General features: G+C 62.2%; 52 protein-coding genes (1 of these 52 only partly in view). 30 read left to right on the top strand and 22 right to left on the bottom strand.

Annotated elements, in window-relative coordinates; translation table 11 throughout:
- A protein-coding gene (locus C9E81_RS10900) for a hydantoinase B/oxoprolinase family protein (protein WP_122112334.1) crosses the window boundary here: on the top strand, positions 1 to 1,678 show its 3' portion. Its footprint begins 29 nt before the window's first position; the window shows 1,678 of its 1,707 coding nt (coding positions 30–1,707); its start codon lies off the left edge, out of view; its stop codon occupies positions 1,676 to 1,678.
- 87 nt (positions 1,679 to 1,765) lie between these two features.
- On the opposite strand, the gene C9E81_RS10905 is transcribed toward C9E81_RS10900, so the two are convergent.
- On the bottom strand, positions 1,766 to 2,056 hold the full coding sequence (locus tag C9E81_RS10905; RefSeq protein ID WP_122112335.1) for a hypothetical protein: 291 nt from the start codon (positions 2,054 to 2,056) through the stop codon (positions 1,766 to 1,768).
- Between the two features lie 292 nt (positions 2,057 to 2,348).
- Between C9E81_RS10905 and C9E81_RS10915 the strand changes: the two genes are divergently transcribed.
- Genes C9E81_RS10915 through C9E81_RS10925 form a run of 3 tightly spaced genes read left to right on the top strand, consistent with a single transcriptional unit; the run spans position 2,349 to position 5,208 of the window.
- Positions 2,349 to 3,329: a TRAP transporter substrate-binding protein gene (locus C9E81_RS10915; protein WP_122112337.1), complete on the top strand. Its 981-nt coding sequence runs from the start codon at positions 2,349 to 2,351 to the stop codon at positions 3,327 to 3,329.
- A 59-nt stretch (positions 3,330 to 3,388) separates the two neighbouring features.
- Positions 3,389 to 3,898, top strand: coding sequence for a TRAP transporter small permease (locus C9E81_RS10920; RefSeq protein ID WP_166461878.1), 510 nt, complete (start codon positions 3,389 to 3,391; stop codon positions 3,896 to 3,898).
- Between the two features lie 5 nt (positions 3,899 to 3,903).
- Positions 3,904 to 5,208, top strand: a complete 1,305-nt coding sequence (locus C9E81_RS10925; protein WP_122112339.1) for a TRAP transporter large permease — start codon at positions 3,904 to 3,906, stop codon at positions 5,206 to 5,208.
- A gap of 70 nt (positions 5,209 to 5,278) precedes the next feature.
- Here C9E81_RS10925 and C9E81_RS10930 read toward each other — a convergent pair whose 3' ends face one another.
- Together C9E81_RS10930 and C9E81_RS10935 are read right to left on the bottom strand one after the other, a co-directional pair.
- Positions 5,279 to 6,535 carry a lytic murein transglycosylase gene (locus tag C9E81_RS10930; RefSeq protein WP_243698609.1) on the bottom strand — a complete coding sequence of 419 codons (1,257 nt, stop codon included), beginning with the start codon at positions 6,533 to 6,535 and terminating at the stop codon, positions 5,279 to 5,281.
- A 102-nt stretch (positions 6,536 to 6,637) separates the two neighbouring features.
- Positions 6,638 to 6,967 (bottom strand): hypothetical protein, encoded by a 330-nt coding sequence (locus C9E81_RS10935; RefSeq protein ID WP_122112341.1) that lies wholly within the window; start codon positions 6,965 to 6,967, stop codon positions 6,638 to 6,640.
- Between the two features lie 128 nt (positions 6,968 to 7,095).
- Between C9E81_RS10935 and C9E81_RS10940 the strand changes: the two genes are divergently transcribed.
- Positions 7,096 to 7,566, top strand: a complete 471-nt coding sequence (locus tag C9E81_RS10940; RefSeq protein ID WP_122112342.1) for a YbaK/EbsC family protein — start codon at positions 7,096 to 7,098, stop codon at positions 7,564 to 7,566.
- 28 nt (positions 7,567 to 7,594) lie between these two features.
- Positions 7,595 to 8,419, top strand: a complete 825-nt coding sequence (locus C9E81_RS10945; RefSeq protein WP_122112343.1) for an aldo/keto reductase — start codon at positions 7,595 to 7,597, stop codon at positions 8,417 to 8,419.
- Here C9E81_RS10945 and C9E81_RS10950 read toward each other — a convergent pair whose 3' ends face one another.
- Positions 8,420 to 9,208 (bottom strand): alpha/beta hydrolase, encoded by a 789-nt coding sequence (locus tag C9E81_RS10950; RefSeq protein WP_122112344.1) that lies wholly within the window; start codon positions 9,206 to 9,208, stop codon positions 8,420 to 8,422. It lies immediately after the preceding gene.
- A gap of 98 nt (positions 9,209 to 9,306) precedes the next feature.
- Between C9E81_RS10950 and kynU the strand changes: the two genes are divergently transcribed.
- The 4 genes from kynU to C9E81_RS10970 all read left to right on the top strand — a co-directional run bounded on the left by kynU (position 9,307) and on the right by C9E81_RS10970 (position 15,762).
- A complete protein-coding gene (gene kynU / locus C9E81_RS10955) occupies positions 9,307 to 10,494 on the top strand; it encodes a kynureninase (RefSeq protein ID WP_122112345.1) in 1,188 nt (395 codons plus the stop codon).
- Positions 10,495 to 10,562: 68 nt separating this feature from the next.
- Complete coding sequence (locus tag C9E81_RS10960; protein ID WP_122112346.1) at positions 10,563 to 11,618, top strand: efflux RND transporter periplasmic adaptor subunit; 1,056 nt, start codon at positions 10,563 to 10,565, stop codon at positions 11,616 to 11,618.
- Positions 11,615 to 12,715 (top strand): efflux RND transporter periplasmic adaptor subunit, encoded by a 1,101-nt coding sequence (locus C9E81_RS10965; protein ID WP_122112347.1) that lies wholly within the window; start codon positions 11,615 to 11,617, stop codon positions 12,713 to 12,715. Before C9E81_RS10960 ends, C9E81_RS10965 begins: the two co-directional genes overlap by 4 nt.
- Positions 12,712 to 15,762 carry an efflux RND transporter permease subunit gene (locus tag C9E81_RS10970; RefSeq protein ID WP_122112348.1) on the top strand — a complete coding sequence of 1,017 codons (3,051 nt, stop codon included), beginning with the start codon at positions 12,712 to 12,714 and terminating at the stop codon, positions 15,760 to 15,762. The genes C9E81_RS10965 and C9E81_RS10970 overlap by 4 nt, the downstream gene beginning before the upstream one ends.
- Positions 15,763 to 15,837: 75 nt before the next feature.
- Here C9E81_RS10970 and msrA read toward each other — a convergent pair whose 3' ends face one another.
- The 4 genes from msrA to C9E81_RS10990 all read right to left on the bottom strand — a co-directional run bounded on the left by msrA (position 15,838) and on the right by C9E81_RS10990 (position 18,285).
- The gene (gene msrA, locus C9E81_RS10975; protein ID WP_122112349.1) at positions 15,838 to 16,344 is read right to left on the bottom strand and encodes a peptide-methionine (S)-S-oxide reductase MsrA; all 507 of its coding nucleotides are present in this window, start codon (positions 16,342 to 16,344) and stop codon (positions 15,838 to 15,840) included.
- Positions 16,345 to 16,785, bottom strand: a complete 441-nt coding sequence (msrB, locus tag C9E81_RS10980) for a peptide-methionine (R)-S-oxide reductase MsrB (protein ID WP_122112350.1) — start codon at positions 16,783 to 16,785, stop codon at positions 16,345 to 16,347.
- Between the two features lie 122 nt (positions 16,786 to 16,907).
- Positions 16,908 to 17,240 (bottom strand): hypothetical protein, encoded by a 333-nt coding sequence (locus tag C9E81_RS10985; protein WP_147457586.1) that lies wholly within the window; start codon positions 17,238 to 17,240, stop codon positions 16,908 to 16,910.
- 76 nt (positions 17,241 to 17,316) lie between these two features.
- Positions 17,317 to 18,285, bottom strand: a complete 969-nt coding sequence (locus C9E81_RS10990) for an NAD(P)H-dependent flavin oxidoreductase (protein WP_122112352.1) — start codon at positions 18,283 to 18,285, stop codon at positions 17,317 to 17,319.
- A 157-nt stretch (positions 18,286 to 18,442) separates the two neighbouring features.
- Here C9E81_RS10990 and C9E81_RS10995 point away from each other — a divergent pair, with 157 nt between their 5' ends.
- Complete coding sequence (locus C9E81_RS10995) at positions 18,443 to 19,333, top strand: 5'-methylthioadenosine/S-adenosylhomocysteine nucleosidase (protein ID WP_122112353.1); 891 nt, start codon at positions 18,443 to 18,445, stop codon at positions 19,331 to 19,333.
- A gap of 7 nt (positions 19,334 to 19,340) precedes the next feature.
- Here C9E81_RS10995 and C9E81_RS11000 read toward each other — a convergent pair whose 3' ends face one another.
- The 6 genes from C9E81_RS11000 to pqqA form a co-directional block, all read right to left on the bottom strand.
- Entirely contained in the window at positions 19,341 to 20,117 is a 777-nt protein-coding gene (locus C9E81_RS11000) for a quinoprotein dehydrogenase-associated SoxYZ-like carrier (protein ID WP_122112435.1), read from the bottom strand.
- A gap of 2 nt (positions 20,118 to 20,119) precedes the next feature.
- Positions 20,120 to 21,256, bottom strand: coding sequence for a pyrroloquinoline quinone biosynthesis protein PqqE (gene pqqE / locus C9E81_RS11005; protein ID WP_122112354.1), 1,137 nt, complete (start codon positions 21,254 to 21,256; stop codon positions 20,120 to 20,122).
- A 139-nt stretch (positions 21,257 to 21,395) separates the two neighbouring features.
- Positions 21,396 to 21,707 carry a pyrroloquinoline quinone biosynthesis peptide chaperone PqqD gene (gene pqqD / locus C9E81_RS11010; RefSeq protein ID WP_122112355.1) on the bottom strand — a complete coding sequence of 104 codons (312 nt, stop codon included), beginning with the start codon at positions 21,705 to 21,707 and terminating at the stop codon, positions 21,396 to 21,398.
- Positions 21,707 to 22,456, bottom strand: coding sequence for a pyrroloquinoline-quinone synthase PqqC (gene pqqC, locus C9E81_RS11015; protein ID WP_243698610.1), 750 nt, complete (start codon positions 22,454 to 22,456; stop codon positions 21,707 to 21,709). The genes pqqD and pqqC overlap by 1 nt, the downstream gene beginning before the upstream one ends.
- Positions 22,453 to 23,334: a pyrroloquinoline quinone biosynthesis protein PqqB gene (gene pqqB / locus C9E81_RS11020; protein ID WP_122112357.1), complete on the bottom strand. Its 882-nt coding sequence runs from the start codon at positions 23,332 to 23,334 to the stop codon at positions 22,453 to 22,455. The genes pqqC and pqqB overlap by 4 nt, the downstream gene beginning before the upstream one ends.
- 68 nt (positions 23,335 to 23,402) lie before the next feature.
- Positions 23,403 to 23,495: a pyrroloquinoline quinone precursor peptide PqqA gene (pqqA, locus tag C9E81_RS11025; RefSeq protein WP_076522366.1), complete on the bottom strand. Its 93-nt coding sequence runs from the start codon at positions 23,493 to 23,495 to the stop codon at positions 23,403 to 23,405.
- Positions 23,496 to 23,638: 143 nt separating this feature from the next.
- Here pqqA and C9E81_RS11030 point away from each other — a divergent pair, with 143 nt between their 5' ends.
- The 14 genes from C9E81_RS11030 (at position 23,639) to C9E81_RS11095 (ending at position 39,110) form a co-directional block, all read left to right on the top strand.
- Entirely contained in the window at positions 23,639 to 24,697 is a 1,059-nt protein-coding gene (locus tag C9E81_RS11030; RefSeq protein ID WP_122112358.1) for a quinoprotein relay system zinc metallohydrolase 2, read from the top strand.
- Between the two features lie 89 nt (positions 24,698 to 24,786).
- Positions 24,787 to 26,142 carry an ABC transporter substrate-binding protein gene (locus tag C9E81_RS11035; RefSeq protein ID WP_122112436.1) on the top strand — a complete coding sequence of 452 codons (1,356 nt, stop codon included), beginning with the start codon at positions 24,787 to 24,789 and terminating at the stop codon, positions 26,140 to 26,142.
- A gap of 72 nt (positions 26,143 to 26,214) precedes the next feature.
- On the top strand, positions 26,215 to 27,210 hold the full coding sequence (locus tag C9E81_RS11040) for a carbohydrate ABC transporter permease (RefSeq protein ID WP_122112359.1): 996 nt from the start codon (positions 26,215 to 26,217) through the stop codon (positions 27,208 to 27,210).
- A complete protein-coding gene (locus C9E81_RS11045) occupies positions 27,210 to 28,343 on the top strand; it encodes an ABC transporter permease subunit (RefSeq protein ID WP_122112360.1) in 1,134 nt (377 codons plus the stop codon). The genes C9E81_RS11040 and C9E81_RS11045 overlap by 1 nt, the downstream gene beginning before the upstream one ends.
- Positions 28,344 to 28,353: 10 nt before the next feature.
- A complete protein-coding gene (locus C9E81_RS11050) occupies positions 28,354 to 29,880 on the top strand; it encodes an alpha-amylase family glycosyl hydrolase (RefSeq protein WP_122112437.1) in 1,527 nt (508 codons plus the stop codon).
- Positions 29,881 to 29,898: 18 nt separating this feature from the next.
- Positions 29,899 to 31,032, top strand: a complete 1,134-nt coding sequence (locus tag C9E81_RS11055; RefSeq protein ID WP_122112361.1) for an ABC transporter ATP-binding protein — start codon at positions 29,899 to 29,901, stop codon at positions 31,030 to 31,032.
- Positions 31,033 to 31,256: 224 nt separating this feature from the next.
- On the top strand, positions 31,257 to 32,213 hold the full coding sequence (locus tag C9E81_RS11060) for a GAF domain-containing protein (RefSeq protein WP_243698611.1): 957 nt from the start codon (positions 31,257 to 31,259) through the stop codon (positions 32,211 to 32,213).
- A 125-nt stretch (positions 32,214 to 32,338) separates the two neighbouring features.
- Positions 32,339 to 33,865 (top strand): aldehyde dehydrogenase, encoded by a 1,527-nt coding sequence (adh, locus tag C9E81_RS11065; RefSeq protein ID WP_122112362.1) that lies wholly within the window; start codon positions 32,339 to 32,341, stop codon positions 33,863 to 33,865.
- A gap of 147 nt (positions 33,866 to 34,012) precedes the next feature.
- Positions 34,013 to 34,342, top strand: a complete 330-nt coding sequence (locus C9E81_RS11070; RefSeq protein WP_122112363.1) for a DUF779 domain-containing protein — start codon at positions 34,013 to 34,015, stop codon at positions 34,340 to 34,342.
- Between the two features lie 70 nt (positions 34,343 to 34,412).
- Positions 34,413 to 35,330, top strand: coding sequence for an N-acetyl-gamma-glutamyl-phosphate reductase (gene argC, locus C9E81_RS11075; protein ID WP_122112364.1), 918 nt, complete (start codon positions 34,413 to 34,415; stop codon positions 35,328 to 35,330).
- A gap of 217 nt (positions 35,331 to 35,547) precedes the next feature.
- On the top strand, positions 35,548 to 36,450 hold the full coding sequence (locus tag C9E81_RS11080; protein ID WP_122112365.1) for a siderophore ABC transporter substrate-binding protein: 903 nt from the start codon (positions 35,548 to 35,550) through the stop codon (positions 36,448 to 36,450).
- Positions 36,450 to 37,406 (top strand): iron chelate uptake ABC transporter family permease subunit, encoded by a 957-nt coding sequence (locus C9E81_RS11085; protein ID WP_122112366.1) that lies wholly within the window; start codon positions 36,450 to 36,452, stop codon positions 37,404 to 37,406. The genes C9E81_RS11080 and C9E81_RS11085 overlap by 1 nt, the downstream gene beginning before the upstream one ends.
- A gap of 10 nt (positions 37,407 to 37,416) precedes the next feature.
- Entirely contained in the window at positions 37,417 to 38,355 is a 939-nt protein-coding gene (locus C9E81_RS11090; RefSeq protein ID WP_243698612.1) for an iron chelate uptake ABC transporter family permease subunit, read from the top strand.
- Positions 38,352 to 39,110 (top strand): iron ABC transporter ATP-binding protein, encoded by a 759-nt coding sequence (locus tag C9E81_RS11095; protein ID WP_122112368.1) that lies wholly within the window; start codon positions 38,352 to 38,354, stop codon positions 39,108 to 39,110. The genes C9E81_RS11090 and C9E81_RS11095 overlap by 4 nt, the downstream gene beginning before the upstream one ends.
- 127 nt (positions 39,111 to 39,237) lie before the next feature.
- Here C9E81_RS11095 and C9E81_RS11100 read toward each other — a convergent pair whose 3' ends face one another.
- Positions 39,238 to 39,669: a winged helix-turn-helix domain-containing protein gene (locus C9E81_RS11100; protein WP_341802635.1), complete on the bottom strand. Its 432-nt coding sequence runs from the start codon at positions 39,667 to 39,669 to the stop codon at positions 39,238 to 39,240.
- Between the two features lie 55 nt (positions 39,670 to 39,724).
- Here C9E81_RS11100 and C9E81_RS11105 point away from each other — a divergent pair, with 55 nt between their 5' ends.
- Positions 39,725 to 40,906, top strand: coding sequence for an acetyl-CoA C-acyltransferase family protein (locus C9E81_RS11105; protein ID WP_122112369.1), 1,182 nt, complete (start codon positions 39,725 to 39,727; stop codon positions 40,904 to 40,906).
- Positions 40,907 to 41,158: 252 nt separating this feature from the next.
- Here the strand turns inward: C9E81_RS11105 and C9E81_RS11110 are convergent, their stop codons facing one another.
- The 5 genes from C9E81_RS11110 to C9E81_RS11130 form a co-directional block, all read right to left on the bottom strand.
- Positions 41,159 to 41,761, bottom strand: coding sequence for a queuosine precursor transporter (locus tag C9E81_RS11110; RefSeq protein WP_122112370.1), 603 nt, complete (start codon positions 41,759 to 41,761; stop codon positions 41,159 to 41,161).
- 99 nt (positions 41,762 to 41,860) lie between these two features.
- Positions 41,861 to 42,679 (bottom strand): esterase-like activity of phytase family protein, encoded by an 819-nt coding sequence (locus tag C9E81_RS11115; protein WP_243698613.1) that lies wholly within the window; start codon positions 42,677 to 42,679, stop codon positions 41,861 to 41,863.
- Between the two features lie 50 nt (positions 42,680 to 42,729).
- Complete coding sequence (gene mepA / locus C9E81_RS11120; RefSeq protein WP_122112372.1) at positions 42,730 to 43,593, bottom strand: penicillin-insensitive murein endopeptidase; 864 nt, start codon at positions 43,591 to 43,593, stop codon at positions 42,730 to 42,732.
- Positions 43,590 to 44,960 (bottom strand): MFS transporter, encoded by a 1,371-nt coding sequence (locus C9E81_RS11125; RefSeq protein ID WP_122112373.1) that lies wholly within the window; start codon positions 44,958 to 44,960, stop codon positions 43,590 to 43,592. The genes mepA and C9E81_RS11125 overlap by 4 nt, the downstream gene beginning before the upstream one ends.
- Positions 44,961 to 45,006: 46 nt before the next feature.
- A complete protein-coding gene (locus C9E81_RS11130) occupies positions 45,007 to 45,567 on the bottom strand; it encodes an acyl-CoA thioesterase (RefSeq protein ID WP_122112374.1) in 561 nt (186 codons plus the stop codon).
- Between the two features lie 134 nt (positions 45,568 to 45,701).
- On the opposite strand from C9E81_RS11130, the gene C9E81_RS11135 reads away from it, so the two are divergent.
- A complete protein-coding gene (locus tag C9E81_RS11135; protein ID WP_076527971.1) occupies positions 45,702 to 45,995 on the top strand; it encodes a YggT family protein in 294 nt (97 codons plus the stop codon).
- Positions 45,995 to 48,028, top strand: a complete 2,034-nt coding sequence (gene recQ, locus C9E81_RS11140) for a DNA helicase RecQ (protein ID WP_122112375.1) — start codon at positions 45,995 to 45,997, stop codon at positions 48,026 to 48,028. Before C9E81_RS11135 ends, recQ begins: the two co-directional genes overlap by 1 nt.
- Positions 48,029 to 48,030: 2 nt before the next feature.
- On the opposite strand, the gene C9E81_RS11145 is transcribed toward recQ, so the two are convergent.
- Positions 48,031 to 48,759 (bottom strand): alpha/beta hydrolase, encoded by a 729-nt coding sequence (locus tag C9E81_RS11145; protein WP_122112376.1) that lies wholly within the window; start codon positions 48,757 to 48,759, stop codon positions 48,031 to 48,033.
- A gap of 24 nt (positions 48,760 to 48,783) precedes the next feature.
- Positions 48,784 to 49,242: a DUF302 domain-containing protein gene (locus C9E81_RS11150; protein ID WP_122112377.1), complete on the bottom strand. Its 459-nt coding sequence runs from the start codon at positions 49,240 to 49,242 to the stop codon at positions 48,784 to 48,786.
- 75 nt (positions 49,243 to 49,317) lie between these two features.
- On the opposite strand from C9E81_RS11150, the gene msrP reads away from it, so the two are divergent.
- Positions 49,318 to 50,214: a protein-methionine-sulfoxide reductase catalytic subunit MsrP gene (gene msrP, locus C9E81_RS11155; RefSeq protein WP_122112378.1), complete on the top strand. Its 897-nt coding sequence runs from the start codon at positions 49,318 to 49,320 to the stop codon at positions 50,212 to 50,214.
- Positions 50,214 to 50,849, top strand: coding sequence for a protein-methionine-sulfoxide reductase heme-binding subunit MsrQ (locus tag C9E81_RS11160; protein WP_122112379.1), 636 nt, complete (start codon positions 50,214 to 50,216; stop codon positions 50,847 to 50,849). Before msrP ends, C9E81_RS11160 begins: the two co-directional genes overlap by 1 nt.
- Positions 50,850 to 51,023 lie beyond the last annotated feature (174 nt).

Consider the following 51,023-nt stretch of genomic DNA (forward strand, 5'->3'; position numbering starts at 1 on the left):
GGTGATGTGGAACCGCCTGATCTCGGTTGTCGAGGAACAGGCGCAGGCATTGGTGCGGACGTCGTTCTCGACTAGCGTTCGCGAGGCCGGGGACCTCTCTGCCGGTGTTTATAACGAGGCGGGCGAAATGCTGGCGCAGGCGGTAACAGGCACGCCGGGCCATGTGAACGCCATGGCAGATGCGGTCGCGCATTTCATTCGCCGCATAGGCCGCGACAACATGTTCGAAGGCGATGTCTATATCACCAATGATCCATGGGAGGGCACCGGGCATTTGCATGACATCACGGTGGTGTCGCCGTCATTCCATGGTGGGCGGCTGGTCGGCTTCTTTGCCTGCACCGCGCATATCGTGGATATCGGCGGGCGCGGCTTCGGCGTCGACGGAAACTCCGTGTATGAAGAGGGGCTTTACCTGCCGATCATGAAGCTGATCGAACGGGGCGAGGTCGACCGGACATTGATCCGTATCATACGCGGCAATGTCCGGGAGCCCGACCAATTGGTGGGCGATATCTACGCTCTGGCCACCTGCAACGAGATCGGTCATCGCCGTCTCGTCGCAATGATGGAAGAGTTCGAACTGTCCGATCTTGCCGGGATCTCGCAGTTCATTCTTGATAATTCGCGCCGGGCTACGCTGGAGCGGATCAATGCGCTGACACCGGGAACCGCCGAGGGTCATATGCAGATCGACGGTTTCGACCGGCCGATAGATCTGCGGGTCCGCCTTGCGTTCGAACGGGATCGGATCGTTGCGGATTGGGCAGGAACCTCTGGCATCGACAAGAAGGGTATCAATGTGCCTCTGGTCTATACCAAGGCCTATACTTGCTATGCGCTGAAATGCGCCATTGCCCCCGAGATCCCCAACAATGCGGCCTCGCTGGCGCCGTTCGAGATCGTCGCACCCGAAAACAGCATCGTCAACGCGCTTCATCCGGCGCCGGTCAGCCTGCGCCATATAATCGGCCACATGCTGCCCGATACCGTCTATGACGCTTTGGACAAACTGCTGCCCGAGACGGTGCATGCCGAGGGCGCGGGATGCCTGTGCAACTTTCAGGTATCGCTGCGGCCGCGCAGTGATGCGCCGGCGCCCGCGAATGCGGTGCGTGCCGAGGTGCTGGCCTTCAATTCCGGCGGCGCGGGGGCAAGGCCCGGCCTGGACGGCATGAACGCTACCGCTTTTCCTTCCGGGGTGATGACCATGCCGGTCGAGGCAACCGAGCAGGTCGGCCCGGTGATCTTCTGGCGCAAGGAATTACGGCCCGATTCAGGCGGGGCGGGACGTTTTCGCGGTGGTCTGGGTCAATATATGGAGGTCGGCGCACGCGAGGGGCACGAGTTCGATTTTCAGGCGATGTTCGATCGTGTCGAGCATCCCGCACGGGGACGGCGAGGCGGAGGGCCAGGAGCGACCATGACGATCGCGCAGGATGACGGCACGCCGATGAAAGGGAAGGGCAAGCAATTCGTGCCGCATGGCCGCAAGGTCATGCTGGGCCTGCCCGGCGGTGCTGGATATGGCCGGCCTGCCGAAAGGTCGCCCGAGCTGGTCCGCCGGGACCTTGCGCTTGGTTATATCACGCCCGACTTCGCCCGCAGACATTATGCACTGAGTGAAGAGGAAATCGCCGAGGTTCTGTCTCGCGCCCGTTTGGGAGAGGTGTATTAATGAGCGGCAGTCACATGCCGGGATCGATGGCGACCAACAGGTTTCTGGCGGATATCCGGGCGGGAGGACCCCTGATCGGACCGTGGATCACACTTTGTCCGCCGCCTGATCCATGAGCAAAGGCTCAGCTTTGTTGCGTGCGGTGCCGATACAGGTATTCTGGCGCGTGGAGCGGTTGCGCTGGCCCGGAACATGAGGGCATGACGTGATGAGATGCACCACCAGCTTGCTGGGCTCGGTCCGGCCTTCTGCCCCGGCGGCGATCGGCCGGACTGCCGGAACCTTGCGGGATGCGGGCAAAGACGTGATTGATCCGGGCTTGGGGGAACCGGACTTCGATACGCCGGCACTGAAGGCCGCCATCCGGGCGAAATTCATTCGCGACAACGTGCTGGATTTCAGTGACGAGCGGAAAGCTGCTGAGCGGCGATATCGCCTTTGCGGATTACTTGCTGGCGGAAGCGAGAGTCGCCACGGTTTCGGGAGGTGTGTATGAAATGCCGGGCCATTTTCGTATCTCGACAGCCTGCGCCAATGATCTTCTGGATGCGGCAATGTTTCGCATATCCCGCGCGGTCGCGACTTTTACGGAGCCCGAAAACATCCTGTCCTGAACAATCCCTTCGGGGCAGACAATAACCAAGAGAAAAGTCCAACAAAGGAGTATGAGATGAACGCTTTCGCGAAACTGGGAATGGCTCTTGCCACCGTCTGCCTTGCTTCCACCGCCAGTGCCGAGACGAAATGGGTGATGGCATCGGGCTATCCCGAGGACAGCTTCTTCACCCAGACCATCCGTCAATTCATCGAAGATGTCGAAACAGCGACGGATGGGGAGGTCCAGATTGATCTGCGCGCCAATGGCGAATTGATCAAGCTGGATGCGATCCGCCGCGCAGTGCAGTCCGGTCAGGTGCAACTGGGCGAGATCCGGTTCGGCGTCTACGGCAATGAAAACCCCATGTATACGCTGGACAGCGTGCCCAACGTGGCCAATGATTACGACGAAGCCCGCCTGCTGATGGAGGCGCAGAAACCGTGGTTCGACAAGACCTTCGCTGACGCAGGCATGCGCATTCTCAGCTATATGCCCTGGCCGGGGCAGGGTTTTTACACCAGTTTCGAGGTGACAGACGGCTCCGAGTTCAAGGACGTGAAACTGCGCATCTATTCCCCCGCGACGCAGCGGATGGGGGAGTTGCTGGGCTTCCAGGCGACGATCCTGCCTTTTGCCGAGGTGCCGCAGGCATTCTCGACCGGGCTGATCGAGGCGCTGTTCACCTCTGCACAGACCGGGGTGGATATCCAGGCATGGGATTACGCGTCGCATTTCACCTATACCGGCTCCATGCATAACAAGAACGCCATCATCATCAACGAACGGGCCCTGTCCCGGCTTGATCCCAAGATGCAGGAAGCGGTGATCGCGGCTGGAGAAAAGGCGACCGAAACGGCATGGAAACTGAGTCAGGAAGCCGGTGAGGCGCGACTGAAGGAGTTGCAGGAAAACGGCATGACGACATCGGACGCCTCGCCCGAGCTTCAGGCCGAGCTGGCGGAGATAGGCGAGCAGATGACCGCGGAATGGAAGGAAAGCGCTTCGCCGGAAGAGGTGGAGGTGCTGGACAGCTACCTGACCTCCAGGGAGTAACCTCGTTCCCGGGGCGGCTGATAGGTCCGGCCGCCTCTCCTGCAAGATTGGAGGTGCTCATGTTCAGGGCTATGGCGCACAAGCTTTACCTGTTTTGCGGCTATGCCGCAGGCGCTTTTCTGGCCGCGATCGCGGTGGCGACGTTATGGCAGATCGTCGCGCGGCAAATGGGGCAGGCGGTCGAGACGACTGAACTGTCCGGCTTCTGCCTGGCGGCGTCCACTTTTCTGGCGCTGGCCTATACTTTCGTTAATGGCGGCCATGTGCGGGTTGGGGTCGTCCCGCAGTTGTTTTCTGGCAGGATCAGCCGGGGATTCGAGCTGTGGTGTTGTGCGGTAGGTATTCTCATCACCGGCTATGCCGCGTATCAAATGACGCTTTTCACGCTGGAAACCTATCGCTTCGGAGAGCTGAGCCCCGGCATGATGGCGATCCCGCTCTGGATCCCGCAAAGCGCGGTGGCCTTCGGGCTGGCCGTGATGTGCATCGGGATTATCGAGCAGGCGGGCCTGATCCTGTCCGGGCGGACTGCCGATTATGAAACCAATATCGACAGCACGGCGGAGTAGACCTCATGGATAGCGTAACCATCCCTGTCGTCGCGCTTCTGCTGAGCCTTCTTGTCTTCCTCGGTTCCGGTGTCTGGATCGCGCTTTCGCTGCTGGCTGTCTCGGTGGTGATGTTCTTCTTCTTTACGCCGGTTGATGCGGGACCGATTCTTGCCTCGACCATGTGGGATGCAAGCTGGAACTGGGCGCTGACGGCCCTGCCGCTGTTCATCTGGATGGGCGAGATCCTGATGCGCTCGGGACTGTCGGCCAACCTGTTTCGCGGATTGTCCCCCTGGGTCGGGCGGCTTCCCGGAGGCCTGCTGCATGTCAATGTCGTTGGCTGCGGGGTTATGGCCGCGGTGTCCGGGTCGTCGGCTGTCACCTGCGCTACTGTCGGGCGGATGACCGTGCCCGAGTTGCGAAAGCGTAATTACGACACCCGCATGATGGTCGGTTCGCTGGCAGGGGCGGGAACCTTTGGCCTGCTGATCCCGCCATCGATCATCATGATCGTCTATGGCGTGATCGCACAGCAATCCGTCGCCCGCCTGTTCGTGGCCGGGATCGTCCCCGGGCTGGTGCTGATTCTGCTGTTTTCGGGCTATATCGCCCTGTGGTCGATCCTCAACCCCGAGCGACGTGGAGAAAGCCCGGAGCGCGTTCCTTTCATGCAGAAGCTGAAGGCGTCGAGGGATCTGATCCCGGTGGTGCTGTTGATCCTGGCGATCATCGGCTCGATCTATCGGGGGCTGGCCACACCGACCGAAGCGGCTTCCATCGGCATATTGGGGGCGTTCCTGCTTTCGGTCCTGAACGGCACGATGAGCCGCCGCATGTTCATGGACAGCTTGCTGGCTGCCACGCGCATTTCTTGCATGATTTCCTTTATCATTGCCTGCGCCGCCTGCTTGTCCATAGCTGTCGGGTTCGCCGACATTCCCCGCGTGGTGGCGTCATGGGTCGCGAGCCTGGAACTGTCGCCGATGATGCTGATCGCGGTGCTGACGTTGTTTTTTCTGATCCTCGGCTGCTTTCTGGAAGGGATCTCGATTCTGGTCCTGTCCAGTTCGGTGGTACTGCCGATGGTGGATGCGGCGGGGATCGACCTGATCTGGTTCGGGATCTTCGCTGTGATCGTGATCGAATGCGCGCAGATCACCCCGCCGGTCGGGTTCAATCTGATCGTGCTGAAATCGATGACCGGCAGGGGCATAGGACAGGTGGCCCGGGACACGCTGCCTTTCCTGTTCATCCTGCTTGCCGCGATTGCCCTGTTCGCGCTGTTCCCAGGGCTGGTCACCTTCCTGCCGAACCTGATGTATCAGTGACCGGTTCGCCAGGGCTTGCGGGCATTCCGAACCCCACAAGCCCTGGCGTTGCTGTCAGCGATTATCCGGCTCAGCGGCGAAGCTGGTCCAGCACGATCGAGGTCGGATAGCCGTCCGGTGTTACCCCGATCGAGCGTTGGAAGGCGGCGACGGCTTCCATGGTGCCCGAACCGAACAGCCCGTCGATCTCGCCGTCATAGAAGCCCTTGGCGCGCAGGCGCTTCTGGATCTCCTCGCGTTCCGAGCTGCTCAGCGGCCGGTCGTTGCGCGGCCAGCTTCCCTGGATGCCGGAACGCCCGGCGATCCGCTCGCCAAGGAAGGCTACGCCGAGGGCGTAATTGTCCGAATTGTTGTAGCGCAGGATCGAGCGGAAATTGTCGAGGATCAGGAAGGCCGGACCTTTCGCCCCCGCTGGCATGATGATCGAACCATTGCCCGAAGGCAGGCTGCCGCCACCCATCCGCCGGACGCCCTGCGACGCCCAGGAATCGCTGGAGCGGCGGGTGCCCTTGCCGATCAGGCTGTAGTTGAAGCCGGAGGGCAGCTGAACCTCGGCCCCCCAGGCCTGACCACGCTGCCAGCCGTTGCGGGCAAGGTAAGCGGCAGTCGAAGCCAGCGAGTCGGTCGGATCCTCGGACCAGATGTCGCGGCGGCCATCGCCGGTGAAATCGACGGCATATTCAAGATAGGAGGTCGGCATGAACTGGGTATGTCCCATCGCGCCCGCCCAGCTGCCCAGCATATGCTCGGGATCGATATCGCCTGCCTGCAGGATCTTGAGCGCGGCGATGAGCTGGTTCTGGAACATCTCGCCCCGGCGGCCGTCATAAGCCAGCGTGGCCAGCGACGGGATGATCTGCATCTTGCCGCGATTGGCGCCGAAATTCGACTCCATCCCCCAGACCGCCAGCACGATCTCGCGTGGGACGCCGTAGCGGGACTCGATGGCGCTCAATGTTCCGTCGAACTGTCCGGCCTTCTGGCGTCCGGTCGAAATGCGGGAATCCGAAACGGCGCTGTCCAGGTAGAGCCAGACGGGGCGCGAGAATTCCGCCTGCTTGCGGTCCAGCCGGATGACATCGGGATTATAGCGCGCGATGCGCATGGCCCGGTCATAAGTGCCGGCGGAAATGCCCGATGACAACGCGCGAGGGCGGAAGGACTGAATGAATCTTTGCAGGCCGGCTTCGTCGCCCGGATCCGCGGCGGGGATCGCGTCCGGCGTGACCTGCGCGCCCGAGCCGCCCGGCGTGCGGGCATAAGGGCCAGCACAGGAGGCCACGGCACCGATCAGTGCGGCGGAAAGAATAAATCGGGAAATTGTCATGTCGATCGCCTGTTCGTGACTGCTGCAGTTATAATTGTGATCGAGTGTAACGAAACCGTTTCGACTTGGATAGAGGCGCGAAAGCGCTTCGGCGAGACTTTGTCAGCTTTCGTCGCTGCTGCCTTCACAGCCTTTGAAAAAGGGTTGCATCTGGGCGATGATCACGGCGTTCTCGTCGCGCGCACGGTCCATCAGGGCGCGTTCGTCACCGTCGATCTCGTGCCCCTCGGCCAGCCGTTCATCCAGCGTGCCATAGCCGGTGACGTCCAGCGGCGACATCTCGGCCTGTTTCAGGATCGCCACGGTCTCGCGCACGGCCTCGGCCTCATCGCGCCCTGCCGCGTAGCACATCAACGCCGCGCCGGTGGAGCCGTCGGGCAGGCCGTCGCCCTTGCTGCGGCCGACCTCTACGAGCAGGGTATAGACATTCATGGCGGGGCTCCTTGCCGTCAGCGTGGTGTTCTGTCGACCATGCAGGATATTTACATGAAGAAGAAGGGGCGGGCTGGTCTGTGGCTGCGGACGGGGATAGGTTCGCGCGAAAGAATACGGAGGGGCGGATGAGCAAGAGCCTGGCACGTGTCAAGGCGGCGCTGGAAGCGGCGGGCGAGCCTGTCGAGGTGCTGGAGATGGAAGAATCCACGCGCACTGCCGCAGAGGCGGCGGCTGCGGCGGGTTGCGAATTGGACCAGATTGCCAAATCGATCATCTTTCGCGGCGAGCAAAGCGGTCATGTCGTCCTGTTCCTGACCGCCGGGGGCAACCGGGTGGACCCCGGGAAGGCGGCGACGGTGGCCGGGCAACCCTTGGGCAAGGCGGATGCGGCACTGATCCGTGCCGAGACGGGATTTGCCATTGGCGGCGTGGCCCCGGTCGGGCATCTCAAGCCGGTGACGGCGTTTTACGATCCGCGGCTGTCGGATTTCGACAAGGTCTGGGCGGCAGCGGGCACGCCGCGCCATATCTTTGCCATCGCACCCGGGCGGCTATTGGCGCTGACCGGAGCGAAACCTGCGGATTTCACCACCTGAACCATAGTATTTCATAAAGGAGGATTACATGCAGCAACCCATGATGACCCTGAATGACGGGCGGCAGATGCCGCAGATAGGGTTGGGCGTCTGGCAGATGCCTGCGGATGAAACCGCCGCCGCGGTAGGCGAGGCGCTTCGCAACGGATACCGGCTGATCGACGGCGCGGCGCGTTATGAGAACGAGGCGGGGCTGGGACAGGCGGTGCGCGATTCCGAACTGCCGCGCGAGGAGATCTTCGTCACCTCGAAGCTCTGGAACGATCAGCAGGGGCGGGACAAGGCGCTGCGCGGTTTCGATGCCACGATGGAACGGTTGGGACTGGATTACCTGGACCTCTACCTGATCCACTGGCCGGTGCCGGCGCAGGACCTGTATGTCGAGACCTGGAAGGCGCTGATCGGTCTGCGCGACGAGGGGCGGGTGAAATCGATAGGCGTGGCGAATTTCCACGAGCCGCATCTGACCCGGCTGATCGACGAGACCGGCGTCGTTCCCGCATTGAACCAGATCGAATTGCACCCGGCATTGACGCAGGCGCAGATGCGGGCGGTGAACAAGCGGTTGGGAATCGTCACGCAGAGCTGGTCTCCCTTGGGGCGTGGGGCGGATTTCGAGGCGGGACCCGTGACGGAGATCGCGGCGAGACTTGGGGCGGAACCGGCGCAAGTCATCATCGCGTGGCATCTGGCGCACGGGCTTTCGGTGATTCCGAAATCCCAGAACCCCGGACGGCAGCGGCAGAATCTGGCCGCGCTGGAATTGCGGCTGAGCGATGCCGATATCGCCGCCATCGATGCGCTCGACCGAGATATCCGGACCGGACCCGATCCCGAAATGTTCGGTGGCTGATCAGGCCAGCAAGGTCCGGGTCATGGGGCTATCTGGGAGGGTCAGTGGCTCGATGATGTCATAGTGATGGCGTCCGGGCTCGATGACGCAATCGGTCGCAGCCCCCAGACCGGCCCAGATATCGGCCAGCAGGCGGGCTTGGCGGATGAATTCCGGCCGCTCCGCCGCGCCGACCCATGTGGTGACGGGGATATCCGCGCACGGCGCGAGCAGGACGGGGCTTTCGGCAGCCGCTTCGGCGTCACCGATGGCCAGCGTATCGTTCATCGCGGTTCGCATCATCGGCCGCAGATCCCCGAGCGGCGAGATCGGCAGGCAACAGCGGACCCGCGCCGCTACCGCATCGGGCAGGGTACCGTCATCGCAGATCATCCGTGCCGCCAGATGCCCTCCGGCGGAATGCCCGGTGATTGCCAGCGGTCCCGGAATGCGTTCAGCGGCCGAAGTAACTGCCGCTGCGACCTCTCGGGTCATTTGCGAGATCCGCGCCCTCGGGGCCAGCGTATAGGCCGGCATCGCCACCGCCCAGCCCCGCGCCAGCGGCCCGGCAGCCAGATGCGACCATGCCGCAGGCGAGGTTCTCATCCAGAAACCGCCATGAATGAATACGGCAAGCCCCTTTGGCGTGGTATCGGGCAGGAACAGATCGCCGCTGCTCAGTTCTTCCCGCCGAGCGGTTGCCCGGAACGCGGCGGCGGCGGCTTCCCATTGCGCCGGGAAATCCTCGCCCCGGGGGATATGGATTCCATTCGCATAGGCGTCATCCCAATCCTTGACCTGGTACAGCATCCGTGTGACCTCCTCTTCCGGTGCGGCGATCCCGCTGCTAACGTCGATCCCGGACAGTGTGAAGAAACTGTTTGACGAAGCGAGAACAGGGGAACCGTATGACCGATTTCATCAGGACCCGGCAAGCCTTTCACCTGCCCGAGGGGGTGACTTACCTGGACGGCAACTCCCTTGGGCCGATGCCTGTTGCCGCGAAAGAGCGGGTTTCCCGGATGATGGCCGAGGAATGGTCCGAGATGCTGATCACCGGCTGGAACCGGGCGGGCTGGTATGTGCAGCCGCGCAAGGTAGGCGACCGGATCGCCCGGTTGATCGGGGCGGGATCGGGCGAGGTGGTGATGGGCGACACGCTGTCGATCAAGGTCTTCCAGGCGGTCAGCGCGGCGCGTGCCCTGCGGCCCGAGCGGCGGGTGATCCTGTCGGATAACGGTAATTTTCCCTCGGATCTCTATGTGGCAGAGGGTCTGGCCCGGGCGGTTGACGCGGAATTGCGGGTGGTCGCGCCCGAAGAGGTCGAGCACGCGATCGACGATCAACTGGCAGTGCTGATGATTACCGAGGTTGATTACCGCACCGGCCGCCGCCACGACATGAAGGCGCTGACCGCCCGCGCGCATCAGGTCGGTGCGCTGACTGTCTGGGATCTGGCGCATTCGGCGGGCGCTGTCGATGTCGATTTGACTGGCGCTGATGCCGATTTCGCGGTGGGTTGCACCTATAAGTATCTCAACGGTGGGCCCGGTGCCCCGGCCTTCATCTGGACTCACCCACGCCATGCCGACGCAGCGCAGCCGATCCTGCAGGGCTGGATGGGCCATGCCGCGCCCTTCGCCTTTGATTTGGGCTATACGCCCGCGCCGGGGATCGAGCGGATGCGGGTCGGCACGCCCCCGGTCATTGCCATGACGGCGCTGGATGCGGCGCTGGATATCTGGGACGGGGTGGAACTGGCTGACCTGAGGGCGCGCTCGGTCGAACTGACCGAGGCCTTCATCGCGGGCGTCGAGGCGAACTGTCCGGGCGTTACTCTGAACTCGCCTCGTGATCCGGACATGCGCGGCTCGCAGGTCAGTTTCCGTCATCCGCAGGGCTATGCGGTGATGCAGGCGCTGATCGCCGAAGGGGTGATCGGGGATTTCCGGGCGCCGGATGTGCTGCGCTTTGGATTCGCGCCGCTTTACAATGATTTGCAGGATGTGCAACGCGCGGTCGATATATTGGCTCGGATTCTGCGCGAAGAAACCTGGGACCAGCCGCATTTTCACGAAAAAGCCGATGTGACGTAGGGGCAGAGGGCTTCTCATCGGAAAAATCCTGGCGCAAGAATTCATCGTTAACGGAACCCGGCACGGCCATGCGAAATCTTGCCTTACTCTTGTTCGCTGCCTTGTCCGCCCCGGCCGGTTGGGCGGGGCAGGGCGATCTGCGGGTCGAATTCGTCACCGCAGAGGAAAAACCGCTGCTGCTGGATCTGCAATTGTCCGGCACGCTGGAAGCCAAGGACAGCGTCGATCTGGGCTTTCGCCAGAGCGGGCGTGTGACCGAGGTTCTGGTCGAGGAAGGTGACCGCATCGGCAAGGGCGATTCGCTGGCAAGGCTGGATTCCGTGCAGCAGGAGCAGGGCTTGAAAGTGGCCGAAGCCAACCTTGCCTCTGCCCGCGCCACGCAGGAGCAGGCGCGGCAGGCCAGCGAGCGCGCGACGGCCATGCTGGATCGCGGCGTGGGCACCCGGGCGGCCCGCGATCAGGCGGTCCAGGTGTTATCCGAAGCAAAAGGAGCGGTCGAACGCGCCGAAAGTAGCGTCGATCAGGCGCGGCGGGCACTGGATGACACTGTGCTGCGCGCGCCCGAGGCTTCGGTCGTGACCGGAAAGGACATGTCGCCGGGGCAGGTTGTCGCGGCTGCGCAGCCGGTGGTTTCACTGGCCAGTCTGGAAGGGCTGGAAGCCGTGTTCCGCTCGCCCGACCACCCTTTGCTTGATGATGCGATGGGCGCCGAGGTGCGGCTGTCGCCCATCGATTTCGACGCGCGGGAGATGACCGGTGTAGTGACCGAAATCGCGCCGCTGGTCGATCCGGCCACCGGAACCGTCACCGTTCGTGCCGATGTCGAGGACGGCCCCGAGGGCGTCGATCTGCTGGGCGCTGCCGTGCGCGGGCATCTGCGGGTGCGCAGCGACAGTGGTATCGTCGTTCCCTGGACCGCCTTGACCCGGCAGGGGGAGGCGGCGGCAGTCTGGGTCGTCGGTGATGGGAACCGGGTAAGCCTGTCTCCCGTCGAGATCAGCCATTTCTCGGACGGCGAGGTCTATCTGTCCGGAGGGATCGAGGCGGGACAGACCATCGTCGGCGCGGGATCGCAGCTATTGTATCCGGGCCGGCCGGTGGAACCGGCAGAGGTGCAGCCATGAAGAGGATCGTGGCACTGGCTTTGGCAGGCGTGATGGCGGCGCTTCCGGCGGCGGGGTTCGAATTGCCCGGCTGGCTTGGCTTTCACAGCGAGGCCGCGACAGAAGAGCCTCCGCGCCCGGTCGTGACCGAAATCGTCGAGGATCGCGGCGATGACGCGCGTTCGGTGCCGGGCATGATCGCCTCGAAAACGCAGGTGACGATGGCATTTCAAACATTGGGACGGATGATTGCCCGTCATGTGGATCTGGGAGATGCGGTCGGGAAAGGACAGCTTCTGGCTGAACTGGCGACCGAAGATCTGGCCGCGACGACCCGTGCCGCCAGTGCGGCTGTAGATGCCGCAGAGGTGCAATTGTCGACCGCGCGCACGACGCTGGAGCGGACGCAGGCACTGGCCGAGCGTGGCGTGGCTTCGGATGCGCAGCTGGAACAGGCGCAGCAAACCATGGCAGCAGCGCTGGCCGCAGCGGACCAGGCCCGTTCCGAACTGGTTCAGGCGCAGGATGCCGAAGGCTTCGCGAGGATGACCGCGCCTTTCGCGGGCGTCATCAGTGCGGTCTATGAGGCACAGGGGGCGGTGGTCGATGCCGGGGCGCCGATCGTGCAGCTCTCGGCGGATGATGCGCGCGAAGCGGTGATCGACCTGCCGGAGTCGGCGCTCGCGGCATTGCCGCGCGATGCCGTCTTTACGATCTGGCAGCGCACCGATCCCGAGCGGACCTATACCGCGCCTCTCGACCGGATCGAGCCATTGGCCGATATCGCAACCCGCACGCGGCGGCTGCATCTGACCCTGCCTGCGGATGCGTCCTTTCGGCTTGGCACGCTGATCCGTGCGCGTGTAGGTGCGCCAGGGGTGCCCGCGCTGACTCTGTCTGATGCGGCGCTGTTCGAACGCGACGGCCAGCCGCATGTCTGGCGTGTCCTGCGCGATGGCGACGGCGCCAGGGTCGAAGCGGTCGGTGTCGCCACAGGCCCAAGCTATCGCGGGCGGGTGCTGGTGACGAAGGGGCTATCGGCAGGGGACGAAGTGGTGATCCGCGGTGTAAACTCGCTGCAGCCGGGGCAACCGGTCGGACGGAGGGTCGAACCGTGAAGGGTTTCAATCTGTCGGACTGGTCGCTGCATCACCGCAGCTTCGTGTGGTTCCTGCTGATCCTGTCGCTTTTCGCGGGCGCACTGAGTTATCTCAATCTCGGCCGCGAGGAAGATCCGAATTTCACCATCAAGACCATGGTGATCGGTGCCGCGCTGCCCGGCGCCAGCATCGAGGATACGCTTAAGCAGGTCACGACCCGTATCGAGACCAAGCTGGAAGAACTGGACGAGCTGGACTACACGCGCTCGGTCACGACGCCGGGGCAATCCGTGGTCTATGTCGAATTGCTGCCGACCACGCGCGGGTCCGACGTGCCCGAAGTGTGGAAGCGGGTCCGTCAGATGATGTCCGACATCCAGCCGGAATTCCCGCAGGAATTCCAAGGCTTCCAGTTCAACGACGACTTCGGTGACGTCTACGGTAATATCTATGCCTTCACCTCGGATGGTTTCACTCCGCGCGAGCTGCGCGACCGGGTCGAGGCGATCCGCAAGCAGGTCGCGGCCCTGCCCGCCGCCGGCAAAACCGAGCTTCTGGGGGTGCAGGACGAGCGGGTCTATATGGAATTCTCGACCGCGCGGCTGGCGGCACTGGGATTGAACCAGCAGCAGGTCATGGCGACGCTGGCGAACCAGAACGCGATCGCTCCTTCCGGGGTGGTGCAGGACGGACCCGAGCGCGTGCTGGTCCGTGTCGGCGGTCAGTTCGACGATGCCGAGGCCATCTCCGCTGTGAACCTGCGCGTGGGAGAGCGGTTCTTCAACCTGGGCGATGTCGCCACCATCACGCGCGGCTACGAAGACCCGCCCGAGACATTGTTCCGCTATAACGGCCAGCCGGCCATCGGGTTGCAGATCGGGATGCGCGAGGGCGAGAATATCCTCGAATTCGGCAAGCAGCTTGAGCATCTGATGGATGATGTCGCCCGTGACCTGCCCGTAGGGATCGAGATGGCCAAGACCGCCGATCAGCCGCATGTGGTGGACGAGGCCGTGGGCCATTTCGTGCAGGCATTGGCCGAGGCGGTGATCATCGTCCTGATCGTCAGCTTCATCAGCCTCGGCTTCCGGGCTGGTTTCGTGGTGACGCTTACCATTCCACTGGTGCTGGCGATTACCTTCGTCATTCTTGATATATACGGGATTACCCTGCAGCGGATTTCCCTTGGTGCGCTGATCATCGCACTTGGTTTGCTGGTGGATGACGCGATGATCGCCATCGAGACGATGATCTCGCGGCTGGAGATCGGAGAGTCCCTGTCCAGTGCGGCCAGCTATGCCTGGACCTCCATTGCTTTCCCGATGCTGACCGGCACGCTGGTCACGGTGGCGGGCTTCATCCCCATCGGGCTGAACAATTCCGCGGCGGGCGAGTTCACCTTTTCGCTTTTCGTGGTGATCGCGGTGTCGCTGCTGATCTCGTGGATCGTGGCGGTGCTGTTCGCGCCCCTGCTGGGGGTGACTTTCCTCAAGGAGAACCTGGCGCATCACGAACACAAGGCCGGCCGGTTGCGCATTGCCTTCCATCGCCTGCTGCGCGCAGGGATGCGGTTCAAATGGGCGACCATCGCTATCACCCTGCTGATCTTTGCCGGATCGGTCTGGGGGATGCGCTTTGTCGAGCAGCAATTCTTTCCCGATTCGGACCGGACCGAGGTGATCGTCGATGTCGGGGAGCGTCAAAACGCTTCCATTGCCAAGACCCGCGCCGACATGGACCGGCTGGAGGCGCATCTGGCGGAAAACGAGGACGTGCTGTTCTGGACCTCATATGTTGGCACTGGTGCGCCGCGCTTCATTCTGTCGATGGATGTCCCGACGCCGGGGCCGCATATGGGCCAGATCGTGATCCAGACGCCGGATGTGGCGGCGCGCGACCGGGTCAAGGCAATGCTCAACGAAGTGGCGGCCACGGAGTTTCCGGGCGTCGATCTCTATGTGAAGAACCTCGAGATCGGTCCTCCGGTCGGCAAGCCGGTGCAGTATCGCGTCAGTTCACCCGATATCGACGAGGCCCGCGATGCCGCGAGAGGGCTGGCTGCCGTTCTGGCCAAGGAGCCTCGCCTGCGCGATATCGCGCTGGACTGGAACGAACCGGCTCGTGTCATCCGGTTGGAGGTCGATCAGGATCAGGCGCGCCGGCTTGGCGTGTCGGGTCAGGATATTGCCGATGCCCTGTCGGCGGTGTTTTCGGGCAAGACCGTCACGCAGTTGCGCGACGATATCTTCCTGATCGATGTTGTTGCGCGGGGCGTGGATGCCGACCGGCAATCGCTGGATTCGATCCGCAACCTGCAACTTCTGACCGGGGCGGCGGGGAATATCCCGCTGATGTCGCTGGCCAGCCTCGAATATGACACCGAGCAGCCGCTGATCATGCAACGCGACGGCCTGCCCACTGTGACCGTCAAGGCCGCCATCGATGGCGATACCCAACCGGCAACGCTGGTTCAGGCGCTTGAGGACGAAGTGGCCGCCTATGCGGACGAACTGCCCGAGGCGGTCAGCATCGTGGTTGGCGGCTCTGTCGAGACATCGGCGGAAAGCCAGGCGCCCATCGCCGCGGTCGTGCCGGTGATGCTCCTGATCATGGCGGTGCTGGTGATGGCGCAGATGCAAAGTTTCCGGCTGTCGCTCATTGTATTCGCCGCTGCGCCGATGGGGCTGATCGGTGTGGTCGCCGTCCTGGTGCCTTTCGGGGTGCCGATGGGCTTCGTGGCGATCCTCGGAATCCTCGCGCTGATCGGCATCCTGATCCGCAACTCGATCATCCTCGTGCACGAGATAGAGGTGCTGCTGTCCAAGGGCCGTTCGAAATGGGATGCCGTGTTCGAGGCCTCGGACAGTCGGGCCCGCCCGATCCTGCTGACCGCGGCGGCGGCTTCGCTGGCGCTGATCCCGATCGCGCGGCAGGTGTTCTGGGGGCCGATGGCCTTCGCGATGATGGGCGGGATCATTGCCGGGACGCTGGTGACGCTGGTCTTCGTACCGGCACTTTATTGCGCGGTGTTCAGCGTGCGCCCGCCTGCCGGAAAAGAGAAATAATCACCTCTCCGGCTGGCTGAAGGAAACACCCCGAAGGCAGAACCTCCGGGGCGCCGCAACGATTGTTGTTGTCGCTTATTCGGCTGCAGAACGTTTCGGCAACACCCAGTTAGGGCGCGGGAAATGGCAGGTATAACCGTTCGGGAAGCGTTCCAGATAATCCTGGTGCTCGGGTTCGGCCTTCCAGAAATCTCCGACCGGCTCAACCTCGGTCACCACCTTGCCCGGCCAAAGCCCGGAGGCCTCGACATCGGCGATGGTATCCAGCGCCACCCGTTTCTGGTCCTCGTTCGCGTAATAGATCGCCGAACGATAGCTGGGCCCGATATCGTTGCCCTGCCGGTTCGGGGTGGTCGGGTCGTGGATCTGGAAGAAGAATTCCAGTAGCTGGCGATAGCTGATCATGCCCGGATCGAAGGTGATCTCGATCCCCTCGGCATGGGTGCCGTGATCGCGATAGGTGGCGTTCGGGACATCCCCGCCGGTATATCCCACCTGCGTCGAGATGACGCCGGGCAGGCGGCGGATCAGATCCTGCATCCCCCAGAAGCAGCCACCGGCCAATACAGCGCGTTCGGTCATTCAAGCCTCCTCTATCTGGTCAAGATACTCGCCATAGCCTTCGGCCACCATCCGGTCCTTCGGCACGAAGCGCAGAGAGGCCGAGTTGATGCAGTAGCGCAGCCCCCCTGCCTCGGGCGGACCATCCGGGAACACATGTCCAAGATGGCTGTCACCATGTTTCGAGCGGACCTCGGTGCGAACCATCCCGAACGAACTGTCCTTGTGTTCGGTCACGTTCCCGTCGATGGGCTTGGTGAAGGCGGGCCAGCCGCAGCCGGAATTATACTTGGCCGCGCTGGCGAAGAGCGGTTCTCCCGAGACGATATCGACATAGATGCCCGGCTCGAAATGATGATCGTATTCGCCGGTAAAGGCACGCTCCGTGCCGTTTTCCTGCGTGACGCGATATTGCTCCGGCGTCAGCCGGGCGATGGCGTCCTGCGATTTTTCGTATGGCAAGTCATCCTCCTTGGATCGGGACCTGTTCGCGCTCTAATATGGGGAGCGCTTAGGGATCCGCAAAGGATAAGTCATGTATTCGAGGATGCAGCCCGTTGCGGATAGCCCGCAGCCGCACATGATCACGGCATCGAACAGAAGAACAGAAACATCAACGAAAGAAAACCGCCGAATGTCCCGGCCGATATCGCGAGGGCAATCTTCGGCCTGGCCTTGAATATCACGACGATACTCAACAACTGGCCGATCACGAGAGCGGGCAGGCCAATGAAGTAAGAGATTGAAAATATTAAATGTGCTTTTTCCCTGCTGATTTCTTGATCAGGCCACGAGGCGAAGCCGAGTCCAACAGGCGACATGAACCAGATGGCACCGAGAAGCGTCGCCGACAATACCAGAAACGCGTGCAACAGTCCCGGAAGAAAGCTCGCCAGATCCGTGCCATGCCGTGTCATGCAAGCATTATGCATTGCGTAGGGATGCTGGCAATGCCCGATATATCCGGCATCAGGCACCGCCGACCTATATCTGTCAGAACCGTGCCAATTCCTCTTTCGCCTCGGCATATTCCCTTGCCAGCCGCTCGATGCGTTCTGCGGCCGGAAGAATTTCCCGCACGGCGCCAATCCCCTGGCCCGATCCCCAGATCTGGCTCCATGCCTTGGGTTTGCTTGAGCCCTCGCTGAAATTCATCGACGAGGCGTCGGCATGTTCCAGGTTGTCCGGATCCAGCCCGGCATTGCGGATCGATGGCGCAAGGTAATTGCCCGAGACGCCGGTGAACAGCGACGACGTGACGATATCCATCGCCCCGCTCTCGCAGATCATCTGCTTGTATTCGGATGGCGCGCTCGCCTCTTCGGTGGCGATGAAGGGGCTGCCGATATAGGCCAGATCCGCACCCATCGCCCGAGCGGCCAGAACCGCCCGCCCGGTCGCGATGGCACCCGACAACAGCAGCGGTCCGTCGAACCATTCCCGGATTTCCTGCACCAGCGCAAAGGGCGATTGCGGGCCGGCATGGCCCCCTGCGCCCGCCGCGACGGCGATCAGCCCGTCCGCGCCCTTCTCGATGGCCTTCCGGGCGAATTTGTTGTTGATGATGTCATGCAACGCGATTCCGCCGCAATCATGGGCGGCCGCGTTCACCTCGGGGCGCGCGCCGAGCGAGGTGATCCAGATCGGCACCTTGTGACGGTGGCATATCTCGATATCGCGTTCCAGCCGCGCATTGCTGCGATGCACAATCTGGTTGACCGCGAAGGGTGCCGCCGGACGGTCGGGATTGGCCTGGTTGTGGCGGTCGAGCTCTTCGGTGATCCGGGTCAGCCATGCTTCGAGCTGGATCTCTTCGCCATCCTTCTCGCGCGCGTTCAGCGCCGGAAAACTGCCGACGATCCCGGCCTTGCATTGCGCGATGACCAGATCGGGAGTTGAGACGATGAACATCGGCGACGCCACGACGGGAATGCGCAGATTCTGCAGAATGGGCGGCAGCATGGGGTTCCTCCTTGCAATTTGTGCAACGATGGCGTGGGCTTCGGAATCATGCAAGCCGTGACGCGGCGACATAATTTGCAAACATTCCGTCTGGCTAAACCAGCCGATGCGGTCTAGCCCTATGTCGGAACTACCTTTCATCGAAGGAGCCGCCCGCATGACCTTCCGCCTCAGTCTCGCCTTCCTTGCCGCCTCCGCTCTGCCGGTCGCCGCAGAAACCTCGCGCGTAGCCGTGATCTCGGCCTTCCCGCCGGAGTGGGTCAGCCTTCAGGCCGATCTGGAAGGGGCCGAAACGCAGGTGATCAATGGCAGCGAATTTATCACCGGCAAGCTGGGCGGGCAGGATGTGGTGCTGTTCCTTTCGGGCGTGTCTATGGTCAACGCGGCCATGACCACGCAACTGGCGCTGGATCATTTCGACATCGACGCCATTGTCTTTTCGGGCATCGCGGGTGGTGTCGATCCGTCGCTGAATATCGGCGATGTCGTGGTGGCGGATAAATGGGGCCAGTATCTCGAGTCGGTCATGGCGCGTGAAACCGGTGACGGCTTCGAGATCCCGCCCTTCCTGGAATCTCCTTTCCCGAATTACGGCATGATTTTCACGCGCGAAACGACCGTTGCCTCGGATCGGGGAGAGCCTGAAACGCGCTTCTGGTTCGAAAGCGATCCGAAACTTCTGCAAACGGCAAAGACCGTCGCGGAGGGGATTGATCTGGCCGAGTGCAACAGCGAGAATGCCTGCCTTGAGCAGGCGCCGCAGGTCCGTGTTGGCGGCAATGGCGTGTCGGGCTCGGCTTTCGTGGATAACGCGGGGCTGCGGGAATGGATTTTCGACACATTCGAGGCGCGGGTTGTCGACATGGAATCTGCCGCCGTGGCGCAGGTCGCATGGGCCAATCAAACGCCGTTCATCGCCTTCCGCTCGCTGTCCGATCTGGCTGGCGGCGGTGAGGGAGCGAACGAGATGGATATCTTCATGTCGCTCGCCTCGGAAAACTCGGCGCTGGTGGTCAAGGAGTTCCTGGCGGCGCTATCGAAGGAATAATGGGCCGTCAGCCCGCCGCGTCGAAGGTCTGATCCCAGATATTGCCCTCGGTATCCTCGGCATGGACGCTGATCGGCTGGCCATTGGGCGTATAGGCGAAACGGAACACAGGATCCTCGCTGACCGAGATCCCCGCCTGCATCGTGAACAGCAATTCATCGCCCTGCCGCACCTCCAGCCGGTCGATGAAATGGGCGGGAATATTCATCAGCGTCACCTGATCGCGCTGCAACCCGGAAAACATCGGGTGGCGGATCATCAGCGTGCCGATGCTGCGGTCCCCGTCCTGCGTGGTTTTCCAGCGCATCTGGCCCATGGACTTTTCCACCGCCGCCATGTCCTTGCCCGCCGGGGCGGAACAGCCGCCCGAAGCCTTGACGAAGCGTCCCGCCATGATCTTGCCGCCATCGGTCCGGGTGCCGATGGCGCGCAGGTCGGTATAGGCATCGACACGCACGCGGACCTCGAAATCCAGCGGCATCAGCGCTTCGCCGAAACTGTATTCGGCGGCCACGGGCGCCGGGTTTTCATCGATTACCAGTGTCAGGTCGTTCAGCGCCGGGGCATCTGGTGCCTGAGTCAGCCGGATCGGCACGATGGCCGCGTCATTGGCGCGCGCCGGGGCATCGACATCCAGAATGCTGGCATCGATGGGCGGCTCTTCGGACAGGCCCAGGACCGATTCTCGCAGATCGTTCCACGTTTCCGAAGGTTGCAGCGGGTTCTCCTGCGCCAGAACGGGCGAGGCCATCAGAAGCGCTGCGGCAGTAAGCCATGCTTTCATCGTCATCCTCCCTTCTTCATGCGCCGGTAGATCAGTTCCGCCATGTCCGCGCCCGCGTCCTCCTCGGCCCGGGCGATGACCTGCGCATGCAGCGGCGATTTCGAGCAGACCGGGTCAGTCGCCCGCGCATCGCCCGCGATCGCCATAGCTTGACACCGGCAGCCGCCAAAATCCATGTTTTTCCGCTCACAACTGCGGCAGGGCTCGGCCATCCAATCGGTGCCGCGAAAGGCGTTGAAGGCCTCCGAGAGGTGCCAGATATCGGACAGGGACCGGTCACGGATATTCTCGAACCGCATCCAGCCGATGGAACCGGCAGCGTGGCAGGGCAGGACCGAGCCATCGGGCGCGACATTCAGCCCGGTCGAGCCCCAACCACCCATGCAGGCCTTGGGATAGACCGCGTGATGATCGGCGGGAACATAGTCGATGACCATCCGCCCGCGCAGCCGGATTCGCGCTTCGTTCACCACCTGCCGCGCGAAGACTGCCTGTTCGCGGGTGGGCATCAATGCCTTGCGGTTCAGGTCGGCCCAACCGTGGAACTGCACGGTCGCCACCTCGATCCGCCTCGCGCCAAGGGTTTCGGCAAGCTCGATCATGTCGGGCAGACGTTCCATGTTCTGGCGATGGACCACGGCGTTGATGGTCAGGGGAAAGCCGATCTCGGTGACCCATCCGGCAAAGCCCATCTTCTTGTCCCAGGACCCCGGATGGCCGCTGATCCGGTCGGCCATGTCGGGGCGGATGCCCTGCAGCGAAAGCTGGACGTGATCGACCCCCTTGCGGTCCAGTTCCTCCAGCCGCTGACGGGTGATACCGATGCCCGAGGTGATCAGGTTGACATAAAGCCCTGCCGCGCTTGCCGATTCCACGATCTGTGCCAGATCGCGCCGTGCGCCCGGCTCGCCGCCCGAGATATGCACCTGCAACACGCCCAGATCGGCGGCCTCGCGGAACACACGCGCCCAATCCTCGGCGGGCAGTTCGGCCTGCGAACGAGTCAGTTCGACCGGGTTCGAGCAATAGGGGCAGGCGAGCGGACAACGGTGGGTGATCTCGGCCAGCATCGCCATGGGCAGGCCAGGAGTGACCGGGTTGCCGTCAAGATCGCGGGGCTGGGCGGGAAGATCCTTCATGGCGCGTCCTTGGGGCGTGACTGGAACCTGCAACCGGGGGTTTCACATCCTGTTGCCGGCTGGTTCTCGAACCAGTGGCGCACCATTGGCGACCCCGTGAGGTATTTGCACAAAGAAGAATATGTGCGTGGCTTGAGCATCACGCGGAAACCTCATTAACCCGGGGCGATTTCACGAACACCATCCGCCGTTCGATCAGGCCGGTCAGGAAATCGCGGATATCGCCGGTGATCTGATCCTCCGGGGCCTGGTATCGGGTGGCGAGATCGCTTGCGATGGCAGCCATGCTGCGTTGCCCGTCAAGCTCCGACAGGATCGCGTCACCGATGGCGTCAAGCTGCATGGCACGCTCGGGGGCCTGCAATACACGAATGCCGCGCACCCGGTCATCCTCCAGCCGCACACCGCGCGGCAGATAGGGGATGTCCTCGGAGGCGATCAGCGGGTCCATCACAGCATCCCTTCTCCGGGCCGCCATGCGCCGGGCGGGATATTGCCTTCGACATAGCCATGCCATAGCGCATCGAGCTGGGCCCAGAGCACATCGGTCTTGAAGACCAGCGCAGCCGCGGCAGCGTTCTGTTTTTCCAGCGTGTCGGCATGGGTCAGCACGTAATCGAGGCCAAAGGCCACGTCCTCGGGCGCCTCGGTCAGGCGTTTCCTGAAATAGGCGAGGCTGGTGTCGTCGGCGAAGTCGTAATGGGTCAGCAAACCCTCGATCCGCTGCGCATGGATTTTCGGGGCGAAAAGTTCGGTCAGGCTGGCGGCAACAGCGTCCAGCAGCGGCATGTCGCGGACGAAGCGGAGATAGGCTTCCACCGCGAAACGGGTCGCGGGCATGATGCCCTGACCGGAGGCGACATAATCGGGATCCAGTCCCACGGCGCGAGCCAGCGCCAGCCAGCGGCGGATGCCGCCGCCCTCGCTCACCCCGCCATCGTGATCCTCGATCCGTTTTCGCCATCGGCGGCGCAGGTCGGGGTCCTCGACGCGCGACATGAAGGCGGCGTCCTTCATCGGAATGCGCGACTGATACATCCAGCGATTGATGACCCATGCACGGACTTCGTCGGGCGTGCATTCGCCGCCATGCAGCCGGGCATGGAAAGGATGCCGGTCATGGTAGCGCTCGGCACCGATGGCGCGCAGGCGGGCCTCGAATTCCTCGCGGGACTGGGGCTGGCTGGGGATGTCCTTCACAGCGTGATCTCCATGCCGTCGCGGCCGATCTGCCATCCCTGCGCCTCGGCCTTGGCCGCCTGTGGACTGGAGGGATCGGTCAGCGGGTTGGAATTGTTCATATGCACGAAAATCCGGCGCGCGACAGGCGCATCCGTCAGTTCGGTTATGGCCTCCGAAGCCGGCATATGACCCATGCGGCGACCGGTTTTCTGGCCAAGCTCCATGCGGATCATTTCGTCATCCTCCCAAAGCGTGCCGTCGAACATCAGCAGGTCGGCGCCGCTGATGCGGGCTTTCAGCCAGCCCGGCATCTCGGCGCAGCCGGGAATATAGAGTGCCCGGCGCCCCCCGGCTTGCAACTCGACCCCGACGGTGGTTTCGCCGACCAGCCCAGTCTCGACCACTTCTCCCTCCTGGTAAAGCGGCACCTTGCCCGGAACCGCAAAGAGTGTCGCGTTCAGGCCGGGGACAAGCTCGACCGTCTGATCCAGCGAGACGGTCCGGCGCGGCACCAGATCGGTGCGCAGGGCTGACAGCATCGGGTTTGCGGCCAGCGCGTCATGGATCGCGGCGGTGGCGAACAGTTCGAAAGGCTGGCTTTCGCGCAGGGTCAGCAGCCCGGCCACATGATCGATATCGCCATTCGTCACCAGCACCGAACGCAGGGGCATCTGCCGTGGCCCGGTCGGATGAAGCGCAGGGGTGGCGGCCAGTTGTGTGCGGATATCGGGCGAGGCGTTCAGGATCGCCCAGTCCCGCCCATCCGCGCTGACCGCGACCGAACTTTGCGTCAGGGACGGGATTCGCCCTGCCCGCGCGGCATCGCAATTGTCGCAGCCGCAATTCCATTGCGGCAACCCGCCACCTGCCGCTGCGCCCAGAATGATGATCTTCATGTGGCTTCAGACAAAGCGACCCTGCCCGACAAATCGGACAGGGCCGTTTCCTGCCTGTTTCCGATGGTTCAGAACAGGACGGGCTCATCCTCTGCCGGGGCATACATGTTGATTTCCATGCCGCAGGCGATTTCCTTCAGGGTGGGTTTGGTCCATGCCATCTTGGTTCACTCCTCCAAAAGCCGGGGTCGTGGGATTCACGACTGGACCTTATGGTAGATGAGAGGCAGCATTGGTCAACAAGACTAAGGTCTGATAGCGGTGCTTTCTGTGCCTGCCGGGCCGCTAACGGGAATGTTCGGCAATGTTTCATCTTATATTGACCGTTTGCCTTGCCGGATCGTCCGAGGATTGCGCGCCGATACTTCTGCCGCAAGCCGAGGCCGGCACGCGGGCGGAATGCGAAGCCCGGGCAGGACGAATCGCCGAATCCTGGCTGAAGGGCCGCTCCGGGCTGGTCGGTGCGGGGAGCGAATGCCTCCCGACAGGGGAGTTGACCGCGCTGCCGCTGCAGCAAGTGGCACCCGGCGTTCATGTCTATATCGGCGATCCCGTTCAGATGGAGGAATCTGCGGATGGCAGGATCGCGAATCTGGGCGTGGTGATCGGCGAGGCATCGGTGGCGGTGATCGATACCGGTGTTTCGCGTGCACAGGGGCAGGAGCTTTTTGCCGCGATCCGGCGACTGACAGATCTGCCGGTCAGTCATGTCATCCTGACCCACATGCATCCCGACCATGCCCTGGGGACATCGGTCTTCAAGGAAGCGGGTGCGGAAATTCTGGGACATGCCGCGATGCCCATGGCGCTGGATATCCGGGCGCGAGGCTATCTGGACAGCATAACCCGGCTTTACCCTCCCGCAGAGGTCATCGGCACCGAGATCACCCTGCCGGACCGGACTGTCGCAGACCGTGACAGTATCGATCTTGGCGGGCGCAGTCTTTCATTGCGCGCAGAGGGCACGGCTCATACCGACAATGACCTGACGGTTTTCGACGAGGCGACAGCGACTCTGTTCACGGGCGATCTGGTGTTTCGGGAGCTTGCACCAGTAATCGACGGTTCGTTGACCGGTTGGCTGCAGTGGCTGGAGGTTGCGCCTCGGCCGGTGCCGCAGGTGATCGTTCCGGGACACGGTGCCGTGACCGACTCATGGGCAGAGGCGATCGGACCGCAAACCGAGTTTCTGACAGCATTGAGGGATGCCACGCGAGAAGCCATCGCGGCAGGTGCGCCGATGTCCGACGCGGTGCCGCAAGTAACAAAATCCTTGCAAGATATGGAAGATACATGGAATTCTTTTCCCGAGACCGCCGCGCGTGACGCCACGGCAGCTTATAAGGAGCTGGAATGGGAGTGAGTTTTATCTGACAAAGCTGTATAGGTAATAACTGATAGCGTTAACATTTGGACAAGAAACGATCCGAAGCGAATGCATGGGAGGACAAGATGAAGAATGTATTCTGTTTGACCGCTGCGGTTGCCGCCATGTCTGCCGGGATGGTGCAGGCGCAGATGGTCATCGAACCCGGCAGCGACGACCGTATCAATTGGCAGAGCCTCGAGGATTTCAAATCGTCCCATACCGGGCTGGAGGGGCAGGAATTCAATATTCTCGGCCCCTGGCTCGGTGCGGACCAGGAACTGTTCACCTCGCTGCTGCCCTATTTCGAAGAGGCGACCGGGGCCAAGGCGAATTATTCCGGTTCTGACAGTTTCGAGCAGCAGATCGTGATCGACAGCGAAGCGGGCTCGCCTCCTGATATCGCGGTATTGCCGCAACCGGGGCTGGCCGCTGATCTGGCCAGCAAGGGGCATATCAAGCCATTGGGCGATGAAATGGCGCAATGGGTGCGCGACAATTACGCGGCGGGGGATAGCTGGACCGCTCTGGGGACCTATGCCGGACCCGACGGCAGCGAGGCTTTCTATGCCTTCCCCTTCAAGGCCGATGTCAAGTCACTGGTCTGGTATGTGCCCGAGAATTTCGAGGATGCGGGCTATGAGGTGCCCGAGACCTACGAGGATCTCAAGGCACTGACAGAGCAGATCGCCGAAGATGGAGAGATCCCTTGGTGCATAGGGCTTGGTGCGGGCGGCGCCACGGGCTGGCCGGCGACCGATTGGGTCGAGGATCTGATGCTGCGCGTCAACAGCCCCGAGGACTACGACGCCTGGACCACCAACGAGATGCCCTTCAATGACCCGAAGGTCATCGCGGCCATCGAGGAGTTCGGCTGGTTCGCCAAGAATGACGATTTCGTTGCCGGCGGCGCGGGTTCGGTCGCCTCGACCGATTTCCGCGACAGCCCCAAGGGCTTGTTCGAGTATCCGCCCGATTGCTACATGCACCGTCAGGCCAGCTTTATCCCGTCCTTCTTCCCGGAAGACATGGAGATCGGTGTGGATGCCGATTTCTTCTATTTCCCGGCTCCGGCCGATGGCAATCTCGGTCAACCGGTCCTTGGCGGCGGGACGCTGTTCGCGGCCTTTTCCGACAATCCGGCGGCAATGGCTTTTATCGACTTCCTGAAGGTTCCCGCCGTGCATGAAATCTGGATGGCGCAGAGCGGTTTCGTGACCCCGCATACCGGCGTGAATCCCGAAGCCTATGGCGACGAAACCCTGAAGAGGATGGGGCAGATCCTGCTGGACGCAACCACATTCCGCTTTGACGGTTCCGACCTGATGCCGGGCTCGATCGGCGCGGGGGCGTTCTGGACCGGCATGGTCGATTTCGTCGGTGGCAAATCGGCGCAAGAGGTGGCCGATGCCATCCAGCAGAACTGGGACACCGTCAAATAGGCTGCCGCAGGCAGGCGCAATACGGGTTGGCGCGGGGCACGCGCCGACTCTGCCGGAACCAGGGGGGAAAAGATGGAATTGTTCTGGCTGGCCGCCCGTACGATCGTCATTGGCGTTTTCGGTTGTGTGGCCTGGTTCTGGGGATCGAACATGGTCCTCGATGCGATATACCCGCCGCGCGGTGAAAAGGCGGGAGACAATATCCGCAGGGCCAATCAGATCCGGCCCTGGCTGTTTCTGGGCCCCGCGATCCTGTTCATGGGATTGTATCTGGTCTATCCGGTCCTCGACAGCCTGTGGCGGTCGCTGCACAATGCGGATGGCAGCCGGTTCGTGGGCGTGGACAACTATACATGGGCCGTGGGCGATGCGAAATTCCGCGAATCCATGCGCAACAACATGCTGTGGCTGTTGGTCGTGCCGGCTCTGTCGACATTGTTCGGGCTGATTGCCGCGCAGCTGACCGATAGGATCAGATGGGGCAATATCGGCAAATCGCTGATCTTCATGCCGATGGCAATCAGCTTTGTCGGCGCAGGGGTGATCTGGAAGTTCATCTATGAATACCGCGATGCCGATGAAACGCAGATCGGCCTGCTCAATTACCTCGTGACCAGGCTGGGCGGCGACCCGCAGCTTTGGCTGACACTGATCCCGTGGAACAACTTCTTCCTGATGATCGTGCTGGTCTGGATCCAGACCGGTTTTGCCATGGTGATCCTGTCGGCCGCCCTGCGAGGCATTCCGGAAGAGACCATCGAGGCCGCGATCCTTGACGGCGCCTCGCCGCTGCAGGTGTTCTTCAAGATCAAGGTGCCGCAGATCATGGGCACCATCGCGGTGGTCTGGACCACGATCACCATTGTCGTGCTCAAGGTTTTCGACATCGTTTTCGTGATGACGAACGGGCAATGGGGCACGCAGGTTCTGGCGAACCTGATGTATGACTGGATGTTCCGCGGCACCCCCGACTACGGCCGCGGCTCGGCCATCGCAATCGTCCTGATGCTTCTCGTGACGCCGATCATGATTTGGAACATCCGTAACGCCCGCAAGGAGGTTCGCTGATGGATGGTATGGCGGGACAGAAATCGACGCTGACATGGGTGGTCAATATCTCCGCCCTGTTGCTGGTGCTGGCATGGACGATTCCGACGTTGGGCTTGCTCGTGTCCTCGTTCCGCGACCGCGACCAGATTGCCGGCAGCGGCTGGTGGGCGGCATTCTCGACCTCCGAGCAGACGGGTTTTGTCCGCACCGGAACCGATGACGATGCCACACAGGTCGACGGCATCTATGTGATCGAGGGGACGGTGCTGGAAGGCGCGCAGGAACTGATCGCATGGGGCACCCGCTCGCGCGAGCCGGGGGCTTACCAGCCCGGAGAGACGGTCGAGATCGAGGATGGCTGGCAACTGACCGTGAACGAGGATGGCAGTTACCGCCTGACTTCGGATGCGCCATTCGAAATGCGGCGGGGCGAGCGGATTTTCACCACCACGAAGGCGCCCGCAAACCTGACCACGGCGAATTACCAGCGCGTGCTGACCGCCGAAGGGCTAGGCCGCGCCTTCATGAACACGCTGACGGTGACGATCCCGGCGACGGTGATTCCGATCCTGATCGCGGCCTTTGCTGCCTATGCCCTGGCCTGGATGCAGTTTCCGGGCCGCGCGCTTCTGACCGCTGCGGTGGTGGGGCTGCTGGTCGTGCCGCTTCAGGTTTCGCTGATCCCGCTGTTGCAGATGCATAACAGCATCGGCATCGGCAAGGGATATCTGGGGATCTGGCTGGCGCATACCGGGTTCGGCCTGCCTCTGGCGGTCTATCTCTTGCGGAATTACATGGTCGGGTTGCCGCGCGAGGTGATCGAATCCGCTCGCGTCGACGGTGCAACGGATTTCCAGATCTTCCGCCGTATCATCCTGCCGCTGTCTTTCCCGGCGCTGGCCAGTTTCGCGATCTTTCAGTTCCTCTGGGTGTGGAACGACCTGCTGGTGGCGACGGTGTTTCTTGGCAATACGCGTGAACAACTGGTCATGACCGGGGTTTTGCGCGAACTCATGGGCTCGAAAGGCGGCGAATGGGAAATCCTGGCGACTTCGGCCTTTATCTCGATCGCGGTGCCGCTGATCGTGTTCTTCTCGATGCAAAGATATCTGGTCCGCGGCTTGCTGGCGGGATCGGTCAAGGGTGGTTGATTTGAACGGAATGACGAAAGACTGGTGGAAGGGCGGGATCATCTATCAGATCTACCCGCGCAGCTTCCAGGACACCAATGGCGACGGCATCGGCGATCTGGCGGGTATTACGCAGCGCCTGCCCTATGTCGCCTCACTGGGGGTGGATGCGGTCTGGATCTCGCCTTTCTTCACCTCTCCGATGAAGGATTTCGGCTATGATGTCAGCGATTATCGCGGCATTGACCCGATATTCGGCAGCATGGAGGATTTCGACGGGCTGATCGGACGCGCGCATGAATTGGGCCTCAAGGTGATGATCGACCTGGTGATGTCGCACAGTTCGGACCAGCATCCGTGGTTCACGGAAAGCCGCTCCAGCCGTCACAACGACAAGGCGGCCTGGTATGTCTGGGCCGATCCCAGGCCCGACGGAACACCGCCCACCAACTGGCTGTCGATCTTCGGCGGCAGCGCGTGGCAATGGGATGCGCGGCGCGAGCAGTATTACCTGCATAATTTCCTGACCTCGCAACCGGATCTGAACTTCCATAACCGCGAGGTGCAGGATGCGCTGCTGGAGATGGTGCAGTTCTGGCTGGACAAGGGGGTGGACGGTTTTCGCCTGGACACGATCAATTTCTATTTCCACGATGCCCAGTTGCGGGACAACCCGCCGCTTGCGCCGGAACTGCGCAAATCCGACACCGCGCCGGCGGTCAACCCCTACAACCATCAAAGCCACAGATTCGACAAGTCGCAGCCCGAGAACCTGATCTTTCTCGAACGCCTGAACCAGATGCTGAGACAAAGCGGCGCGGTGGTGGTGGGCGAGATCGGCGACAGCGAGCGCGGGCTGGAACTGCTGGAGGAATATACCGGCGTGCCGGGCCGGATCGAGATGTCCTATGTCTTCGATTTCCTGTCCGGCGAGGATCTTCAGGCCAGCCGCATCGTCGAGGTGTTCGAGCAATTGCAGGAGGTCGCTCCGAACGCCTGGCCCTGCTGGGCGATGTCGAACCATGACGTCATGCGCCATATCAGCCGCTGGAACCTCTCGGACCGGGCCGCCAGGGCCTATTGCACGGTTCTGATATGCCTGCGCGGCTCTGTCTGCCTTTACCAGGGCGAGGAACTGGGCCTGCCCGAGGCCGAACTGCAATTCGAGGAACTGCGCGATCCCTATGGCATAGAGTTCTGGCCCGAGTTCAAGGGCCGCGATGGCTGCCGGACCCCGATGGTCTGGGATATGGTTGTGAATGGCGGCTTCTCTACCGGCCAGCCATGGCTGCCGGTGCCTCATGCGCATGTGCAGCGTGCCGTGGCCGGGCAGGAGGCCGATACGCAATCGATGTTGCACCATTACCGTTGGGCCATCGCACTGCGCCGGCAACACAGCGCATTGCGAGGCGGCGACATGACCGAGATCAGTGCCGATGGACCGCTATTGTCGTTCCGCCGCACCGACGATGCGCAAACATTGCAGATCCGTGCCAACCTGTCCGACCGGGAAACCGGCGGAATGGCGCCCTGGCAGGTGCAGATTATCGAAGGTTGATGAGGGGGAGGCTTCACCGTGGCCGATTTGAAATTGCAGGATGTCGCCAAGTCTTATGGCGATGTGAATGTTCTGAAGAATATCGATCTGGACATCAGCTCCGGCGAATTCATCGTTTTCGTCGGTCCTTCCGGTTGCGGCAAATCCACGCTCCTGCGGATGATAGCGGGGCTGGAGCAGATCACCGGAGGGACGCTGGATATCGACGGGCAACGGATGAACGACATCCCGCCGAGTCAGCGCGGCATCGCGATGGTGTTCCAGTCCTATGCGCTCTATCCGCATATGACAGTGCGCGACAACATGGCCTTTGCGCTCAGGATCGCCGGCAAGTCCAGGGATGAGATCAGGGAAGCGACCGACCGTGCCGGCAAGATGCTGCAACTGACCCCTTATCTTGACCGCCTGCCCAAGGCGCTTTCGGGTGGTCAGCGTCAGCGCGTGGCCATCGGCAGGGCGCTGGTGCGCGATCCCAAGGTCTACCTGTTCGACGAACCGCTCTCGAACCTCGATGCCGCCTTGCGGGTGGCCACCCGGATCGAGATCGCGCAGCTCAAGGAATCCATGCCCGACCGCACGATGATCTATGTCACCCATGACCAGACCGAGGCGATGACGTTGGCCGACCGCATCGTCGTTCTGGCCGGTGGCGGCATCGCGCAGGTGGGCGCGCCGCTGGAACTCTATGAACGCCCGATCAACGAATTCGTCGCGGGTTTCATCGGCTCGCCTGCGATGAATTTCCTGCCCGGCAAGGTGACGGCGGCGGGAGAGGAGACCACCGTGACTCTGGATGGCGGTGGAGAGGCGCGAGTAGCCATCCCGACCCGCGCCGGGGACGAGGGAATGCCGGTCAATCTCGGCGTCCGCCCCGAGGACATGTTCGAGACCGACGGTCCGGCGCTGTTCGAGGGTAAGGTCGATCTCACTGAGGCCCTGGGCGAGGTGACGCTGCTCTATTTCGGCACCAAGGCCAAGAATGCGCCGGTCATCGCCAAGCTACCCGGCATCCACGCCGGTTACGGCGGCAAGACCGTGCGCCTGACCGCGAAGCCCGAGACAATGCATCTGTTCCATGACGGGCAGTCGCTGCTGTATCGTGACGGGATCGAATTGCCGCCCTATCAGCCACGGATGGCAACCGCGGAGTAGGGCGCGCGAATCAGGTGAAATAGGTATCGCGTCCTGCGATAGCCGGGGGCGTGGCCGCCCCGTCGCCGGGTGGTCTCTCGAACCAGTGGCGCGCCGCCCGGCGACCCCTGCGGGAGATTTGCTTGAAGAAGGGCGAAGTCGGATCTGCGGCCATGCCATGGGACCAAAGTCGCAACACGCATTGACGCAACTCTGCTATACTCTCTGCCACGAGGAGGAGAATCATGGCGTATCGCAGCCACGCCGATCTGGTGGCCGAGCAATCGCAATCGAAATCCGCGACATCGGCGCTGGCTGCGTCATGGCGACGCTCGATGATGAAGCATGGGCTCGATCCCGGTGACCGGCACCGCCCCGAAAGGCTGTCCCTGTCCGAGTTGACCGCGCGCCGCGAGGCGATGGAAAGATTTCTTCATGTCGCCTCCCCGCAGCTCGACCAGCTTTACAACCTCGTCTGCCTGTCGGGCTGCAACGTGCTGTTGACCGATGCCGAGGGCGTGGTGCTGGATCAGCGCATGAATGACGCCGATGCCGCGCAGTTTCGGGACTGGGGGCTGTGGCAGGGGGCCGACTGGTCCGAGGCCGTGCAGGGCACCAACGGCATCGGCACCTGCCTGGTCGAGGGTAGGCAGGTCACTATCCATCGCGACGAGCATTTCCATACCCGCAATATCGGCATGTCCTGCATGGACGCACCGATCTGGGGGCCGGACGGCAAGTTGCTTGCCGCGCTGGATGTCAGTTCTGCCCGCGCCGATCAGACCGAACGCTATAATCGGCTGATCTCGGCCCAGGTCGCGCAGACCGCCAGGGCGATCGAGGCAGTGTTCTTCCGTGCCAGCTTTCCCGAAGCGCGTATCGTTGTCGCTTCGGACGAGGGTGGCGACGCGTCCATGCTGTTGGCGGTGGACAAGGACGATCTTGCCATTGGCGCAACCCGCGCCGCCCGCCGTGCATTGGGGCTGGAACGTGAAGGCGCCATCCGTCCACGCCCGGCGGCCGATCTGCTGGGCCGCAACGACGACATGTCGGGCTTTGACAAGGCCGAACGCGCCGCTGTCACCCGCGCCCTCGCGCGCGCCGATGGCAATGTTTCGGCCGCGGCGCGGGCGCTCGGGATTGGCCGCGCGACCATGTATCGGCGTATGGCCAGGCTGGGCTTGGGTGAAAAACAATCCTGATTGTCTCACCTGTGAGACAGCTTGCGATCCCGAAGCGTGACGGGTGATTGCCTGACGGGCCGCCTGCGCCAATCTCTTCCCCGGACCCGGATGGGGAGTCCGGGATGACCCAGAGGAGGAATGATATGCCGAACGATCAGACGCATGAATTCAAGGGTGTGGGCGTGATGCCCTTCGCCAGGCGCTATGACAATTTCATCGGCGGTCAATGGGCCGCCCCGAAATCGGGACGATATTTCGTCAATACCACCCCGATCACCGGCGGCGAGATCGGCGAGATAGCCCGCTCGAACGCCGATGATATCGAGGCCGCGCTGGATGCCGCCCATGCCGCCAAGGACAAGTGGGGCCAGACCTCGCCCGCCGAACGTTCGGGTGTGCTGTTGAAGATCGCCGACCGGATGGAGCAGAACCTGGAACTGCTCGCCGCTGCCGAGACATGGGACAATGGCAAACCGATCCGCGAGACCATGGCCGCCGACCTGCCGCTGGCCATCGATCACTTTCGCTATTTCGCGGGCGTGCTGCGCGGCCAGGAGGGCTCGCTCTCCGAGATCGATCACGATACCGTCGCCTATCACTTCCATGAACCGCTTGGTGTCGTCGGCCAGATCATCCCGTGGAACTTTCCGCTGCTGATGGCCTGCTGGAAACTGGCCCCGGCGCTGGCCGCCGGAAACTGCGTGGTGCTGAAACCGGCCGAGCAGACGCCGGCGGGCATCATGGTCTGGGCCGACCTGATCGGAGACCTGCTGCCTCCCGGCGTGCTCAACATCGTCAACGGCTTCGGGCTGGAAGCGGGTAAGCCGCTGGCCTCGAACCCGCGCATCGCCAAGATCGCTTTTACCGGCGAGACGACGACGGGCCGGCTGATCATGCAATATGCATCGGAAAACCTGATCCCGGTGACGCTGGAGCTTGGCGGTAAATCTCCCAACATCTTCTTTGATGACGTGGCCCGTGAGGATGACGATTTCTTCGACAAGGCGATCGAGGGCTTTGTGATGTTCGCGCTGAACCAGGGTGAGGTCTGCACTTGCCCGTCACGCGCTCTTATCCATGAATCGATTTATGACCGTTTCATGGACCGTGCCCTTGCCCGCGTGAAAGCAATCAAGCAGGGCGATCCGCGTGAATCGGACACGATGATCGGCGCCCAGGCCAGTTCCGAGCAGAAGGAGAAGATCCTCAGCTATTTCGACATCGGTCGTCAGGAAGGTGCCGAAGTGCTGATAGGTGGCAAGGCGGCGGATCTGGGCGGCGACCTGAGCTCGGGCTATTATGTCGAGCCGACCGTCCTGAAGGGCAACAACAAGATGCGCGTCTTTCAGGAGGAGATCTTTGGCCCGGTCGTGTCGGTGACCACCTTCAAGGATCATGACGAGGCCCTGTCGATCGCCAATGACACGCTATACGGTCTTGGCGCCGGTGTCTGGAGCCGCGAGGCCAATACCTGCTATCGCTTTGGCCGCGCGATCAAGGCGGGCCGGGTCTGGACGAACTGCTATCACGCCTATCCGGCCCATGCGGCCTTTGGTGGCTACAAGCAGTCGGGCATCGGGCGTGAAACCCACAAGATGATGCTGGATCATTACCAGCAGACCAAGAACATGCTGGTCAGCTACAGCCCCAGGAAACTGGGCTTCTTCTGATGCCGGCAGCGGGGGCCTGCACAGCCCCCGCACCCCAGCGAGGTATTTTGACAAAGAAGAAGGGGAACTGGCGTGAACTTCTTCTTTGCCCAAATACCTGAAATACTGACCGTGCCGTCAGGAAGGATATCGAAAAGGAGGCGCGAGATGTCCACTGTCACCGCTACCCCGGAGGCGTTGGAGCTTATCGCCGAAATCGTGGCCGATCACGGCCCGGTACTGTTCCATCAATCGGGTGGATGTTGCGACGGATCCTCGCCGATGTGCTATCCGCAGGGCGATTTCAAGGTCGGTGAGCGTGACGTGAAACTGGGCGAGATCGGTGGGGCGCCGTTCTTTATATCGGCCAGCCAGTACGAGGCATGGAAACATACCGACCTGATCATCGATGTGGTGCCGGGGCGGGGCGGTATGTTCAGCCTGGATAACGGGCGCGAGAAACGTTTTCTTACCCGTTCGGAAATCTGTTCGATCTGAAGATACCGCGCGTGATTGTGATGGCCGCCGGATATGCCTATAAGCGGGGCATTCCTGTGGAGGTCCGATCATGGCACATAATATCTTCATCGACGGCGAGGCTGGCACGACGGGCCTGCAGATCCGCGAGCGTCTGGAGACGCGCGAAGATATTCGGTTGATTCAGGTCGATCCGGCCCGCCGCAAGGAGGCAGGGGCGCGGCGTGAGGCATTCGCGCAGGCTGATGTGGCAATCCTGTGTCTGCCCGACGATGCGGCGCGTGAAGCGGTCGAGCTTTGCGCGGACCTGGATGTGCGGCTGATCGATGCATCGACGGCGCATCGGGTCGACAAGGCATGGGTTTTCGGCTTTCCCGAGTTGCACAAGGATAACCGCGCGCGCATCGCAGAGGCGCGTTTCGTCAGCAATCCGGGCTGCTATTCGACGGGTTCGATTGCCATGATCGCGCCTTTGGTCGCGGCCGGGCTGATTGCGCCGGACGAGCCGCTGTCGATCAATGCCGTCTCGGGGTTTACCGGCGGCGGAAAAGGGCTGATCGCGGAATATGAGAGTGGCGAGGCGCCGGCGCATTTTGTCTATGGGCTGGGTCAGAATCACAAGCATATACCCGAGATCATGCAGCAGGGCGGGCTGACGATACAGCCGGTCTTTGCGCCTTCGGTCGGCAATTTCGCCCAGGGTATGGCGGTGCAGTTGCCGTTGCGTCTGAATGGGCGTCGCAGCATCGCGGCCTTGCAAGAGGCTCTGGCCGCCCATTACGAAGGCGAGCATTTCGTTCGCGTTCTCGCGCCCGGCGAGGCTGGAACGCGAATCGTGCCTACGGAACTGAATGGCACCAATATGATGCATATCTCGATTCAGGGAGACGATGCGTCGGGCTGTGCGACGGTCGTTGCCGTGTTGGATAATCTGGGCAAGGGTGCTTCCGGAGCGTCGGTTCAGAATCTCAACATCATGTTGGGGCTGGACGAGGCGACGGGGCTGTAAACTTCGGAATAATCGATCGGTATATGGCGAGCGTGCGGTTTTGGCCGGGTGTCGCTGTCATGTCCGGCCCGTGCTGTCCGGGACATTCGGGTTTCCAAAGCTGCAATTCCTGATCAAATTACCATGATATTATTTACATGATCCAAGGATAAAGCTAGTCACGCGTGATGAAGCAGGCCGGTATCCGGCGGAATTCATCATCAGGGAAAGACATCCAATGCGTAGCTTCGCACTGTCCGGGTTGTTCATTCTGTCTCTTTGCGCTGCTGCGTCCGCAGCAGATGTGACCATAGCGACGGCACAGGGAGAGATCACGTTGCCTGGGCAGCCGGAAAGGGTGGCTGTTCTGGACGTCGCGGCGATCGATACAATGCAGGCGCTGGGCGTCATGCCCGCTGGGCGTCCCGACGACTTGATGGTCGATTATCTGGGCGAGGTGGAAGAGGCCGCCCAGCCCGTTGGCACCTTGTTCGAACCCGACCTGGAGGCGCTGGCCGCATCGGCCCCGGATCTCGTCGTGATAGGCGGCCGCTCCGCCGAGCAGCTTGACGCTGTGTCGCAGGTCGCCCCGGCCATCGACATGACGATCGGCTCCGATCTGATATCGGATGCCAAGGCACATATTTCGGCCTTTGGCGCGCTGTTCGGCAAGCAGGGCGAAGCTGCGGAACTGATCGCAAGCCTCGATCAGAAACTGGCCGAAGCGAAAGAGGCAGGCGAAGGGAAGGGCACGGCATTGATGGTGATGACGAATGGGCCGAAGATGTCGGCTTATGGGAAGGGATCGCGCTTTGGCTGGATTTTCGATGCGACCGGTCTGCAAGAGGCGGCAACGGGACTGCAAACCGATACCCATGGAAACGCGATCAGCCACGAATTCATTGCCGAGCAGGATCCCGACTGGCTGATCGTGCTGGATCGCGGCGCGGCCATCGGGCAGGATGGCGAGTCTGCGGAAGAGACGCTGAGGAGCCCGCTGGTGGAGGGAACCAAGGCTTGGAAGAACGGTAATGTCATCTACCTGGAACCCGCCAGCACCTATATTTCTGGCGGCGGCTACACGGCCCTCGCCGGCAACCTTGACAGGCTGACGAAGGCGCTGAAGGCCTCGGACGGCTGATGCGTCTTCTGCCAGCCGCGGCAACGGTGGTCCTGGTGATCCTGATGCTGGCCAGCCTTCTGATCGGTGTCGCGCAGGTCGATCTGCTTGCCGCCTGGCGGGATCCTTATGCGATGCTGGTGCTGATGGAGTCGCGGTTACCGCGCACATTGGCCGTCCTGCTGACCGGCGCGGCGCTGTCGGTGGCCGGCGTGGTCATCCAGAGTCTCGTGCGCAATCGCTTTGTCGGCCCCGATACTTCGGGCACTGCCGAAGGCGCAGCCCTGGGATTGCTGGCGATCACCATTCTGGTGCCGGGCAGCCCGATCTGGCTGCGGATGATCGCGGCAAGCGCTTCGGCCATGGTTACGACTGCGCTGTTTCTTGCTGTGATCCGCAGGCTGCCCGTGCGCGAGGTCATGCTGGTTCCCATAGCCGGCCTGGTGTTGTCAGGCGTTCTGGGGGCGATCGTCACCTTTGTCGGCTGGCAGGCGGATCTGATGCAATATGTCGGCACCTGGCTCATGACGGGCGAGTTTTCCGGCGTCATCGCCGGGCGTTACGAGTTGCTGTGGATTGCCGGTCTTGCCGCGGCCCTGGCCTGGTTCGCGGCTGACCGGCTGGCGATCCTGAGCCTCGGAGACCAGGTTGCAACCGGGCTTGGGCTGTCCACGGCCACGGTGATGCGATTGGGGCTGACAGTCGTTGCCGTGGTGACCGCGATGGTCGTGACCACTGTCGGGATGATCCCCTTTATCGGGTTGGTCGTGCCCAACCTGGTGGCCCGCGTGATGGGCGACAACCTGCGGGCCTCGCTTCCGGTCGTCGCAGTATCGGGGGCGCTGTTGCTGCTCACCTGCGATCTGGTCGCGCGCCTTGCCGTCTACCCGTTCGAGCTGCCCGTCGGCCTGATCTTGGGTATTCTGGGGGGAGGTATCTTCCTGTGGCTGCTGCATCATCGGCCGGCTCATGGATAGGCGCGGGGTCATGTTGTTGTCCGGGCTGGCCGTTTTGCTGGCGGCCATATCGCTGCTCTGGATGTTTCAGGGTATCGGGGGCGGCAATCGCGAGTTCATCCTGCGCCTGCGGGGCGGCAAGCTGGCGGCGCTGATCACTGTTGCCGCCTCTATCGGTGTGGCGACGGTGCTGTTTCAGACCGTGGCGGCCAATCGCGTCCTCACGCCGTCGATCATGGGGTTCGATGCACTTTATATCCTGCTGCAATCTGTGATGGTCGCATCGATGGGTTCTGCCGGGGTGGCGGGCTTTCCCGATATCGCGAAATTTCTTGTTGAAGTCGGCGCGATGAGCATGCTCGCCGCACTGTTGTTCGGCATGTTGCTGGCGCGGCGGGGGCGCGATATTCCTAGAACCATCCTGACCGGCGTGATCCTGGGGGTGATGTTTCGCTCGATGTCGGGGTTCCTGACCAGAATCATGGATCCGAACGAGTTCGCTGTGGTCCAGGCGGCAAGCTTTGCCAGCTTCAACCATGTCGATACGACCCTGTTGCCGATCGGGGCCGCACTGACCACGGCGGCGATCATGATCGCGCTATGGCTCTCGCCTCGCCTCGATGTGATGGCATTGGGACGTGAGCCTGCAGTGTCGCTAGGGCTACGTTTCGATACAATGGTTATCGGCGCGCTGATGCTGGTTGCCGTCCTGGTCTCGGTATCAACGGCGCTGGTTGGGCCGGTAGCGTTTTTCGGACTCATAGTGGCGGGGCTGGCCCATGGCCTGACCCAAAGCGCGCGCCATACGGCGCTGTTGCCCGCCGCGGCGCTGATCGCCTCGATACTGGTTGTGGGAGGACAATGGATATTCGAGCGAATCATGGGGCAGGCGGCAACCCTGTCAGTGGTAATTGAACTCGCGGGTGGGATCTTCTTTCTTTACCTTCTGTTGAAAGGACGTATCCGATGATCACTGTCGAGGGCGTCAACCATCAGATCGGTTCCGTGCGGATATTGCATGATATCCGGACAAGGCTGCCCGAGGGGCGGCTGACGGCGCTGATCGGGCCGAACGGGGCAGGTAAATCCACCCTGATGCGGTTGATCGGACGGCTCGAGGCACTGCAATCGGGCCGGATCACCGTCGCCGGACATGATCTTGCCACGACGCGGACCGGCGAGCTGGCAAAGATCATGGCCATTCTTGGCCAGAACACCGCCATCGCCAGCAGGCTGCGCGTGGCCGAGCTGGTCGGTTTCGGCCGCTGGCCGCATCATAAGGGCCGCCCGCGCCCACAGGATCGCGACAAGGTTTCTCAGGCTCTGGAGGCTTTCGCGCTGACCTCGCTGGCCAACCGCTTTCTGGATGAGATCTCGGGCGGGCAGGCTCAGCGCGCGCATATCGCAATGAGTTTTGCCCAGGATACGCCCTGGCTGCTGCTGGACGAGCCGCTGAACAACCTGGACATGGCCCATGCGCGTGGGCTCATGACGCTGTTGTCGGAATTGGTTCGGGGGCAGGGCCGCAGCGTTGCGATGGTCGTGCATGAAATCAATTACGCTGCCGCATGGGCCGATCATGTCATTGCGATGAAAGATGGCCGTATCATGGCCGAGGGCGACCCCGATACAGTGCTGACCGAGGCGGTGCTGTCGAAGCTTTACGATACGCCGGTCAGTGTCGGACGTCATCGGAATCGCCCGCTGGTGCTGCATCACGCCTGAAAAAGACGGCAGGTCAAACGGGTACACGCATTGGCACTCGGAGGGCATCGGCGCGTGCGCCCATGGCAACGACCAGCGCGGTGGTATCGAGAGCGCTGCTGTCGGAAACCGGACCTAGGGGGCTCACTTACGGATCGAGGATCAGGCGCTGCAATCCCGCGATTTCTTCCGCGCCTTCACGCAACAGGATGGCTTCCAGTTTTCTGAAGCGGAGCAGAACCTCTTTTCCCGTGTCGGTCAAACGCGCTCCGCCGCCGCCCGTTCCTCCACGGCTGCTATCCACGACTGGCAAGGCGAAGGCGGAATTCATTTCCTCGATCAGCGTCCAGGCGCGCTTATAGCTCATCCCCATCTCGCGCCCCGCCGCCGAGATCGATCCCAACCGGTCGATGAGTTCCAAAAGCCGGGCCTTGCCGGGGCCAAGCGTCAACGGCGCGGCAAATTCCAGTCGCAGTTTCAGGCGGGCGGGGCGGGTTTCGCTCATCCTGTATTTATTGCGACGATTGCGCCTGTCGCGCAAGTGCCGCAACGGCACGGCCTGCTTGCCATGGAATATCATTGCCACGAGGTCTGCGGCTTTTAAGATTACGGGAACGATCTGTGAGGAGAAGCCCATGTCCGCAAATGAAATCGTGATCCTGTCCGGGGCGCGCACCGCCATCGGCACTTTTGGTGGCAGTCTGGCGGCCATCCCGCCGATTGATCTCGCGGCACATGTGACCCGCACCGCGTTGGAACGTGGCGGTGTCGCGCCCGATCGGGTCGGGCATGTCGTTTTCGGCCATGTGCTGAATACCGAGCCGCGCGACATGTATCTCAGCCGTGTTGCCATGCTGGATGCCGGAATCCCGCATACGACTCCGGCAATGAACGTGAATCGCCTCTGCGGCTCTGGTGCGCAGGCCATCGTCTCGGCCACGCAGGTGTTGACACTTGGCGATGCCGATTTCGCCGTGGCGGGTGGTGCTGAAAGCATGAGCAGGGCACCCTATGCCCTGACCTCGGCCCGTTTCGGCGCCAAGATGGGCGATCAGAAGGTGCTGGACATGATGACCGGTGCGCTGACCTGCCCGATGGGCACCGGTCATATGGGCGTGACCGCTGAAAATGTCGCGGCCGAACATGGTATAAGCCGCGCCGAACAGGACGAATTCGCCATGGAATCGCAGCGCCGGGCGGCGGCGGCCATTGCGGCGGGCCATTTCAGTGAGCAAATCGCGCCTTTCGAGATCAAGACCCGCAAGGGCGTGGTCGCGTTCGATACCGACGAGCATCCCAAGGAGACCAGCCTTGAAAAACTGGCGGCGCTGAAACCGGTGTTCCAGAAGGACGGCTCGGTCACGGCAGGCAATGCGAGTGGTATCAATGACGGTGCGGCGGCGCTGGTCCTGGCGCGGGCCGATGCGGCGGAAAGGGTCGGGCTGACCCCGCGCGCCCGGATCCTGGGATATGCCGTGGCCGGGGTGCGGCCGGAGGTGATGGGCATCGGCCCGGTGCCCGCAGTCGAGGCACTGATGCAGCGAACCGGGTTGAAGGGGGATGATTTCGACGTCATAGAATCGAACGAGGCATTTGCCGCGCAGGCGCTGGCGGTGAACAAGGAGCTGGGCCTCGATCCCGCTCGCGTGAATCCGAATGGCGGTGCCATTGCCCTGGGCCATCCGGTTGGTGCAACGGGCGCGATTCTGACCGTGAAAGCGCTTTACGAGTTGGAGCGGATCGCCGGGGACAAGGCGCTGATCACGATGTGTATCGGCGGCGGTCAAGGCATCGCCATCGCGATCGAGCGGGTCTGAGGCGAAAAACTCTGAAAATGGAAACGGGCCGCCCAGATCAGACGGCCCGCGAGATCCACGGAGATGGTCCGGTTAGGGATGGAAATGCGTCCGGTCCCAATCAGGGTTTACGACCCTTGGGGCTGCCCTCAGGCCACGGCCCCCCTGACTGTTCCGACACCTCTCTCCAATATCACTCTCGACACTGGACCACCTCCTTTCAATAAGTTGCCGTTGTATTTGAAAGGGTGCCACAGATCGAGAATCTGTCAATCAAATTTCTTGGGGTATTTGCAACAAATTGCGCACAATGATGCGGAAGGGCACAAGTGCAAGTAGGGCGAGGCCCAATTTGACCAACCAATCGGCAACCGCCAGCGAGACCCAAAGCGGGATTGCCGGGCCCAGCCCTAGCATCGGCACCACCTCGTTCGCCCATCCGGTGTTGGCGTCGGCAGGCAGGAATGCCGCGAAGGCGATGCCGAAAAACAGGGCAGTATCCACTGCCGAGCCGACCAGCGTGGAGGCCAGCGGCGCGACCCACCAGCGGCGACTGCGCAGCCTGTCGAAGATTGCGACATCCAGCAGTTGTGCGGTCAGGAAAGCCGCGCCCGAGCCGATGGCAATGCGCAAGCTGGTCTTGTCCAGTCCGGCGGCGACGAAGGAGCAAGCCACACCCACGGCAAAGCCTGCCAGTACGACGCGCCGCGCCGCCGCCGCGCCATGGACGCGGTTCATCACATCGGTGACCAGAAAGGCGAGGGGATAGGTAAAGGCTCCCCATGTCAGCCAGTCGCCGATGACGAATTGCACGAGGATGTTCGAGGCCACGACGATGGTAGCCATGGCAAGGGTGCCGGGCAGGTAGCGGGTCATGCTGAATTTCCGTTTTACAAGGTAGCGGAACAACTCGGCCCCGTTGCGGGGCAGCAAGGCGCATACGCCCGGGACGCACCGCTTGTCAATGATTTGCTATCACTCGCGCAGCCGGTATTCGACCAGTTCGGTTCGCTGCACGAACAGGAAATTGTCGTCCGAAACCATTGTAAGCCGGATTCCCTGACCGTCATGCCAGACCGAGAGTCCTTCGAGATTATCATACTGCAGTGGGCGGGTTTCCAGCAAGATCTCTTCTTCTGCGACGCCGTTTTCATCCAGGCGGAAACGGCTGACGCGCGATGAAAAGCCCAAAAGCCCCTGAAAACCGCGCTCAAGCAGGTAGAACCAGCCATCCGGCCCGAAATCCGAGCCCACGGGCAACCAATGATCGTTGCGGCGGATGGTGAAAGGCTGATCCCATTTGCCGTCGCGAAAGCGCAGGACCGGGAAAGGCCGGTCCGGCCCCAATGATCGCTCGGGTATGGTGAACAGAGAGCCATCCGCATCGATCGCGAGGGATTCGAAGCCCTGATTGGGCCTGATCTCGGGCAATGCGGGCGGACGCGGCAGAGGTTGGGCGGGCGCATCGGGATTGGGGTGCAGAACCACCCGGTTCAACCCTTCGAAGCTGATCCAGATCCGACCGTCTTCACCGATCGCCAGCCCTTCGCTGTCCCCCAGATATCCCTTGGAAAGCGGCTCACCGCCGCTGGCTTTCAAATTCGCGCGGCCTGCGATGTTCATGTGGCGGATTCGGCCGGCATTGTCACGCTCGATACTGCCCCAGAACAGGTTGGTGCGGTCCGAGACGACATGAAAGCTGCGACCGCCATCGGTGATCTCGATGCCGGAAAAACCGCCGAAACGCGAATCGTCGTCGGTCCAGACGTAAGTGCCTATGTAATCCAGAGTCACGGCCGGCGCAGGGGCGCCGGCCGAGATGAGGATAGCCGTGATGGCCGCTATCAGGGAGCGGCGGCGACGGTGTGGCATTGATTGGGCAATTCGCTCAGCCGGTAGCTGCGTGGATGGCGGTAGTCCGGATCGGGGGGCACGGGTTCGACACGGCTCGGGTCAATCCGGTTCCTGATCCATTCCACCGCTTCGTCGCAGCCATCGCCCGGAGGGGGCGGATCCTGGTCCTGGCAGATAGAGCCCCTGGGGCAGGCGAGCCGGACGTGGAAATGATAGTCATGGCCGTTCAACGGGCGGACCTTGCGCAACCAGCTGCGGTCGCCGCGCTCCATCTGGCACATCGCGACCTTTACGACGGGATCGGTGAAGATGCGCTCGACCCGGGGATCGCGGGCGGCGGCGCGCATGATCGCCATGTGACCCGGATTCCAGTTGCTCGACAACTGGGTGCCGCCACTGGCAACCACCGACACCGACGAAATGCTTTCACGTTGGGCGGGAGTCAGGTTCAGGGAGGACGGTGGCAGCATCCAGATATCCGCATCAAGCCCGATCTGATGGCTGGCATGTCCCGAGATCATCGGCCCGCCGCGCGGCTGGCTGATATCACCGATATAAAGCCCTCTCCAGCCCGCCTGCTGCGCAGCCTGCGACAGGCCGACCAGGAAGCTGATCAGTTCGGGATGTCCCCAGTTGCGGTTGCGCGAAAGGCGCATGGCCTGCCAGCTCGGACCGCTTTCGGGAAGTTGCTGGAAGCCCTGGCCGCAGCCCTTCGAATAGAAGCCGATCGAAACGGCGGGACCTTGCGAGGCGCCACTGAAATGGCCGAATACATCCTTGGCCAAGGGGTCGGCCATGGCCGGGGATACCAGCCCCGCAATCAGGGCCGCTGTGGTTAAGACTTTGCGGATCACTGCTCTGCCTCTCCTTCGGGTTTGACCCAGACTAGCAGAATCAGCGCCAGAAGAAACATCAAGATCAGGGGAGAAATCCCGATGCGCTGATTTCCGGTCAGATCGGTGACTGTGGCGATCAGGAAAGGGGCGAGGAACGCCGTCGCCTTGCCCGATAATGCATATAGGCCGAAACCTTCGGTTGCGCGCTGCTCGGTCGTGTGGCGGACCATCAGGCTGCGGCTGGATGCCTGCAATGCTCCGCCCGCGCCGCCGATAAGGGCGCCGCAGATAAAGAAGATGACGTCGGGCAGACCGAGACTTGCAATCAGCGGCGTGGCGGCAACCGGAATGCCGAACAGGGACTCGCGGCTCATGCCAACCAGGGTGATAGTGACTCCGGTCAGCATCAGGATGCAGGCGATAACGACGGGTTTTGGACCCCATCGTCGATCGGCCCTGCCGCCAAGCCAGCTGATGAGAGAGGCCGAAACCGCGCTGACGACGCCAAAGACACCGGCCAGGAATACCGGCCAGCCCAGCACCGTTCCCGCATAGACACCGCCAAAGCCGTAAAGCGCGTTCAGTGCGTCTCGCGACAGCATCGACGAGACCAGCCAGCTTGCGAGGCTGTGTCGATGACGCAGGCTGCGGATCAGGGTCCAGAGATCGCGAAGGGCGACTCCGATGCGGATGGGGCGGCGAGGGCCGCGCGGTTCCCTGACCCACAGGAAGAAGGGGATCATGAAGAGGATATACCACAGCGCGGTGAACGGGCCGACAAAACGCGTGCCTTCGCGCTGTCCCGGATCGAGACCAAAGAGCGGATCCAGTCCCGCCAGCGTTTTGCCGCCTGGCGTTTCCGCGAACAGTGCCAGCATGACTGCCAGCGAGACCACGCCACCAAGATAGCCGAAGGCGAAGCCCGAGCCGGACAGCCGTCCGATCTCGTCGCGCGGGGCGAGGCCGGGCAGCAGGGCATTGGTGAATATGGTGGCGAACTCAACCCCGATCATGCCGATGCCGAACAGTGTCACCGCACGGATCAGGGCCGGTTGTTCGGGCATCAGGTACCACGAACCGGCCGCGCCCACGACATAGAAGGTCGAGAACAGCCAGATCCATGGCATGCGTTTGCCGGATGTATCGGCGATCGCTCCGAGAATTGGTGCAAGCACCGCGATCACCGCGCCGGTGATCGAGAGGCCGTAACCCCACAATGTCTGCGCATGCGCGCCCGCCAGCGTCGTGCTGTCCCCGAGGGTGATGAAATGGCGCTTGGCGACCTCGGCAAAATAGATCGAGAAGATGAAGGTCACGAGCAGTGTGTGATAGGGCTGGCTGGCCCAATCGAAAAACCACCAGCCCCAGATGCGCTTGCGGTTCATGTGCTGCCCCTCTTCCCTTATGTGCGCCTATAAGGCCCGAGCGTGGTCAGCCTGACAAGTGCCGTTTAGCCTCTTCGGGAAGTTCGGGTGGCCAGGATCTCGCGGCATCCGCCTCGATCCAGGCGGCTACCCAAGCGGGCAGTTCCGGGCTTTCCGGGGGATGGCCGAGCGCGGCGACGACTTCTGATGGCGGCACGATCCCGCTGGCCGAGGTGACGGCGGACCGGATCAGAACCTGGTTACAGCACTCGCCGCCCTTCCACATGGATTGATCCATGTAGATGAAACGGTGATCCCAACCGATCATCCGCGAAACCATCGTGAAGCGGTCGAACATGCGGATGCGGCGGCGATAGCGGGTCGAGTTCCCGGCCACGGTTATGCCCCAGCCTTTCTGCTTCAGGATCGGGATCAATCCGCTGCGCATGGCCAGCGGGATGCGGCCCAGATCATACAATGTCAGTGTCCGGCCGTTGTTCAGCTCGATCCACGGGTCCAGATCCCATGGCCAGCAGATATGCGTCGAGATATGCGGATCGACGGGACCCAAGCCGGGGGCGTTACGATATTTCAACATTTCCTTGGCAAAGCGGATCAGCGGATACATCGGTCATCCCATGTCTGGTTCGGGACAGGGGTGACCCGTGCCCGCGTCATCGTCAAGCGGGACGCTGCGGCAACCGCCTTGCGTGTGGGCGCCCGCAAGGCCATACAGGGCGCAACCGCTATGAAGAGGGGAAGATGGGAACGCTGTACGAAGCCTTGCAATTGATCCTGCAAGTGGTGTGGTTCGTGATGATCGTCCATATCATCATGTCGTGGCTGATCAATTTTCAGGTGCTGAACCTGCGTCAGCCACTGGTCGCGTCGATCTGGGATGGGCTGTCCCGGCTGCTGGAGCCGATCTATCGCCCCATCCGCAATATCCTGCCCAATACCGGCGGGCTGGATCTGGCGCCGCTGGTGCTGTTCGTCATCATCATCATCCTTCAGCGCGCATTGGCCAATAACGCGGGCTTTTTCTACGGAATGTGATGCCGACCGATCTTCTGCGACAGGTTTGGGGCTTTGACGGCTTCCGCCCCGGCCAGCGCGAGATCGTCGAGGCCGTGGCCGGGGGCCATGATGTGCTGGCGATCATGCCGACAGGTGGCGGCAAATCGCTGTGCTATCAGCTGCCCGCCCTGATGCGGGATGGCGTGACCGTGGTAATCTCGCCGCTGATCGCCCTGATGCGCGATCAGGTCCGGGCACTGCGCGAGGCGGGGGTTGCGGCGGGCGCCCTGACCAGCGGCAATACGCAGGAAGAGACCGATGCGGTGTTCCAGGCCCTAGGGCAAGGCGGGCTGAAGATCCTTTACATGGCGCCGGAACGTCTGGCCTCGGGCGGCACGGTGAACCTGTTGCGCCGGGCGGGAGTAACGGCGATTGCCGTGGACGAGGCGCATTGTGTCAGCCAATGGGGGCATGATTTCCGCCCCGATTACCTACGCATCGGGGAATTGAAGCGGGTGCTGGATGTCCCCCTGGCGGCTTTCACCGCCACCGCCGACGCCGAGACGCGGGCCGAGATCGTCAGCCGCCTGTTCGAAGGCAGGCAGCCGACCAGTTTCCTTCGCGGCTTCGACCGCCCCAATATTCGGTTGGCCTTTCAGCCCAAGGACAGCCCGCGCAAGCAGGTCCTGGCCTTCGTCGGGGCCCGGCGGGGGCAATCCGGTATCGTCTATTGCGCCAGCCGCGCCCGGACCGAGACACTGGCGGCCGCGCTGAACGAGGCCGGGCACAGCGCCGTTGCCTATCATGGAGGCATGGAAGCCGGACCCCGCCGCGAGGTCGAGGGCAGGTTTCAGCGAGAGGACGGGCTGATCGTCGTGGCGACGGTGGCTTTCGGCATGGGGATCGACAAGCCGGATATCCGTTGGGTGCTGCACGCCGATCTGCCGAAAAGCATCGAAGCCTATTACCAGGAGATCGGAAGGGCGGGCCGTGACGGCGATCCGGCCGATACGCTGACGCTCTACGGTCCCGACGACATCCGTCTGCGCCGCATGCAGGTGGACGAGGGCCTGGCCGAATCCGCCCGCAAGACCGCCGATCACACCCGGCTGAACGCGCTTCTGGGCCTGGCCGAGGCGACCGGTTGCCGGCGCATGCGGTTGCTGGCCTATTTCGGCGAGGAACTGGCCGAGGATTGCGGCAATTGCGATCTGTGCGAAACCCCGCCCAAGCTGTTCGACGGGACGCAATCGGTGCGCAAGGCTCTGTCGGCGATGCTGCGGACGGGTGAATGGTTCGGCGCGGGGCATCTGATCGATATCCTGACCGGGAACGCGACCGAAAAGATCCGGGGGCGAGGTCATGACCAATTGCCGACTTTCGGTGTCGGGCGGGATCACAGTCGCGGACAATGGCAGGCGATTTTCCGGCAGATGATGGGGCTGGACCTGTGCCGCCCCGATCCCGAGCGCCATGGCGCGCTGCATCTGACCGACGCAGCCCATCCGGTCCTGCGCGGCGAGGAAAGCGTGACCCTGCGCCATGACACTACGCTGCAGGCCAAGAGCGGCACGGTCCTGCGCACGCAGGTCGAGGAAGAGGATGAACCCTTGCTATCCGCGCTCAAAGCCAAGCGCCGGGCGCTGGCCGAGGCCGCCCGCGTTCCCGCCTATGTCATCTTTCCCGACCGGACCCTGATCGAGATGGCCGAACGGCGCCCGCGGAACCTGGACGAGATGGCGCAGGTGAACGGTGTCGGGGCGAAGAAACTGGAAAGCTATGGCCGCGATTTCCTGTCGGTCATCGCCGGGGATCAACCCGAGATGCATCCCCATCGCCGCGCATTGGCAGGACGTCCCGCCGGGGATCTGTTCGACCGTCTGATCGAGGCGCAGAACAAGTTGATGCGTGGAGAGGACGGCACGGAAAAACCGCTGTCATGTTCGACCGCCCAGATCCGTCGCATCGCCGAGGCGCGGCCCGCGGATTCCGCGGCTCTTGCACGGCATCTGGATTCTGCGCGGCTGGAGCGTTTCGGCGAGGCGTTTCTGGGCGAGATTTTCAGCGAGTAGGCTTAGTCCGGGAATATCGCCGCAATGGCTTCGCCGAGCGTCATGTCGTGATCGAACCGCCCTTTGTCCAGGAAAGTCAGGGTCTGGGCGATGACCACCGGGTTATTCATCATGAATGTATGGGTCGCATGCACCACCAGGTGGTCGGTCATGCCGTCGAGCTTCGTGCTTTCCACCGAAACCTTGCCATCATTCGGCCCATCGAAGCTGGTCGACAGGATCGGGTTCACGCTTCGGTCGCCGGCGATGATCCCAAGTTCGTAATCGGCCTTGGGTAATCTGTTCGGCATGCTGTCCGCATCGGTGCCAAGCTGCATTCCCGCGGGGCCGTTCAGATATTCGTAGATCGCGAGATCGCCGTAATCGTCCGTAACCTCCGACCCGTGATTGGGTGGTGCCAACATGACGGTCCTGCCCAGTTTTTCGGGGTGATTGTCGCGCAACCAGCCCCGCACCAATATGCCGCCCATGGAGTGGGTAACGAAATGGAGCCTCTTGTCACCGCATCTGGCAACAGCATCGCCGACATATGCCAAAAGCCGCTCGATCGGCAGGTCGGTCGAGGGATAGGTTTCGCTGACGACCTGATATCCGTCGCGTTCGAGCATATGCTCCATCACCGCCAGTGACGCGTCGGTTCGGGCGAGTCCGTGCAGCAATACGACGCATTCACCGGGCAGGGCGCGAGCGGGTAACAGCAGCAGAACCAGTAAGGCGAGATATCCGTGCATCTGCGATAATGATCACCTGCGGGCCTATTCCAGCATCAGCGCGTCGGCCAGGATGCCGTCAAGCAATTCCTGCACGGGTGCCATCGAACCGACATAGCCGGGATGGCCCACTATGATCTTGCCGGGCGCGTCGGGTGTTTCGTAGAGAAAGATCGAATAGGGGCAGAACTGGATATTCATCGGGTCGATCTCCATCACCTCCCGCGAAACCCTTGCCGAGCAGAATGTGAAGATCTCTGCGTTGCTGTAGATATCCTTGCTGCCGCCGACATCTTCCTTGGTCCGGGCCAGCATTTCGCCCGCATGGCTGCGGGTTTCAATCACCAGCCCCGCATTGATGATCGCATTCTCGACACCGAAGGCGATATCGTCGAATTCGCCTTCGACCTCGTGAACTACCGGCGGAATCACCGGAATGTCATCGGCACTGGCTGTAACGCTCAGTCCCGCCCATACGAAGAGTAAAGCGATTGTGATGCGCATATCGGCCTCCATCAGCGTGACTATGCGATGATGGGTCAGCAAGCCCGGCCGAGCAAGACATATCGGAGAGAGAATATGAAACTTGAATGGTCCGACGTTACCCCCAAGGCCGATTGGCTGAACCGGCGCAGCTTCATCGCCGCGGCGGGCGCCTTTGCAGCAGCGCCGGCATTCGCGTTGAACGGCAAGCCCTCGCCGCTGTCCACGGACGAGAAGCCGAACAGCTTTGAAGAGGTGACGAATTACAACAACTTCTATGAATTTGGCACCGGCAAGGAGGACCCGGCCCGCTATGCCGGCGCGATGACCACGGACCCGTGGTCGGTCGAGATCGGTGGACTGGTCGAACGCCCCGGCAGTTACGGTGTAGAGGATCTGGCCCCCGATAATGCACTGGAAGAGCGAATCTACCGGCTCCGCTGTGTCGAGGCATGGTCGATGGTGATTCCCTGGATCGGCGTGCCGTTGGCCTCGGTGCTGAACAAGGTGGGCGTGCAGCCCTCGGCCAAGTTCGTCGCCTTCGAGACCCTGATGCGCCCCGAGGAAATGCGCGGGCAGAGCTATCCGATTCTCGACTGGCCCTATCGGGAGGGGCTGCGGCTGGACGAGGCGATGCATCCGCTGACGATTCTGGCGACGGGCCTTTATTCCGATCCTATGCCCAAGCAGAACGGTGCGCCTATCCGCCTGGTCGTTCCGTGGAAATACGGGTTCAAGTCGATCAAGTCGATCGTGAGGATCACCCTGACCGACAAGCAGCCGTTCGCGACATGGCAGAACACCGCCCCGTCGGAATACGGCTTCTATGCCAATGTGAACCCCGAGGTGGATCATCCCCGCTGGTCGCAGGCGACTGAGCGCAGGATCGGCTCGGGGCTGTTCGGTGGCCGGCAGGAGACACTGAAATTCAATGGCTATGGCGAACAGGTGGCCTCGCTCTATGCCGGAATGGATCTGGCGAAGAATTACTGATGAAACGACAACTGAACGATGCGCTGCGCCGCGTGCCTGTCTGGGCGGTATGGCTGGGCGGTTTGCTTCCCCTTTGCCTGCTGATCTGGGACATCTTCACGGGGGGGCTTGGGGTCGAGCCGGTCCGCGATGTCGAGCATCGGCTGGGCCGCACCGCATTGTATTTCCTGATCGCGAGCCTGGCGGTAACGCCGCTTTTGCGAATCGCGGGAATCAGCCTGATGAAGTTTCGTCGGGCACTCGGACTGCTGTGCTTCACCTATGCGGGACTGCACCTGCTCAGCTGGGCGACGATGGATATGGCGCTCTTGTGGTCGCAGATGGCGAAAGATGTGGTCAAGCGGCCCTATCTGCTTTTCGGGATGTCGGCACTGCTGCTGTTGCTGCCGCTGGCGATCACCTCGAACAACCTGTCGATCCGGCGTATGGGCGGGCAGGCATGGCGAAGCCTGCACAAGCTGGTCTATATCGCCGCCCCGCTGGTTGCGCTGCACTGGATCTGGGCGCTCAAGACGTTCCCGGTCACGCCCGGTTTCTGGCTGATCGTGATTCTGGGGCTTCTTGGTTTGCGAGTCGCGATTCCCCGGCCTCTCGGACGGGCAAGATCGAAGGGAAGCTTAAAAGAAACCATTTAAAACAGAGTGTTGTTAAAAATATGGCGCTTCTGTGAAAATTTCTGCCTTTTCCCACTTGCGCGCATTTGCGGTAATCCGTAGATACCGCTTCACCGAAGGCGGGGACGCTTGAGGTGCCGGGTCGGCCGAGAGAGAGGCCGGTTTGGAAGCTAATTCGGGAATGAACGACCGGCA

The organism is Paracoccus alkanivorans, assembly GCF_003697785.1.
Lineage (GTDB): Bacteria > Pseudomonadota > Alphaproteobacteria > Rhodobacterales > Rhodobacteraceae > Paracoccus > Paracoccus alkanivorans.

Coding starts and splice junctions, on each gene's coding strand:
- kynU (WP_122112345.1), top strand. CDS start 9,307: ATGACCGATTTCATCAGGACCCGGCAAGCCTTTCACCTGCCCGAGGGG.
- C9E81_RS10995 (WP_122112353.1), top strand. CDS start 18,443: ATGACCTTCCGCCTCAGTCTCGCCTTCCTTGCCGCCTCCGCTCTGCCG.
- msrP (WP_122112378.1), top strand. CDS start 49,318: ATGAAACTTGAATGGTCCGACGTTACCCCCAAGGCCGATTGGCTGAAC.
- C9E81_RS10925 (WP_122112339.1), top strand. CDS start 3,904: ATGGATAGCGTAACCATCCCTGTCGTCGCGCTTCTGCTGAGCCTTCTT.
- C9E81_RS10965 (WP_122112347.1), top strand. CDS start 11,615: ATGAAGAGGATCGTGGCACTGGCTTTGGCAGGCGTGATGGCGGCGCTT.
- C9E81_RS10950 (WP_122112344.1), bottom strand. CDS start 9,208: ATGCTGTACCAGGTCAAGGATTGGGATGACGCCTATGCGAATGGAATC.
- C9E81_RS10920 (WP_166461878.1), top strand. CDS start 3,389: ATGTTCAGGGCTATGGCGCACAAGCTTTACCTGTTTTGCGGCTATGCC.
- C9E81_RS10990 (WP_122112352.1), bottom strand. CDS start 18,285: ATGCTGCCGCCCATTCTGCAGAATCTGCGCATTCCCGTCGTGGCGTCG.
- C9E81_RS11095 (WP_122112368.1), top strand. CDS start 38,352: ATGATCACTGTCGAGGGCGTCAACCATCAGATCGGTTCCGTGCGGATA.
- C9E81_RS10945 (WP_122112343.1), top strand. CDS start 7,595: ATGCAGCAACCCATGATGACCCTGAATGACGGGCGGCAGATGCCGCAG.
- C9E81_RS11030 (WP_122112358.1), top strand. CDS start 23,639: ATGTTTCATCTTATATTGACCGTTTGCCTTGCCGGATCGTCCGAGGAT.
- C9E81_RS11070 (WP_122112363.1), top strand. CDS start 34,013: ATGTCCACTGTCACCGCTACCCCGGAGGCGTTGGAGCTTATCGCCGAA.
- C9E81_RS11040 (WP_122112359.1), top strand. CDS start 26,215: ATGGAATTGTTCTGGCTGGCCGCCCGTACGATCGTCATTGGCGTTTTC.
- C9E81_RS10935 (WP_122112341.1), bottom strand. CDS start 6,967: ATGAATGTCTATACCCTGCTCGTAGAGGTCGGCCGCAGCAAGGGCGAC.
- pqqA (WP_076522366.1), bottom strand. CDS start 23,495: ATGGCATGGACCAAACCCACCCTGAAGGAAATCGCCTGCGGCATGGAA.
- pqqE (WP_122112354.1), bottom strand. CDS start 21,256: ATGAAGGATCTTCCCGCCCAGCCCCGCGATCTTGACGGCAACCCGGTC.
- msrA (WP_122112349.1), bottom strand. CDS start 16,344: ATGACCGAACGCGCTGTATTGGCCGGTGGCTGCTTCTGGGGGATGCAG.
- argC (WP_122112364.1), top strand. CDS start 34,413: ATGGCACATAATATCTTCATCGACGGCGAGGCTGGCACGACGGGCCTG.
- C9E81_RS11100 (WP_341802635.1), bottom strand. CDS start 39,669: ATGATATTCCATGGCAAGCAGGCCGTGCCGTTGCGGCACTTGCGCGAC.
- pqqB (WP_122112357.1), bottom strand. CDS start 23,334: ATGAAGATCATCATTCTGGGCGCAGCGGCAGGTGGCGGGTTGCCGCAA.
- C9E81_RS11110 (WP_122112370.1), bottom strand. CDS start 41,761: ATGACCCGCTACCTGCCCGGCACCCTTGCCATGGCTACCATCGTCGTG.
- C9E81_RS11000 (WP_122112435.1), bottom strand. CDS start 20,117: ATGAAAGCATGGCTTACTGCCGCAGCGCTTCTGATGGCCTCGCCCGTT.
- C9E81_RS10960 (WP_122112346.1), top strand. CDS start 10,563: ATGCGAAATCTTGCCTTACTCTTGTTCGCTGCCTTGTCCGCCCCGGCC.
- C9E81_RS11045 (WP_122112360.1), top strand. CDS start 27,210: ATGGATGGTATGGCGGGACAGAAATCGACGCTGACATGGGTGGTCAAT.
- adh (WP_122112362.1), top strand. CDS start 32,339: ATGCCGAACGATCAGACGCATGAATTCAAGGGTGTGGGCGTGATGCCC.
- recQ (WP_122112375.1), top strand. CDS start 45,995: ATGCCGACCGATCTTCTGCGACAGGTTTGGGGCTTTGACGGCTTCCGC.
- C9E81_RS11050 (WP_122112437.1), top strand. CDS start 28,354: ATGACGAAAGACTGGTGGAAGGGCGGGATCATCTATCAGATCTACCCG.
- C9E81_RS11105 (WP_122112369.1), top strand. CDS start 39,725: ATGTCCGCAAATGAAATCGTGATCCTGTCCGGGGCGCGCACCGCCATC.
- C9E81_RS10930 (WP_243698609.1), bottom strand. CDS start 6,535: ATGACAATTTCCCGATTTATTCTTTCCGCCGCACTGATCGGTGCCGTG.
- C9E81_RS11150 (WP_122112377.1), bottom strand. CDS start 49,242: ATGCGCATCACAATCGCTTTACTCTTCGTATGGGCGGGACTGAGCGTT.
- C9E81_RS11145 (WP_122112376.1), bottom strand. CDS start 48,759: ATGCACGGATATCTCGCCTTACTGGTTCTGCTGCTGTTACCCGCTCGC.
- C9E81_RS11125 (WP_122112373.1), bottom strand. CDS start 44,960: ATGAACCGCAAGCGCATCTGGGGCTGGTGGTTTTTCGATTGGGCCAGC.
- C9E81_RS11085 (WP_122112366.1), top strand. CDS start 36,450: ATGCGTCTTCTGCCAGCCGCGGCAACGGTGGTCCTGGTGATCCTGATG.
- C9E81_RS11090 (WP_243698612.1), top strand. CDS start 37,417: ATGTTGTTGTCCGGGCTGGCCGTTTTGCTGGCGGCCATATCGCTGCTC.
- C9E81_RS11135 (WP_076527971.1), top strand. CDS start 45,702: ATGGGAACGCTGTACGAAGCCTTGCAATTGATCCTGCAAGTGGTGTGG.
- C9E81_RS11130 (WP_122112374.1), bottom strand. CDS start 45,567: ATGTATCCGCTGATCCGCTTTGCCAAGGAAATGTTGAAATATCGTAAC.
- C9E81_RS11080 (WP_122112365.1), top strand. CDS start 35,548: ATGCGTAGCTTCGCACTGTCCGGGTTGTTCATTCTGTCTCTTTGCGCT.
- pqqD (WP_122112355.1), bottom strand. CDS start 21,707: ATGGACCCGCTGATCGCCTCCGAGGACATCCCCTATCTGCCGCGCGGT.
- C9E81_RS11060 (WP_243698611.1), top strand. CDS start 31,257: ATGGCGTATCGCAGCCACGCCGATCTGGTGGCCGAGCAATCGCAATCG.
- C9E81_RS10915 (WP_122112337.1), top strand. CDS start 2,349: ATGAACGCTTTCGCGAAACTGGGAATGGCTCTTGCCACCGTCTGCCTT.
- C9E81_RS10940 (WP_122112342.1), top strand. CDS start 7,096: ATGAGCAAGAGCCTGGCACGTGTCAAGGCGGCGCTGGAAGCGGCGGGC.
- C9E81_RS11035 (WP_122112436.1), top strand. CDS start 24,787: ATGAAGAATGTATTCTGTTTGACCGCTGCGGTTGCCGCCATGTCTGCC.
- C9E81_RS10905 (WP_122112335.1), bottom strand. CDS start 2,056: ATGAATTTCGCCCGGATGGCGGCCTTCAGTGCCGGCGTATCGAAGTCC.
- C9E81_RS10985 (WP_147457586.1), bottom strand. CDS start 17,240: ATGACACGGCATGGCACGGATCTGGCGAGCTTTCTTCCGGGACTGTTG.
- C9E81_RS11160 (WP_122112379.1), top strand. CDS start 50,214: ATGAAACGACAACTGAACGATGCGCTGCGCCGCGTGCCTGTCTGGGCG.